Annotated in this window: 54 protein-coding genes and 1 pseudogene (2 of these 55 only partly in view); 29 read left to right on the top strand and 26 right to left on the bottom strand. The window is 58.7% G+C overall.

Annotation, left to right across the window (positions count from 1 at the left end):
* From C6382_RS05160 to C6382_RS05130, 7 genes are all read left to right on the top strand, one after another.
* Nucleotides 1-1,232, top strand: partial view of an AMP-binding protein gene (locus tag C6382_RS05160; RefSeq protein WP_107023453.1) — the 3' portion only. Its footprint begins 250 nt before the window's first position; 1,232 of the gene's 1,482 nt are visible here — the last part of the coding sequence; its start codon lies beyond the left edge, outside the window; its stop codon occupies nt 1,230-1,232.
* Entirely contained in the window at nt 1,229-1,903 is a 675-nt protein-coding gene (locus tag C6382_RS05155) for a TenA family transcriptional regulator (RefSeq protein ID WP_107023452.1), read from the top strand. The genes C6382_RS05160 and C6382_RS05155 overlap by 4 nt, the downstream gene beginning before the upstream one ends.
* Entirely contained in the window at nt 1,890-2,699 is an 810-nt protein-coding gene (locus tag C6382_RS05150) for an SDR family oxidoreductase (RefSeq protein ID WP_107023451.1), read from the top strand. The genes C6382_RS05155 and C6382_RS05150 overlap by 14 nt, the downstream gene beginning before the upstream one ends.
* Nucleotides 2,696-3,340, top strand: a complete 645-nt coding sequence (locus tag C6382_RS05145; protein WP_107023450.1) for a tetratricopeptide repeat protein — start codon at nt 2,696-2,698, stop codon at nt 3,338-3,340. The genes C6382_RS05150 and C6382_RS05145 overlap by 4 nt, the downstream gene beginning before the upstream one ends.
* Nucleotides 3,341-3,351: 11 nt before the next feature.
* Nucleotides 3,352-4,014 carry a response regulator gene (locus C6382_RS05140; protein WP_107023449.1) on the top strand — a complete coding sequence of 221 codons (663 nt, stop codon included), beginning with the start codon at nt 3,352-3,354 and terminating at the stop codon, nt 4,012-4,014.
* Entirely contained in the window at nt 4,011-5,378 is a 1,368-nt protein-coding gene (locus C6382_RS05135; RefSeq protein ID WP_107023448.1) for an ATP-binding protein, read from the top strand. Before C6382_RS05140 ends, C6382_RS05135 begins: the two co-directional genes overlap by 4 nt.
* A 97-nt stretch (nt 5,379-5,475) precedes the next feature.
* Entirely contained in the window at nt 5,476-6,048 is a 573-nt protein-coding gene (locus C6382_RS05130) for a GNAT family N-acetyltransferase (protein ID WP_107023447.1), read from the top strand.
* Here C6382_RS05130 and C6382_RS05125 read toward each other — a convergent pair.
* Genes C6382_RS05125 through C6382_RS05115 form a run of 3 tightly spaced genes read right to left on the bottom strand, consistent with a single transcriptional unit; the run spans nt 6,037 to nt 9,026 of the window.
* Nucleotides 6,037-6,690 (bottom strand): hypothetical protein, encoded by a 654-nt coding sequence (locus C6382_RS05125; RefSeq protein WP_107023446.1) that lies wholly within the window; start codon nt 6,688-6,690, stop codon nt 6,037-6,039. The two genes, C6382_RS05130 and C6382_RS05125, sit on opposite strands and share 12 nt — an antisense overlap.
* A gap of 10 nt (nt 6,691-6,700) precedes the next feature.
* On the bottom strand, nt 6,701-8,104 hold the full coding sequence (locus C6382_RS05120; RefSeq protein WP_107023519.1) for an MBL fold metallo-hydrolase RNA specificity domain-containing protein: 1,404 nt from the start codon (nt 8,102-8,104) through the stop codon (nt 6,701-6,703).
* Between the two features lie 10 nt (nt 8,105-8,114).
* The gene (locus C6382_RS05115) at nt 8,115-9,026 is read right to left on the bottom strand and encodes a universal stress protein (protein ID WP_107023445.1); all 912 of its coding nucleotides are present in this window, start codon (nt 9,024-9,026) and stop codon (nt 8,115-8,117) included.
* 209 nt (nt 9,027-9,235) lie between these two features.
* Between C6382_RS05115 and C6382_RS05110 the strand changes: the two genes are divergently transcribed.
* Complete coding sequence (locus C6382_RS05110) at nt 9,236-9,784, top strand: GNAT family N-acetyltransferase (RefSeq protein WP_107023444.1); 549 nt, start codon at nt 9,236-9,238, stop codon at nt 9,782-9,784.
* 53 nt (nt 9,785-9,837) lie between these two features.
* Here C6382_RS05110 and C6382_RS05105 read toward each other — a convergent pair whose 3' ends face one another.
* Nucleotides 9,838-10,764 carry a universal stress protein gene (locus C6382_RS05105; RefSeq protein WP_107023443.1) on the bottom strand — a complete coding sequence of 309 codons (927 nt, stop codon included), beginning with the start codon at nt 10,762-10,764 and terminating at the stop codon, nt 9,838-9,840.
* Between the two features lie 389 nt (nt 10,765-11,153).
* On the opposite strand from C6382_RS05105, the gene C6382_RS05100 reads away from it, so the two are divergent.
* From C6382_RS05100 to C6382_RS05070, 6 genes are all read left to right on the top strand, one after another.
* Nucleotides 11,154-11,648 carry a hypothetical protein gene (locus C6382_RS05100; protein WP_107023442.1) on the top strand — a complete coding sequence of 165 codons (495 nt, stop codon included), beginning with the start codon at nt 11,154-11,156 and terminating at the stop codon, nt 11,646-11,648.
* A gap of 246 nt (nt 11,649-11,894) precedes the next feature.
* The gene (locus tag C6382_RS05090) at nt 11,895-12,692 is read left to right on the top strand and encodes a helix-turn-helix domain-containing protein (RefSeq protein WP_107023440.1); all 798 of its coding nucleotides are present in this window, start codon (nt 11,895-11,897) and stop codon (nt 12,690-12,692) included.
* 51 nt (nt 12,693-12,743) lie between these two features.
* Nucleotides 12,744-13,985, top strand: coding sequence for a DUF4010 domain-containing protein (locus C6382_RS05085; RefSeq protein ID WP_107023439.1), 1,242 nt, complete (start codon nt 12,744-12,746; stop codon nt 13,983-13,985).
* A 37-nt stretch (nt 13,986-14,022) separates the two neighbouring features.
* A complete protein-coding gene (locus C6382_RS05080; RefSeq protein ID WP_107023438.1) occupies nt 14,023-14,220 on the top strand; it encodes a hypothetical protein in 198 nt (65 codons plus the stop codon).
* A 267-nt stretch (nt 14,221-14,487) separates the two neighbouring features.
* Complete coding sequence (locus C6382_RS05075; protein ID WP_256588987.1) at nt 14,488-15,906, top strand: DUF2252 domain-containing protein; 1,419 nt, start codon at nt 14,488-14,490, stop codon at nt 15,904-15,906.
* Between the two features lie 82 nt (nt 15,907-15,988).
* Nucleotides 15,989-17,101, top strand: coding sequence for a hypothetical protein (locus C6382_RS05070; protein ID WP_107023437.1), 1,113 nt, complete (start codon nt 15,989-15,991; stop codon nt 17,099-17,101).
* A gap of 69 nt (nt 17,102-17,170) precedes the next feature.
* On the opposite strand, the gene C6382_RS05065 is transcribed toward C6382_RS05070, so the two are convergent.
* The 3 genes from C6382_RS05065 to C6382_RS05055 all read right to left on the bottom strand — a co-directional run bounded on the left by C6382_RS05065 (nt 17,171) and on the right by C6382_RS05055 (nt 20,759).
* Complete coding sequence (locus tag C6382_RS05065) at nt 17,171-17,869, bottom strand: ion channel (RefSeq protein ID WP_107023436.1); 699 nt, start codon at nt 17,867-17,869, stop codon at nt 17,171-17,173.
* Nucleotides 17,870-18,132: 263 nt separating this feature from the next.
* Nucleotides 18,133-19,143, bottom strand: a complete 1,011-nt coding sequence (locus C6382_RS05060; protein ID WP_107023435.1) for a magnesium transporter CorA family protein — start codon at nt 19,141-19,143, stop codon at nt 18,133-18,135.
* A 29-nt stretch (nt 19,144-19,172) separates the two neighbouring features.
* On the bottom strand, nt 19,173-20,759 hold the full coding sequence (locus C6382_RS05055) for a RimK family protein (protein ID WP_256588983.1): 1,587 nt from the start codon (nt 20,757-20,759) through the stop codon (nt 19,173-19,175).
* A 92-nt stretch (nt 20,760-20,851) separates the two neighbouring features.
* On the opposite strand from C6382_RS05055, the gene rimI reads away from it, so the two are divergent.
* Both rimI and C6382_RS05045 read left to right on the top strand, forming a co-directional pair.
* On the top strand, nt 20,852-21,952 hold the full coding sequence (gene rimI / locus C6382_RS05050) for a ribosomal protein S18-alanine N-acetyltransferase (RefSeq protein WP_107023433.1): 1,101 nt from the start codon (nt 20,852-20,854) through the stop codon (nt 21,950-21,952).
* A gap of 128 nt (nt 21,953-22,080) precedes the next feature.
* Nucleotides 22,081-22,401: pseudogene (locus C6382_RS05045) on the top strand (mechanosensitive ion channel family protein); the annotation flags it as partial.
* A 96-nt stretch (nt 22,402-22,497) separates the two neighbouring features.
* Here the strand turns inward: C6382_RS05045 and C6382_RS05040 are convergent.
* From C6382_RS05040 to C6382_RS05030, 3 genes are all read right to left on the bottom strand, one after another.
* Nucleotides 22,498-23,160, bottom strand: a complete 663-nt coding sequence (locus C6382_RS05040; protein ID WP_107023432.1) for a hypothetical protein — start codon at nt 23,158-23,160, stop codon at nt 22,498-22,500.
* A 482-nt stretch (nt 23,161-23,642) separates the two neighbouring features.
* Entirely contained in the window at nt 23,643-23,945 is a 303-nt protein-coding gene (locus C6382_RS05035) for a hypothetical protein (RefSeq protein ID WP_178082742.1), read from the bottom strand.
* Nucleotides 23,946-24,087: 142 nt separating this feature from the next.
* Nucleotides 24,088-25,167, bottom strand: a complete 1,080-nt coding sequence (locus C6382_RS05030) for an SDR family oxidoreductase (protein ID WP_107023431.1) — start codon at nt 25,165-25,167, stop codon at nt 24,088-24,090.
* 74 nt (nt 25,168-25,241) lie between these two features.
* Here C6382_RS05030 and C6382_RS05025 point away from each other — a divergent pair, with 74 nt between their 5' ends.
* The gene (locus C6382_RS05025; protein ID WP_107023430.1) at nt 25,242-25,631 is read left to right on the top strand and encodes a MerR family transcriptional regulator; all 390 of its coding nucleotides are present in this window, start codon (nt 25,242-25,244) and stop codon (nt 25,629-25,631) included.
* A gap of 52 nt (nt 25,632-25,683) precedes the next feature.
* The gene (locus C6382_RS05020) at nt 25,684-26,247 is read left to right on the top strand and encodes a histidine phosphatase family protein (protein ID WP_107023429.1); all 564 of its coding nucleotides are present in this window, start codon (nt 25,684-25,686) and stop codon (nt 26,245-26,247) included.
* A 164-nt stretch (nt 26,248-26,411) separates the two neighbouring features.
* Here the strand turns inward: C6382_RS05020 and peaD are convergent, their stop codons facing one another.
* From peaD to peaA, 4 genes are all read right to left on the bottom strand, one after another.
* On the bottom strand, nt 26,412-27,536 hold the full coding sequence (gene peaD, locus C6382_RS05015) for a quinohemoprotein amine dehydrogenase subunit beta (protein WP_107023428.1): 1,125 nt from the start codon (nt 27,534-27,536) through the stop codon (nt 26,412-26,414).
* A 31-nt stretch (nt 27,537-27,567) separates the two neighbouring features.
* A complete protein-coding gene (gene qhpC / locus C6382_RS05010) occupies nt 27,568-27,891 on the bottom strand; it encodes a quinohemoprotein amine dehydrogenase subunit gamma (RefSeq protein ID WP_107023427.1) in 324 nt (107 codons plus the stop codon).
* Nucleotide 27,892: 1 nt separating this feature from the next.
* Nucleotides 27,893-29,323: a quinohemoprotein amine dehydrogenase maturation protein gene (gene peaB / locus C6382_RS05005; RefSeq protein ID WP_107023426.1), complete on the bottom strand. Its 1,431-nt coding sequence runs from the start codon at nt 29,321-29,323 to the stop codon at nt 27,893-27,895.
* A gap of 73 nt (nt 29,324-29,396) precedes the next feature.
* Complete coding sequence (peaA, locus tag C6382_RS05000) at nt 29,397-30,962, bottom strand: quinohemoprotein amine dehydrogenase subunit alpha (RefSeq protein ID WP_107023425.1); 1,566 nt, start codon at nt 30,960-30,962, stop codon at nt 29,397-29,399.
* Between the two features lie 410 nt (nt 30,963-31,372).
* On the opposite strand from peaA, the gene C6382_RS04995 reads away from it, so the two are divergent.
* Complete coding sequence (locus C6382_RS04995; RefSeq protein WP_107023424.1) at nt 31,373-32,866, top strand: aldehyde dehydrogenase; 1,494 nt, start codon at nt 31,373-31,375, stop codon at nt 32,864-32,866.
* 88 nt (nt 32,867-32,954) lie between these two features.
* Here the strand turns inward: C6382_RS04995 and C6382_RS04990 are convergent, their stop codons facing one another.
* From C6382_RS04990 to C6382_RS04975, 4 genes are read right to left on the bottom strand one after another with little or no spacing between them, the layout of a single operon-like run.
* Complete coding sequence (locus C6382_RS04990) at nt 32,955-34,247, bottom strand: NAD(P)/FAD-dependent oxidoreductase (protein ID WP_107023423.1); 1,293 nt, start codon at nt 34,245-34,247, stop codon at nt 32,955-32,957.
* Nucleotides 34,240-34,920, bottom strand: a complete 681-nt coding sequence (locus C6382_RS04985) for a peptidase S8 and S53 subtilisin kexin sedolisin (protein WP_107023422.1) — start codon at nt 34,918-34,920, stop codon at nt 34,240-34,242. The genes C6382_RS04990 and C6382_RS04985 overlap by 8 nt, the downstream gene beginning before the upstream one ends.
* Nucleotides 34,910-36,643 (bottom strand): ABC transporter ATP-binding protein, encoded by a 1,734-nt coding sequence (locus C6382_RS04980; RefSeq protein WP_107023421.1) that lies wholly within the window; start codon nt 36,641-36,643, stop codon nt 34,910-34,912. The genes C6382_RS04985 and C6382_RS04980 overlap by 11 nt, the downstream gene beginning before the upstream one ends.
* A 10-nt stretch (nt 36,644-36,653) precedes the next feature.
* The gene (locus C6382_RS04975) at nt 36,654-38,561 is read right to left on the bottom strand and encodes a sigma-54-dependent Fis family transcriptional regulator (RefSeq protein ID WP_107023420.1); all 1,908 of its coding nucleotides are present in this window, start codon (nt 38,559-38,561) and stop codon (nt 36,654-36,656) included.
* A 448-nt stretch (nt 38,562-39,009) separates the two neighbouring features.
* On the opposite strand from C6382_RS04975, the gene C6382_RS04970 reads away from it, so the two are divergent.
* A complete protein-coding gene (locus C6382_RS04970) occupies nt 39,010-39,318 on the top strand; it encodes a hypothetical protein (protein WP_107023419.1) in 309 nt (102 codons plus the stop codon).
* Nucleotides 39,319-39,411: 93 nt separating this feature from the next.
* On the opposite strand, the gene C6382_RS04965 is transcribed toward C6382_RS04970, so the two are convergent.
* On the bottom strand, nt 39,412-41,037 hold the full coding sequence (locus tag C6382_RS04965) for a mechanosensitive ion channel family protein (RefSeq protein WP_107023418.1): 1,626 nt from the start codon (nt 41,035-41,037) through the stop codon (nt 39,412-39,414).
* Between the two features lie 446 nt (nt 41,038-41,483).
* Here C6382_RS04965 and C6382_RS04960 point away from each other — a divergent pair, with 446 nt between their 5' ends.
* The 6 genes from C6382_RS04960 to C6382_RS04935 all read left to right on the top strand — a co-directional run bounded on the left by C6382_RS04960 (nt 41,484) and on the right by C6382_RS04935 (nt 46,919).
* The gene (locus C6382_RS04960; RefSeq protein WP_107023417.1) at nt 41,484-42,674 is read left to right on the top strand and encodes a glycosyltransferase family 4 protein; all 1,191 of its coding nucleotides are present in this window, start codon (nt 41,484-41,486) and stop codon (nt 42,672-42,674) included.
* A gap of 179 nt (nt 42,675-42,853) precedes the next feature.
* Nucleotides 42,854-43,021 (top strand): periplasmic nitrate reductase, NapE protein, encoded by a 168-nt coding sequence (gene napE / locus C6382_RS04955; RefSeq protein ID WP_038610650.1) that lies wholly within the window; start codon nt 42,854-42,856, stop codon nt 43,019-43,021.
* Between the two features lie 33 nt (nt 43,022-43,054).
* The gene (locus tag C6382_RS04950; protein WP_107023416.1) at nt 43,055-43,315 is read left to right on the top strand and encodes a chaperone NapD; all 261 of its coding nucleotides are present in this window, start codon (nt 43,055-43,057) and stop codon (nt 43,313-43,315) included.
* Nucleotides 43,312-45,816, top strand: coding sequence for a nitrate reductase catalytic subunit NapA (gene napA / locus C6382_RS04945; protein ID WP_107023415.1), 2,505 nt, complete (start codon nt 43,312-43,314; stop codon nt 45,814-45,816). The genes C6382_RS04950 and napA overlap by 4 nt, the downstream gene beginning before the upstream one ends.
* 11 nt (nt 45,817-45,827) lie before the next feature.
* Complete coding sequence (locus tag C6382_RS04940; protein ID WP_107023414.1) at nt 45,828-46,313, top strand: nitrate reductase cytochrome c-type subunit; 486 nt, start codon at nt 45,828-45,830, stop codon at nt 46,311-46,313.
* A gap of 9 nt (nt 46,314-46,322) precedes the next feature.
* Nucleotides 46,323-46,919, top strand: a complete 597-nt coding sequence (locus C6382_RS04935; protein WP_107023413.1) for a cytochrome c3 family protein — start codon at nt 46,323-46,325, stop codon at nt 46,917-46,919.
* 22 nt (nt 46,920-46,941) lie between these two features.
* On the opposite strand, the gene C6382_RS04930 is transcribed toward C6382_RS04935, so the two are convergent.
* Nucleotides 46,942-47,391, bottom strand: a complete 450-nt coding sequence (locus C6382_RS04930) for a YMGG-like glycine zipper-containing protein (RefSeq protein ID WP_107023412.1) — start codon at nt 47,389-47,391, stop codon at nt 46,942-46,944.
* Between the two features lie 88 nt (nt 47,392-47,479).
* Nucleotides 47,480-47,797 (bottom strand): DUF2388 domain-containing protein, encoded by a 318-nt coding sequence (locus tag C6382_RS04925; RefSeq protein WP_107023411.1) that lies wholly within the window; start codon nt 47,795-47,797, stop codon nt 47,480-47,482.
* A gap of 201 nt (nt 47,798-47,998) precedes the next feature.
* Here C6382_RS04925 and potE point away from each other — a divergent pair, with 201 nt between their 5' ends.
* Entirely contained in the window at nt 47,999-49,342 is a 1,344-nt protein-coding gene (gene potE / locus C6382_RS04920) for a putrescine-ornithine antiporter (RefSeq protein ID WP_107023410.1), read from the top strand.
* A complete protein-coding gene (locus C6382_RS04915; protein WP_107023409.1) occupies nt 49,332-50,225 on the top strand; it encodes an amino acid ABC transporter substrate-binding protein in 894 nt (297 codons plus the stop codon). Before potE ends, C6382_RS04915 begins: the two co-directional genes overlap by 11 nt.
* A 98-nt stretch (nt 50,226-50,323) precedes the next feature.
* Here the strand turns inward: C6382_RS04915 and xerC are convergent, their stop codons facing one another.
* Nucleotides 50,324-51,238, bottom strand: coding sequence for a tyrosine recombinase XerC (gene xerC / locus C6382_RS04910; protein WP_107023408.1), 915 nt, complete (start codon nt 51,236-51,238; stop codon nt 50,324-50,326).
* 151 nt (nt 51,239-51,389) lie between these two features.
* The gene (locus C6382_RS04905; protein ID WP_107023407.1) at nt 51,390-52,646 is read right to left on the bottom strand and encodes a pyridoxal phosphate-dependent aminotransferase; all 1,257 of its coding nucleotides are present in this window, start codon (nt 52,644-52,646) and stop codon (nt 51,390-51,392) included.
* 321 nt (nt 52,647-52,967) lie between these two features.
* On the opposite strand from C6382_RS04905, the gene C6382_RS04900 reads away from it, so the two are divergent.
* Nucleotides 52,968-53,228, top strand: coding sequence for a DUF1652 domain-containing protein (locus tag C6382_RS04900; protein ID WP_107023406.1), 261 nt, complete (start codon nt 52,968-52,970; stop codon nt 53,226-53,228).
* A gap of 2 nt (nt 53,229-53,230) precedes the next feature.
* Here C6382_RS04900 and C6382_RS04895 read toward each other — a convergent pair whose 3' ends face one another.
* From C6382_RS04895 to C6382_RS04885, 3 genes are all read right to left on the bottom strand, one after another.
* Entirely contained in the window at nt 53,231-55,315 is a 2,085-nt protein-coding gene (locus tag C6382_RS04895) for a bifunctional diguanylate cyclase/phosphodiesterase (protein WP_107023405.1), read from the bottom strand.
* 296 nt (nt 55,316-55,611) lie between these two features.
* Nucleotides 55,612-57,099 (bottom strand): efflux transporter outer membrane subunit, encoded by a 1,488-nt coding sequence (locus tag C6382_RS04890; RefSeq protein ID WP_107023404.1) that lies wholly within the window; start codon nt 57,097-57,099, stop codon nt 55,612-55,614.
* Nucleotides 57,096-57,117: the end of an efflux RND transporter permease subunit gene (locus C6382_RS04885; protein ID WP_107023403.1), read on the bottom strand. 3,086 nt of this gene lie beyond the right edge of the window; only the last 22 of its 3,108 coding nucleotides appear in the window; its start codon lies off the right edge, out of view; the stop codon is at nt 57,096-57,098. Before C6382_RS04885 ends, C6382_RS04890 begins: the two co-directional genes overlap by 4 nt.

Genomic DNA, 57,117 nt, shown 5'->3' with positions numbered 1-57,117 from the left:
CCCCTTTCTTCAGCCCGGCACAACGTGCTCACTGCCTGGAGCAAAGCCAGGCGCAAAGGGTCATTGCGCAACCGCAGCTCGATGCTGAGCTGCTTGCCATTGGCTATGAAAAAAGTGGCGAGTTCTGGTGTCGCACATTCACCGGACCCAGCCGGATGCCGGTCGGCACGGCGAAACTGACCTTCACTTCCGGGACGACCGGCACGCCCAAGGGCGTGTGCCTTGGCGCCGAGAGCCTTTTGCGCGTGGCACAGGAGCTGGATCAAGCCAGCAAGCCCGTCGCCCCTGTGCATCACCTGGCGCTGTTGCCGTTGGCGATCCTGCTGGAGAACCTCGGATGCTACGCGGCACTGTATGCTGGCGCCGCACTGAGCGTGCCAAGCCAGAAAACCCTCGGTATTGATGGGGCCAGCGGTGTCAATACGCAGCGTCTGCTCCAGTGCCTTGCCAGTCGCGCCCCACAGAGCCTGATCCTGGTACCACAGTTGCTGCAGGTATTGGTCGGCGCTGCCGAACAGCACGCCTTCGCCCCCCAATCGTTGCGTTTTGCTGCCGTAGGTGGCGCGCGTGTATCGGAGGACTTGCTGCATCGCGCCCAGCGCGTCGGTCTGCCAGTCTACGAAGGTTACGGTTTGTCCGAATGCGCCTCGGTGGTGTGCCTCAATCGGCCTGGCGCACAACGCCTGGGCAGCGTAGGCAAGCCCCTGCCCCACGTCCAGGTAAGGTTGGCCGAGGATGGCGAAGTGCTGATCAAGGGTTCGGCCCTGCTCGGCTATCTGGGTGAGGCCGCCTTTACCGACCCGTGGTGGCCCAGCGGCGACCTCGGAGAGCTCGACCCGGAAGGCTTCCTCTTCCTCAAAGGCCGCAAGAAACATCAGTTTGTCACCAGTTTCGGGCGCAACGTCAATCCTGAGTGGGTGGAGGCTGAGCTCACCCAACGGCGCCACATCGCCCAGGCCTTCGTGTACGGCGAATCGCTGCCACACAACCACGCGCTGCTGTGGCCCTATCGCTCGGACTGCTCCGACGCCGAACTGGCCGATGCCGTGGCACAAGCCAACGACGCATTGCCCGACTATGCCCGCGTACATCACTGGACACGCCTGCCCCACCCCTTTACCGCAGCCAATGGCCTGCTCACTGCCAATGGCCGCCCCCGCCGCGACGCCATTGTTGCGATGTATCACGCACAACTGACCGGATCCAGCGTATCCGAGGAGCCTGCAACATGAGTTTTTTCGATACCCTTCAAGACGCCACGCAGCAGCAACGCCAGGAACTGTTCAATGTGCCGATCATTGTCGATGCGCTGGCAGGCAAGGTCAGCCTTGAAAGCTACCGGGCATTTCTTGCACAAGCCTATTACCACGTTCGTCACACAGTGCCCCTGATGATGGCCTGCGGCGCGCGTTTGCCCAGCCGCCTCGAATGGCTGAGAAAAGCAGTGTGTGAGTACATCGACGAAGAGTATGGCCACGAACAATGGGTGCTAAACGATATAGCCGCTTGCGGCGGTAATCACGATGCGGTGCGCGACGGCCAGCCCTCATTGCCCATTGAGTTGATGGTGAGCTTTTTGTACGACCTGATTGCCCGAGGCAACCCGGTAGGGCTGTTCGGCATGGTCAACGTGCTCGAAGGCACCAGCATTGCCTTGGCCACGCACGCGGCCGGTAGTATCCGCCAGCGCCTGGCGCTGCCGGAAAGCGCCTTCAGCTATTTAAGTTCGCACGGTTCACTGGACATCGAGCATATGCAGACCTACCGCAAGCTGATGAACCAGCTGCAGGACCCAGCAGACCAGGCTGCGGTTATCCATGCCTCGAAAGTGGTGTACCGGCTCTACACCGATATGTTTCGAGGCTTGCCTCAAGACGCGGAGGTTCAGCATGCAGCTGCATGATGCCCGCGTGGTATTGACCGGTGCCAGTGGCGGCATCGGTCAGGCCATCGCCGGCAGCCTGTGCGCCGCCGGTGCCCGGGTGCTGGCGGTGTCGCGGCATCAAAACGCCCTGATGCCGTTGCTTGAGCGCTATCCACAGCACCTGTGCTGGGTGGCCGCCGACCTGACCGACCCCACTGATCGGCGCAAGGTACTGGCCGCCGCCCAAGCCATTGGCGGTATCAACCTGCTGATCAATGCTGCCGGGGTCAACCACTTCGCCATGCTTGACCAACTGGATGACCATGACATCGACGCAATGCTGAGTGTGAACGTCAGCGCCCCGATCTGCCTGACCAAACTGTTGCTGCCATTGCTTAAACAGGCCGATAGCGCCATGGTGGTCAACGTCGGATCAACCTATGGTTCGATCGGTTACCCTGGATACGCCAGCTACTGCGCCAGCAAGTTTGCGCTTCGCGGCTTTTCCGAGGCCCTGCGCCGCGAACTTGCCGACACCCGGGTCGGCGTCCTTTACGTTGCTCCCCGCGCCACCCGTACCTCAATGAACAGCCCGGCCGCCCAGGCGCTCAACGATGCACTCAAGGCCAGCGTCGATGATCCCCAGGCGGTGGCAGCGGCGGTGACCCACGCCATTGCCGGTGACCTTAGCACGCTCTATCTGGGCTGGCCGGAGCGCTTTTTCGTGCGTCTGAACAGCTTGCTCCCCAATCTGGTGGATCGCAGCCTGCGCAAGCAATTGCCGCTGATCCGTCGCCTGAGCACCAAAACCGACAACGAGCATCTCAAACCATGAAGAACTTTATCGCCTGTTTACTGCTCGGCGTGTTGAGCCAAAGCGTCTGGGCGCTCGACAACGCAGATCAGCAACGTCTCAATGACATCCAGCAAAGCTGGGCACACATCCAGTACGAATTACCGGAACCGCAGCGCGTGGCGGCTTTCGAACAGTTGGCGACAAAAGCATCTTCGTTCACCCATGATCGTCCGGCGCTGGCCGAGGCCTGGATCTGGTCGGGGATTGTCACCAGCAGCTGGGCCGGTGCCCAGGGTGGGCTTGGCGCCCTTGGCAAGGTCAAGGATGCCAAGGGCGATCTGGAAAAAGCCCTGACCCTCGACCCCACTGCCTTGCAAGGCTCAGCCTATACCAGCCTTGCTGCACTCTATGACAGAGTACCCGGCTGGCCGATCGGTTTCGGCGATGCCGACAAGGCCGAGCAACTGCTGCAGAAAGCATTGCAGCTCAATCCTGACGGCATCGATAGCCTATATTTCTGGGGTGACCACCTGTACCGTCAAAAGCGCTACGATCAAGCCAGAGCCGCGCTGCAAAAGGCACTGCAAGCGGCTCCACGCCAAGGCCGCGAAAGCGCTGATGCCGGGCGGCGCAAAGAGATTTCCGCACTGCTGGCGGACGTCAACAAAAAACTCGACTGACAGGAGCCTGCGTGCGTTTATTACTGATCGAGGATGACATCGCCCTCGGCGAGGGCATTCATCAGGCATTAGGCCGTGAGGGCTACACTGTCGACTGGCTCAAGGACGGCAGTAGTGCCCTGCACGCCATGCTCAGCGAGACGTTTGACCTTGCCGTGCTCGACCTTGGGTTGCCACGCATGGACGGGCTCGAAGTGCTGCGGCGTCTGCGCGCCAGTGGCTCCAAGCTGCCGGTGCTGATCCTCACGGCTCGCGATGCCACCGAAGACCGTATCGCCGGGCTGGATGCCGGTGCCGATGATTACTTGATCAAGCCGTTCGACCTGGCCGAACTTAAAGCGCGCCTGCGCGCCTTGCTACGACGTAGCGCCGGGCGCGCGCAGATGGTGATCGAACATGCCGGGATCAGCTTGAACCCCGGTACGCAACAAGTCAGCTATCAGGGCCTGCCAGTGGCATTGACGCCCAAGGAATACCAATTGCTGCATGAACTGTTGTCACCTCCCGGGCGCGTGATGACCCGCGATCATCTGACGCAATTGTTGTATGGCTGGAACGAGGAAGCTGAGAGCAACACGCTTGAGGTGCACATCCATCACCTGCGCAAAAAGTTCTCAACCGACCTGATCCGTACCGTTCGCGGCGTGGGGTATCTGGTGGAGGAGCGCCGATGACGTCAATCCGGCGCCGGACTCTCACTCTGATCATTGGCTTGATGTTCCTGGGATTCGCGGTGATCAGCGTGCTCAACCTTCACGACAGCAATCACGAAATCACTGAAGTCTACGACGCTCAGCTCGCGCAGAACGCCCGGTTGCTGCAGGGCGTCATGCGTATGCCACTGGCCAGCAAGGAATATGCAGAGCTCTATAAAGCGTTCAATGCAGCATTGGCCCAGGCGGTACCAAAGCTCGACGGACACCCTTATGAAAGCAAAATCGCGTTCCAGGTGTGGAACCGCGAAGGTGAGATCCTGGTGCATACTGCCAGCGCACCCTCACTTTCCGCAGCCCCTGACCAACCCGGCTTCAGCGATGTAGTGGATGTGAACAATCACCATTGGCGCGCTTTCGTACTGGAAGACAAACAAAACGGTATGCGCATCTGGGTGGGCGAACGCGACGATGTCCGGGCCGATCTGGTCGAACGTATCGTGCGCCACACCTTGTGGCCCAACGTGTTGGGCAGCTTGATCCTCGCAGCGATGATCTGGCTTGCCATTGGATGGGGGCTCAAGCCGTTGGCGAACATGGCCGCCACCCTTCGCGCCCGCCACAGCGGATCACTGGAACCGTTGCAACTGACACCGCTGCCGAGCGAACTGGAGCCGATGCAGGCTGCACTCAACCGCATGCTCGCACACATTCAGGAAGTGCTCGGCCGCGAGCGGCGCTTCATTGCTGATGCGGCACACGAAATGCGCACGCCCCTTGCGGTGCTGAAGGTCCATGCTCAAAACTTGATGGAAGCGCAAACCGAAGAAAGTCGACGCGAATCACTGGAGCATTTGATAGCGGGTGTCGATCGTACCGGCCGATTGGTCAATCAACTGCTGACCATGGCGCGTATCGAACCGCAATCCGCGATGCCTGCACCATCGACCACTGATCTTGCAGCCATCGTTCGTGACAGCCTGGCGCAATTGACACCCTGGGTACTGAGCAAAGGGCTGGATCTGCTGTTCGATGTCAACGATGGTGTTTATCCGGTCAGGGTCGATCCGACGGTTGTCAACATTGCATTGAACAATCTGGTGACCAACGCGGCCAATTTTTCTCCGCGCCAAGGGCAGATCACGGTACGTCTTGGCAAACATACAGATCACTACGCGCTGTCTGTGGAGGACGAAGGCCCGGGAATCGAAGAGTCTGAGCGGGAGCGACTGCTGGAGCGTTTCTACAGCCGCGGAAACGATCAGGGAGCAGGTTTGGGGCTGGCGATCGTAAAGCGCATTGCTGACCGTCTGGGGGGCCAGATAACGCTTGAAAATCGTCCCCAGGGCGGGATGCGTGCAACGTTGATCCTCCCCTGCCCGTAGATGCCTTGCGTTTGACCTGCATCAAACAGGGGCGGCTGGACAGGTGTAAATAAGTAAGGGTGCTTTATGAACCTCCCCCCCCTTCGGAGTAAATCCCATGGCACCTGTTCAATCCACTGCACAATCACCTTCCACCCCTGCCTTTGCTCCTCAAGTAGGCGAACATTGGATCGAGCCGCTTAAGGATGGCGGGCACGTTCTCATCAGGCCATTGCGTGCCGAGGATCGCGAGCGCGAAAAAGCCTTCATCATGCGCCTTTCGCCCGAGTCTCGGCACTTTCGCTTCCTGTGCCAGATCAAGGAGCCTGGAGAGGCCATGCTTGATCAACTGATGACCATCGATCAGCGTCAACATATGGCGTATGTCGCATTGGCCCACGTCAATGGTGAACTGCAGGAGGTGGGGATCAGCCGCTATGCCGCGTGCGCCCAACCCGGTGAATGTGAATGTGCGGTGACCGTTGATGATCAGTGGCAACATCGCGGCCTGGGCTCGCTGCTGCTTGGCCACCTGATCGACAAGGCGCGGTCCAACGGCTACACAACGATGTATTCAATCGACTCCGCCGCCAATACGGCGATGCACGAATTGGCTCGCGACCTGGGCTTTTCGACCTCCCGTGACCCCGACGACAGCTGCCAGGTCATCCATCGCCTTTCATTGACTTGACGAGGCTTGCGGGGTGGGCAACTGCCCCGCTGGAATCACACGGTTCAGACATTGCTGCTCGTCCTCTTCGGTAATGCCCTGAAAATCAGTGACATCAAGGACCGAGGTGTTGAACAGCGCGAGCCGCAATACGCCATTTCTGTCTAAAAAAAGTTGAGACAGGCACGCGCAGAGGGGCGAAGCGATAGGGATCGATCGTTCTCCCTCGCCCGGCAACCCAAGTTTGTCACTGAGGTTGACTTCACAGGCCGCAACGATGGTGCGCACTGAGCGGGCGGCAAAATACAATGTGGTCGGGTAACCCACCCCTACTGCTATCAACAAACACAACGCAATGTTCGACTCCTTCGCCCAGGTTGAAAGACGCTCCATCGTCTGCCGCCACCCTTTAGCACCAGGGCTGAAGATCGCTTTGCCCACCAGCAGGGTGTAACGGTGTTGCACAACGACGCCTATGGCCAGGCTGATCGCAACAAACCCCAGCAGGATCCACGGTTTGGCTGTAACCAGCGCTGCAACGCCCTCGAACCCGGTTGCGATAGACGCCAACAGCACAAAACTGACCACGGCGGCGACGATGCCGAAGCTGCCTCGTGGCCTTTTCAGCCAGGCAGTGAGTTTCTCTTTACTGGTCGCGTTCATGGCCTGGCCCTTAGCTTGCGAACCTGCCCGTTTTCTCTAACTGCTGTGGCGCGTCGGGATCGAGCGATACGCTTTCAAGGTGCTCGGGCACTGAAACCGACCAACCGAGCTCCAGGCTGATACGCCGGCGCAACGTATCGGCTGCATGGGGTTCACCATGTACGACAAAGGTATGCCGTGGAGGCTTCTTGAAGCCGCGCAGCCATTGCATGATCTCATCAGCATCGGCATGCGCCGACAGACTCTCCATGGCAAACACCTGTGCACGTATCGGAACATCTTCACCGTGCATACGGATTGTCCGTACCCCGGCAATGATGTCCGCGCCGCGTGTACCACCGGCCTGAAAGCCGGAAAAAAGCAAGGTATTGCGTGGATTGGGCGCCAGCGCCTTGAGGTGATACAACACCCTGCCCCCGGTTGCCATGCCACTGGCGGCGATGATCACTGCGGGGTCGCGCAGTTGGTCAAGGTGCCTGGATTCGTCGACGGTGCGAATGATATGGGTGCTATGGCACATCGCTGCACACGCCTCGGCAGACAGACGATGTTCATGGTGAAAACGTTGATACAACGCCGTTGTATCCGAGGCCATAGGGCTGTTGAGGTAAACCGGAATATCCGGAATCAGATGCGCCTTCTTCAGCGCATACAGGTAATACATCAACAGTTGAGCCCGACCGACGGCAAATGACGGCACCAGGGTGATGCCATGGCGTAACAACGTTTGATTGATGACATCGGCCAGGTACTGCTCTGGCGGCTCTTTGGGGTGCTGCCGATCGCCATACGTGGACTCGACCAGAAGAATGTCTGCGTGCTCAATCAGCTCTGGCGCTTTCATGACGGGGTCATTGGGGCGCCCCAGATCACCAGAAAACACCAGGGTTTGGCCTTGCACCTGCACTTCAACCGTTGCCGCGCCGAGGATGTGCCCGGCTGAACGCAGGTATACCTTCAGCCCCTCGACGATCTCGACTTGATGATGCAGCTCCAGCGGCCGCAGTTGTGCAAGGGCCCGTTTGGCCTCCTCTTCGGTGTAAAGTGCCTGGGCAGGATGATGCCTGGAATAACCCCGCCGGTTGGCATAGTCGGCTTCCTCTTCCTGCAGGCGACCACTGTCGAGCAACAGGATCCTGGCCAGCTCACAGGTGGCCGCTGTTGCATAGATCGGCCCACGAAAACCGTTGCGAACCAGTACCGGTAAATAGCCGCTGTGATCCAGGTGTGCGTGAGTCAGCACAACTGCATCGACTTGATCTGCCGGCAAGGGCAGCGCTGCCCAGTTGCGCAAGCGCAGCTGCTTGTAACCCTGGAACAGTCCACAATCGATGAGCACCCGCGTAGTGTCGTGCTGGAGCAGGTACTTACTACCGGTGACCGTACCTGTGCCTCCAAGAAAAGTGAGCTGCATGATGTGACCCTCAATCAGTGGCTGCATCGCCCTTGTCAATGCCGGGATTAACCGCCAGTACTGCGCATAGCCCCGAGGAGACTATCCGTTCGGTCGTGTCGCCGAGCAGTTTGCCCAGCCCTTTGGGTTGAACCACCCCCATGACCACGACATCAACCGCCAGATGACGCACCATGTCGCCAATGACAGCGACCGGCGCCCCTTGAACAAAGTGTCGACACTGCGCGGTAACACCGTAGGCATCGGCCAGTTCGTCATAGGGTTCGCGTAATGCCGCTATGAATTCTTCAACCCAGTCCAGCGCTGCACTGGCATCGGCAACGAAAACAGGCGAGATGTCATAGGCACACACCAGGTGCAACTGAGCATCGCACTGCAGCGCCATGGCGATGGCTGCGCGGATGATTGTGTGGTTGAAGTCGTTCTGTTGCGCCGAAAGGGACGTATCAACCGCAGCCAGGATTACCTTGGGCACAGGTGCACTACCCGCCGGGACGAGATGAACCGGTACCGGGCTCGCCCGTACCAGCTGTGTATCGAAGGACGCTGCAAACACTCGTCTGAGCGCTGAAACGTCTTCAGTGTCTTTGATGACCATGTCGGGCCGAAGCTCGAACAGGCAATCAAGCACGTCCTTTACCGGATCATCGGAAAGTATTGCCTGGCTGGTCGTATGGGTGTGATCTGCGCGTAATCTCTCCACCACATCGGACAACCGGTTGCGGTACCGTGAGAACTGCTCGGCGATTTGTTCTTCAACCTCTTTTTCTTCCCGCCAGTTGCTCAGCCCTTGGGGCTCGAAAACGCCCAGGACATGCAAGCCTGCCCCCGTCGTTTTAGCCAGGGCCCTGGCACGCTGCGCTGCAGGAGAAGTCAAATCGGCGTCCCGTGCCAGCAACAACAGTTGTTGGTACTGACTCATCGCCCACCTCCATTTCTGTTATCGATTGGTGCCCGGAAACACCGCTCAGGTATTGAATTCTGTACCTTGAGCATGCATCGGACTTGATTTTGATCAGAAAGGCGGTGACACGCTACGAAGTTGATGCAAATCAGAACAGGGTTGCTCGCGCGCAGTACAACAACAGCAGCAGGCAGTTCCATTAGAGAAGAACAGCCCAGGAGAACGCGATGAGTAACGATCTGGATAACCGCGACCTATGCAAGGAACACTGGATTGAATCGTTGAGCGACGGCACTGCAGTACTGATTCGCCCCTTGAGCGAGTCAGACCATGAACGGGATCATCAGTTCGTTGGGCAAGTGCCTTACGAGTCGCGGCGCTTTCGCTTCCTGGCTGGCTTTAGCGGGAAGACATCTTCGCTATTTGAACAGTTGGCGGATGTGGACTACCACCGACGCATGGCGTATGTCGCGTTGGTGCATGATGGTGGTCAACTGCGCCAGATCGGCGAGAGCCGCTATGCCGCAGTCCCCGGCAGCAAGAATTGCGAATGTGCGGTTGCCGTCAACGCGCATTGGCAGCGAAAGGGCCTAGGCAGATTATTGATGAATCACTTGATCACCGCCGCGCGCAGCAATGGCTATGCCTGCATGACTTCACGTGACTTGTCCAGCAACTACGGCATGCACCGGCTTGCTAAAGCACTCGGTTTTTCATCGCGCTACCTGGCCGGAGACGTCAGTGAAATCATCCATGAGCTGGACTTACAACGATAACCAAGTGCCTCAGCGTGGCTTGATCCGCAAGCCGCACTGAGGCAACTGGTGTGTCAGACGACGGGGGGCTGTGGGGTGATAACCAGTACACTGCTTGGCATTTTGTACAGTACCCGTTCAACCGTGCTGCCGACATACTTGGCCAAGCCGCGGTGATGAATCCGCCCCATGACGACGATGTCGATGCCTTGGGCCTCGCAGAAAATCGTCAAGACTTTTGCCGGATCGCCCATGATCATGTGACACGCCTCCGGTTCAATGCCATTGCGTTCGGCCAGCTCCCTGAAGGCCTCGCTCTGGGCTTCATGCAGGCTTTCGGCAATATTTGAGCCAAACCAGAACGATTTATGCCCAAGATTTTCGGCCTCCGTTTGCATGGAGGTCAAATCGTAGGCATAGAGGATCTCTACCTGAGCTTTGCACTGCATGGCTAATTTCAATGCTTCATTGATGATGCGGTCATTGAACCCTTGGAACTGGTCCTCGGGACGTGACAGGTCTACAGCAGCGAGCACCTTGCGAGGCATGGCGTGACTGGTCTTGTCGAGAAAATGCAAAGGCACCGAGCACTCCCGTAGCAGCCGCACATCGAGTGTCGTGAACATCGCCCGCATCAGGCGCGACTCATGCACTATATCCTTGACCACCATCGCAAACGGCTGCTCCTTCAGATGAGTCAGGATTTCGTCCAGGACATTGTTCACCCAGACAACTTCAGTGGTGACCGTAAGCCCGTTCCTACGCAGGGACACGGCTTGGGATTCCAGCCACTCACGGTGCTTTTCGACATAGGCCTGACGCATCACGGCCAGTGCCTGCTCATTGACCAGCCCAGCGGTGGCAAGCCCCTCCAGGTAATCAAACGCCACGATATGCAATGCAATGCCTTTGGCTTTTGCCAAGGCGGCAGCACGGTCAAAGGCGTCAGTACGCTGCATCAAAGGGGGGGCGATAAACAACAAGCGTTGGTAGTCGGACATGGCACACCTCGCACTAAGCGATGAGTAGGTACATTCCATCCTGCATCCGTCCAACAGGGTGTGTTTGACCTGTATCAAGAACACGCTGCAAGCCAGGTGAAACACGCGGACCGGTGATGGAGGCACAACAACCGGTACGGCCCGACGCACGGTAGCCCGAACACAAAAAAAACGGGCCTGATTCCTTGATCAGGATCAATTGATTCGCCGCTTATTGGCGCACCCTAAGCAAAGAGTGACGCTACTCCCCCAATGAGGAACCGTCGCCATGGTTACCATGCGGGCGCATTTATCTTGGGCCGCGGGTGACTCACCGGCTCAAACTCGACGACGAAGACCCACCTGGCAAGGACGCTGTTCCTGATTCAATCGAATGGGGAGCGCGCCAAATGCTTAAATTACTCTTGCTGTCGTTGTTACCGCGGCTGACACCTGACGCGGCGCTACTCCAAGCTAGACATCGCCTGTTCAGCTTTTTGGGTCACACGCGCAAACGCCGTGCCCCGGATCTTGAATTGATGTTGCGCCGCGAAGTCGGCTTGCCTGAGCAGCCCGCACTATTAGTCAGGCATAGCGGTCATCAGTTCACAGTGACAGCGGACTTGCAAACTGTCGGTATCGATAGTCTGCAGATAGGGATTACCCCCAAGCAATTCACGCTGAGCGGTTGGGTGCTACAGGAACCTTCACACGCTTCAACAACAGGTGTTTCGCCTGAGTGCGGCTGGTTCAGTTCATCACGCGCCATCCCGCCATCGATGGATCTTGACCATTTCACCCTCCACTACCGTCAGGGGCAACTGATCTTCAGCGTACCCAAACAACATTCACGCAAATGGCACCTGATGCACACCCCTGCGTCAACGACGGAGTACCATCAATGAACGTTTACATTGAGCGACATCCGCGACTGGACCGCTGGTGGGTTCATCTGGATGTTTGGGAGGTGAGTTTTCGCAGTCTTGACGAGGCGACAGACTTTGTTGATCGACTCAACACCCGTCTCAACGCTCCGCACTCCTTGTCGATGCTTGCGCGCATGCCCTCGACACGTCCTACGTTCACTTACAGTCATCCAAATGACCCACTCGCCCTGCCAGGTTCATCCAGGGACGTGGTGGAGGTGAGAGATGCATAGCTCATTGAATGTCGTCAGTGAAAAAGTCAGTCAGCCCATAGGGTTGGCTTGTCCAGTTGACTTGCTTTCATACAAGACGGCCTGCAACGACTGCCGGGTCAGGGCACTGTGCCTTCCGACAGGCCTGTCCAGACAAGGCAATGACCGTTTCAGTGAGTTGATCAGCCAGCGGATACGGATCAACAAAGGAGGCGGCCTGTATCAGGCCAGCGATCCGTTGGAGTTCCTCTATGCGGTTCGCTTTGGCAGTTTCAAGACCTGTTTTACCAATGTAGAAGGACAAGGGCTTGTCACCAACTTCTGGATGCCAGGCGACATCATGGGGTGTGATGCGATCAGTACCAACCGGCATGTTTGCTGTGCGTTTGCGCTGGAAGATAGTGAAGTCTGCCTGATTCCCTACAAACGCCTTGAAACACTGGCCCACGAATTCCCGTTCCTGCAGCAAAGCCTCAACAGACTACTGAGCAGTGAAATCGTCCGCGACCATAAGCGACTGTTGATGATGTGCAACTTCTCGGCCGAAGAGCGTTTGGCCAGCTTTCTACTAGGCTTGTCCAAACGCTACGCCGAGCGTGGTTTCTCGGCCCATGGCTTTGTCTTACGCATGTCCAGAGATGACATTGCGTCCTACCTCGGGCTGAGGCTTGAAACCATTTGCAGGTCCATCGCTCACCTGCGCCAGCTGGAGATAGTCACATTCGGTGGACGCACCGTGGAAATTTTGAACATGCCCGCCCTGAAGGCCCTGGAACATGGCTACGGACATCACTGTGCGGCATCAATGTGAGCCTTTGGCCACCTATGCGAATACGGCTATGCGTGCTTCGCTGCGACTACCATGCTTGAAGCCCTGAACATCACCCATCTGGCTGCCGCCCTGGGCGTAGGGATGCTTGTTGGTCTGGAGCGTGAGCGCAAGAAAGGTAGCGACGAACATCGCGCCTTTGCCGGTCTTAGAACCTTTGCCATTACCTCCGTACTGGGTTATGTCTGCATGGCCGTGGCGGGCGCGATGCTAGTGGGCATCATGACCATTGCCCTGGCGATCCTCGTTGCCGTTGCCTATTGGAAACACCAGGGCGAGGATCCGGGCATCACCAGCGAAATCGCCCTGCTGTTTGTCTTGATGCTCGGTGCCTTGAGCCATGAGCAGCCAGGACTGGCTGTTGCGGTCAGCGTCGTGCTCACCGTGATCCTGGCCTTTCGCCAGGAGCTGCATCGCTTTGCCCTGCACCAATTGACTGAAACTGAAGTACGCGACGGGTTGATCCTCTTGACCGCCGCCCTGGTCATTTTGCCCTTGACGCCCGACCGTTTCATCGGCCCCTTCGGGGCCATCAATCCCCGCACAATCTGTACCCTTACCGTGCTGCTGATGAGTGCAGAGGCTTTGGGGCATATTGCCTTGCGTATGATGGGGGCGCGCTACGGCTATACCCTGAGCGCCATTGCTTCAGGATTTGCCTCAGGTTCGGCGACCATCGCCCTGATCGGCCACTTGGCCCGTGGTGAACAGGGCTCGGTCAAAGCACTCAGTGCCGCCGCGATATTCTCGAATCTGGCGACCATTGCGATGCTGTCCCTGGTGCTGGGAACCGTTGATCTGGCGTTCCTGCAGGCATTGTGGGTGCCGGTGTTGCTGGCTGCACTGGCAACAGTGGCCTATGGCTCCTTACTGCTAGCGCCCTGGAAACCTTTTATCGTGCCTGCCACCACCAAAGTGGGTGATGGCGCCTTCAGCCTCAAGGTCGCCCTGGTGGTGACGGCAGCGGTAACAGGAATAACATTGCTGTCCTCAACCTTGCTCTACCTCTTTGGACACAGCGGCGTAATGATCGCTGCGCTGATCAGCGGGCTGGCCGATGCGCATGCGACGGCAGCTTCCATTGCGTCGGTGGTGAAGTCCGGGCAGCTATCGATCACTGACATAGCGGTACCCTCGCTGACGGCCATGAGCAGTAATACGCTGACCAAATGTGTTCTGGCCTGGGTCAGCGGCGGGGCAAAATTTGCAGCCTACGTCATCACCGGCCAGTTGCTGATCATTGCTTCGATGTGGGTGGGTTTGTTGATTCAGTGAATGCCCGGACCAACAGCACTGGAGAAGTGCACGCGTTATGGGGGCTCGCATCGATGGCCAATCGCTGATCCTCGGCAGCTTTTGCAGCCTGCATGGTGCCCAGAGCCTGCCCAAGTCACTGCTGGTCCGGCTCAATGCCGACTTAGCACAACTCACCGACCAACCCGACCTCAAGGCCCAGAGCGGTGACTGCTGCTATGGTCACGCTGGCCAGGCACTGCTCTTCGATTTCTGACAATGAGGGGCCTGGCTCGGAGCCTGGCCCCCCTCTTTGCGTAGCTTTATCGAAGATCAGCCAGGCGTTCGCCAGGCCGTTGACCTGGGTTGCGGGGTTGTTAATGCATTTGGGTCAACTTTGCTGACACCCCACGGCTGGGAATGGGACAGTGCAATCTTGGACTAGAATCGATTTAGTACCTGAGATTCTGTTGGCTTATGGATCCGACGCTCGATCCGGACTAGCGTCCAGGCGCGTTCGACTTCGTTGAGCAAAGGAGTGGAAATGCCTCCCAGCAAGAAGAGCACGACCAAAGGTTCGACGAAAATAGCTGTAGTCAGGATTCTCGAGCCAATTTTTCGCTCGCGCAAAGAACGCCTGAACGCAGGTGAACGCATGCGCGATAGCGTGCCACATGCGCTTCACGCTGTATGGAAGCCGCCACGCAAGCACCGTGACCCTATTGACCTCCTTGAGCAGTCGAATCGCTATCGGCTCCCCAATCTGGTGCCTGTGCGCTACGGGCGCATGTTGCGCACGCCATTTACTTTTCTGCGCGGCTCTGCGGGTTTGATGGCTCACGACTTGGCCACTACCCCGAACACCGGTATTCAGGTACAGGCCTGCGGGGATTGCCACCTCTTGAACTTCGGACTGTTTGCAACACCCGAACGCAATCTGATTTTTGACATCAACGATTTCGATGAAACGCTTCCCGCCCCATGGGAATGGGACATCAAACGTCTGGCAATCAGTTTTGTCGTCGCTGCACGCGATAACCGGCTCAGCGACAAGGAGGCACGGGCTATCGCCGTCGAATGTGTTCGTGCTTACCGCGAGCAGTTGCGTGAGTTCTCGAAACAGAGTCCGCTGGCGGTCTGGTACGACCGCTTGGATGCCCAAACGATCATTGATATGGCCCCCAATGCCAAAGTCAAAAAAAACCGCGAACAGGTGATTGCAAAAGCCAAGATACGCGTTGGCGATTACCTTTATCCCACAATCAGCAGCGAAGTCGCGGGACGCCGACGTCTGATTGATCAACCCCCGATACTTTTCCATGTTGATGAAAAGGGCTTTGAGCAGAATGTTCATATGACCCTGAATGCTTATCGCTTATCTCTGCCCGATGAGCGACGTACTCTCTTCGATCGTTACCGTCTCGAAGACATTGCCATCAAAGCAGTCGGGATCGGCAGCGTCGGTACATATTGCTTTGTCGGCCTGTTTTTTTCCGCAGAAAATCACCCTCTGCTCCTGCAAATCAAGGAAGCCTGCCCTTCCGTGCTGGCTCCTTATGCCGGCAAGAGTGTCTACAAAAATCAAGGCCAGCGCGTAGTCACAGGGCAACGATTGATGCAGTCCTCCAGCGACATTTTTTTGGGCTGGACGCAAGGCCAGAAAGGCCGGCACCTCTTCGTCCGTCAGTTGCGGGACATGAAAATGTCCGCGCCTGTTGAAGGCGCATCGGCAGAACAGATGAAAATGTACGCCGAGCTGTGCGGTCTCACGTTGGCCCGTGCCCATGCCAAATCTGGGGATGCTGCGCTGATCAGTGGTTATCTGGGTAAATCGGACTCCTTCGACCAGGCCATCGGCAAATTTGCCCTGACTTATGCGGATCAAAATGCAAAAGACCATGCGGCACTGGTAGCTGCCGAGAAATCAGGACGGATCAAAGCGCTGAGAGAGGACGATTATTAAAGACGATCAATGTCGATGCCTTTGACACGCACGCTGAGTGTCATTAATGGCTGCCTCAACACCTTGCCTCATGAGGCAAATCATGGATCACCCGTCTACAGTCTCGAAGTTCAGGTACCTGCCAGGCCGAATCCGACTGGTAGTACTGATCGTCATAACCTACTGCGTCGCGGGGTGCGGGACGCTAGGGCCGACCTCGATTCAGCGTGACCGCACAGATTATGGCGGAGTGATTGCCACGACCTGGAAAGAACAGACACTGCTCAATATCGTTAAGTTGCGCTACGGCGATGCACCGGTTTACCTGGAGGTGTCCTCGGTGATCAGCTCCAGCGCGATGCAGAGTCAGGTCAGCCTCGCAGCAAGCTGGTCTTCGGGATTTCCCAGTGATGGCAACAGCCAGCTCATTGGCGCCTCAGGGTTGTACACAGATCGCCCGACGATCAGCTACACACCGCTCTCTGGGGAGAGGTTCTCGCGTTATCTGCTGCGACCGTTATCTCCAACGGCCGTATTCTCCCTTGTTCAAGCTGGCTACCCGGTCGATCGCGTGCTGCAATTGACCACCCGAGCGGCTAATGGCGTCTACAACCGCTCGACATCACCGGCACGTGCTCGAAGTGCGGATCCGCGTTTCTACCAGTTGCTGGATGCGTTAAGACGGATACAGCGTTCGCAATCGCTGGAAATACGAGTTAATCCGCGCACAATTGATGAAAGTGCACTGGTCATGGTCACGCGTGACGTCCCCGATGATATCGAAAACGATCGTCGTGCCGTGCGAGCTATTCTTGGCTTGCGTCCCGGTACGAATGAACTGACGCTGACATTCGGTATGCTATCGAGGAGCGATACCGAGATCGCCTTGCTGACGCGCTCCATGTCGGAAATTTTCATGGAACTCGCCGCGACCATCGAGGTCCCTCCCGTGCACGTCCAGGAGGGGCGCGCAAACCCTATGCCTGCTGCGCCCGAGCATCCCAGCCCATGGGACGCTCCGCTGGTGCGCATCCATTCGAGCGTGGAACGCCCCCCTGATGCGTATACCGCTGTGCACTATCGTGATTATTGGTTCTGGATCGATGACCGCGATATGAAATCCAAATCGGAGTTCTTGTTCATTCTCGTATTGTTCTCGCTCGCCGAAACAGGCGTACCGGCGCAAGTGCCTGTAATCACCGTGCCCGCGAACTGAATTGACGAGGCAATGGGCAGCATTGCCCTCGTTTTGCAGAACAGCAAGAGCAAGCCTCTAAACCCAACGTCACTTGATCTGATGCGTTGGATAAAGACCGGCGAGCCGCGCTATCACCACACCAACGTAAAAGACGCCTGAAAACTCTTCAACCATAACAAGTGAGCGGGCGTGGTTGGTCAACGGAATAACATCACCGTATCCGGTGGTTGTGAGCGTCGTGAGGCTAAAATAGATCAGCTTGAAGAACGTGCCGGGCTGCATGAAGTCGAGGTGACCAGGGCCGAATGAGCCAGCGCTGGATATCTCGACCAAGGCATATACGAACGACCAAACGAAGGCCAGCATGATGTAACCCGCAAGCGCGCCATGCAGCTTGTCCGCTGTAATGGGCCCGCGCTGGAGAATATAGCGAAGCACTCCGCTAAACGAGACTGCAAGGGACACCGCATAAGATATTCCGGCCAGCTTAAGAATCGCGGCACTCTCAGCCCACAACGCCGCCCATTGAAGGCCAACCCCTAGCAACGCCAGACCCAGCTTGAGTATGAACCCCCGCCGAGTCTGTCTGGTGGCGAAAGCGCCCACGAGCAGCACGATTGAAAACAGAATGCCGAGCAACGTGCGACCAATTATACCCTCCTCAAGAAAGGGAAACAGGAGGATCAAACCTAACAAGAGCAGCAACAGATAGGTACAGGGCCCTAGCCCTATAACCATCTGACCTAAATCCGCATCGGCGTCGGCTTTATCTTGCGGATTTGTCATGCCGGTTCCCCAGAGGCCTGAATAATGCTCAAGACTTGACGTTGCATGGTCGGAATATGAGCTTGTTTTAGAATAGCTGGCAGTGGCACTCTAGTCGTGAATGCAGGTGAGAGGACTCAGCCTGACCATCAATTGGACTTGTCTTTATTCCTGATGAAGTCCAGATAGAAGCCCACAGCGCCAACCAGCAGAATCGCGGTTACCACCAGCAAACCAATAACGGTATTGTTCATCTACATCTCCTTGGCAGAACGCTGCACCCATCATGAGAAAACGCGTGTAAAAAATCGCTTTGCAGCACCTGGACGCGAGTCGGTATTCACCCCCCCCACTCGATGTTCACCGCGAAAATCCCGGGCCAGGCGTTTAAGAAACAACACCATTACCCCGCCCAACAGCAGCATCGCCAAGACCAGCGCCGGGTAGGCAAGCCACCACGGGACACCACTTGTCATCATGCTGAATTCGGACATGCCGCCGATGCTGGCGATCAGGTTCAGGGGCAGGAATACAACGTTGATCAACGTCAGTTTGCGCAGCATTTCATTCATGGTGTTGTTGGCCAGATTGCCGCGCGCATCCATCAGGCCGGCAAACACCGTGGAGTAGATCTCCGCCTGCTTGTAGCACTGGGTGTTCTCGATGATCAGGTCGTCGATCAACTCGATAAGCTGCGCGTCAAAGTGGTTTTTTTGCGCATGGTTACGCAGCCGCGAAAGCACTGTGCCATTGCTGTGAATGGCGTTGATGTAATAAATCAGGCTTTCGCTTAGGTTGAACATCTGCATCAGGTGGTGGTTGTGCATCGAGCTGTTGAAGCGCTGCTGCAGTTCGCGAGCCACCATCTTGATCACCTTCAGGTGGCCAAGGTAGTGATGGATGTTGCTGAACAGCATGTCCAGCAACACATCCAGCGGCGTTTGCAAGGCATGACGGGTCCCCAGACCTTGCACTTGCGAATCGTCCGGAGCGATGAGCACCAGGCGCTCGGCGTGCAACAACAGACCGAAGGAGGACACCTCAAAGGAGAAACTGTCTCCGCCCGAGTAATTCTCCGGACGCTTCCAGATCAGGAACAGGCTGTCCGGGTGGAACTCGATGCGTGAAACCTCATCAGGATCAAGCGCGGACGCCAGCGCATGCTCATCTATGCGGAACCGGCACTTGAGCAGATCGCGCTCAGCGGCGTCGGGATCGACGAACAGCAATACCTGGCTGTCGAGGCTTTCACTCGGGTGCAGCGCCCCTTGGGCGAGCAGGAAGCTTTTAATCATCGCGGCACTCCCGGTTCGATCCCGGCCATCTACCAGATATGGCCACGGCGCTTGTGTTCCAGCCGGCGCACGAACTCCTCCAGCACCAGGGTGTACAGATCGTCCTGCAAGTAAGCGTCTTCAATACCGGCGTCCAGGTTGGGATTATCGTTCACTTCGATAACCACCACTTTGTCACCCGCTTGCTTGAGGTCGACACCGTACAAACCATCGCCAATCAGACTGGCTGTTTTTACTGCCAGCTCTACCACTGCCCGAGGTACTTCGTGGACGGGTAAAGTGCGGCACTCACCAATCACGTCGGCGCCATTGGCCTTGTGGTTGAATATCTGCCAATGGCCTTTCGACATGAAGTACTGGCAAGCGAAGATCGGCTTGCGATTGAGGATACCGATGCGCCAGTCGTACTCGGTATAGAGGTACTCCTGAGCCAGGAGCAACACCGAGTGCTCGAAGAGCTCAGCAGTCGCCCGCAGCAACTGCTCCTGATTCTCCACTTTGATCACGCCTCGGGAGAAGCAACCGTCAGGGATTTTCACTACCAGCGGGAACCCCAGACGTTCACCCACTAGCTGCAGTTCTTGCAGGTTGTCTTTGTAGAGAATCTCGCTGGCCGGCATCGCAAGTTTGTTGCTGCGCAGCAGGTCGGTCAGGTAAACCTTGTTGGTACAGCGCAGTATGGAGGTTGGATCGTCCATCACCACCAACCCTTCGCTCTCGGCTTTTTTGGCGAAGCGGTAGGTGTGATTGTCGACGCTGGTGGTTTCGCGAATCAGCAGTGCGTCATATTCGGCCAGACGCGAGTAGTCTTTCCTCTCGATCAGCTCGACATCGATACCCATGCACCGGCCTACCCGCACGAAACTCTCCAGTGCCTTGGCATTAGAGGGGGGCAACGTTTCATCGGGGTCATGCAGGATGGCCAGATCATAGCGCGCCATGCGCCTGGATCGGGGCACACGCCAGATTTTTCGACTGAATCCGTCCAGTGCATTGGCGAAGTGATCTTCCTGATCTTCGCGTAACTTGTGCAGCGACCCGGCTTTTACCCCCGCGATCTGCCAGCCATCGGCTTTGCGAAACTCGACCAATAATACCGGACAGGGAAAAGCCTCAAACAACTGACGAGCAATGGATTGCAACGGTTCCAGGTGTGTCCAGCCAAAGTAAAGACTCAGGGTAAACCCTTCAGCACTGGCATAAAGATTATTACTTAAGTTTTTCTCCAGGGTTTTTTCCACGTCGTCCAGGGCCAAGCCATAGAGTGACTTGCGGGAAAGTTCACTGATTGTCTTGACCGACGGTATTACTTTATGCCCCCTCGCCTCCGCCAACAGCGAACAGTAATAGCCGTGCCCAAGATACTTGTAGCTGCGACAAAGATTAATGACCTGTACACGCTTGCCCGGTTCGCTGCTCCGCGGCGATTCCAGGTATTCCTGGGCGGTTACCAGGTCTTCACTGGGAAAGTATTTACTCCAGTCCTCCTTGCGCTCAACAATAATCACAAGTTGACTTGACCCTTTACTTTCAATTGCGCCACCGGGCTGTTTGACTATTGCTGTCTCACTATTTTTACCCAATACTTCGTGCAAGCCAAATTGTGCCACTGCCATCTCAAGTACCTAACGAAGACCAAGTGCTTATCTATTAAGCATGGAAATTTCAAAAAGTCTCGCTTCATTACGAAAGTTTTACGGTGACCTGTATGGAATTTATATTTCGCAAAGCCTGCGGCCAAGACCTGCCATCGTTACTGTCATTGGAGAACCAATGTTTCGAGCATGACCGGCTATCACCTCGAAGTTTTCAATGGATGATAAGCCGTGCACATGCCAGCTTGATCGTCGCTCAAGCGCAGGGGCAGTTAATGGGTTATGCCTTGTTGTTGTTTCATCGCGGGACCTCCCTGGCTCGCCTCTACTCCATCGCCATCTCGCCCGCCGCTCGCGGTCAAGGGCTAGGCAAGCGGTTGCTGGCTGAAGCGGAGGAAAACGCGCGCAACGTTGACTGCGCCTACCTGCGCCTTGAGGTTCGCCCCGACAACAAGACGGCCATCAGGCTTTATGAGGGCGCAGGCTATCGACGCTTCGCTGTGATCAACGACTACTACCAGGATCACGCCGACGCTCTGCGCTATGAGAAACGCATCATTGATCAGCCCTCCGGCAATGCGCGGCGGGTGCCTTACTATCAGCAGACCACAGACTTTACTTGTGGCCCGGCATGCCTGTTGATGGCCATGGCTGCGCTGCAAACCGGGCGGGCGTTGAGCAGACGTGAAGAGGTTCAGCTGTGGCGCGAAGCAACCACTGTGTTCATGACCTCCGGGCATGGTGGCTGCAGCCCGCAGGGGCTCGCGTTGGCGGCCTGGCGCAGGGGGTTTCGGGTGACCTTGCAGGTGAGTGTCGACGGCCCGCTGTTCCTCGATGGCGTACGCAGTGAGGACAAAAAAGCAGTGATCCGCCTGGTGCATGAAGAACTCTGCACTGAACTGCAAAGTAGCGATGTGGTGCAGGTACAGAGCAAGAAAATCGACATAGTGGATCTATTGGCGGCGGGCGGTCAGCCGCTGGTGCTGATCAGCTGTTTTCGCATGACCCGAAGCAAAGCACCACACTGGGTGCTAGTGACAGGATGCGACGAAGACTTTGTTTACCTGCATGATCCGGACATTGACCATAGCCGGCATCGCCACGCCCTGGATTGCCAGCACCTTCCCGTAACCCACCAAGAGTTTCAGCGTATGAGCCTTTTCGGCGGCAATAAGCTGCGAGCGGCAGTCGTGCTTTATTCTCCGTCTGAATGAAACCTGGCTAGTGAGCCTTTCACGCCGCAGCGGCCACTCCCGGAGGCTGTGTGCTTGCCGATTGGCTGGCGCGGCACACAGCTTGTGCTAGCGGTTTGAGGCCAATCCTTCATTTTCGGGCCCCAGCCATGGACGAAACCATCGTTAGCATGACCACCACGAAGTTCAATGCGCTAATTGCTCTTGTGCAACAGTACGGGGCCGCTTTCGCGGTCAAGATTATCTCCGCCATCGCCTTCTGGATCATCGGCCGCTGGTTGATCGGCTTTGCCGTCGGCATGGTGCAACGGGCCCTGACCCAGCAGAAGCTCGACCCGACCGTGCTGCGCTATGTCGGCTCAGTCATCACCGTGACACTGAACATCATTCTGGTGATCGGCATCCTCGGTTACCTCGGCATGCAGACCACCACCTTCGCCGCGCTGCTCGCCGCGGTCGGTCTGGCCATCGCGTTCCGCGGGCGTGTCGAGGCGTTGTCTGTGAGCTCATGAACAGAGGTGCGCCCCTTCCCCTTGCACCGCAAGCAAGCTGATCTTCTCGTCAGCTTAGCGCGTATGAATCCCCGCAAGCAGCCATGGACGCTCCTGAGCCGGCACTGCCATGCTCCGGTTCCGTGCCCACTGGGTCAATGCCACCATCAACGCAAACCCGAGCACGATCAGCACCGGATGCGCCATCAGCAACTCGCTGAGCGAGTACTTCCAGGCCAGTGGCCGACCGACGCCTAGCATGGCGGCATACAGCCAGGACACGCCTGACAGCGCTCCTGAGAACAGGGCAAACAACCGCACACCGACCTGCAGATCAAGCAGCGATCCGGCCTTCAGCAAAGCAGGCAATACATAGCGATGCAACAACATACCATTGAACGTCAGTAGCAAGACAATAATGACTTTGGCTTGAAGTTTCGGATTGGCAAAATAGTTCATGCCTTTTTCAAGGTAATCGATACCTATCAGTGCGGCTCCGGTAAGCCATAAAAATATCAACGCGTTGGCAACGGATTTCTGCAGGCTCGCCATGTGATCGTTATCGTGTGCTGTCGACATACGACCTTTCAATAAGCCCTTGATCATTGCCGCATCGCTGGCAAACACCAGACCGATGGCTACACAACAGGCTAATAAATGGACATAAACAACCGCCAACCGCAAAAGCTCGATGGATTCTTTCTGCCCGAACAGACTAATAACTGTATTGATCTCCACGACTACCTCTCCACTTATTGTATTAGTGTCAAATGACCTTGCAACAGGCGCACGAACACCATGACCGCAACTACAGGATCAAACTCACTTGAATAAAATAAATCAGTAAACCGGTACTTAAAGAACGCAGCGACTCGCCCAGCGAGTCATTGAAGAGGGCATATCGTTACTCCAGGCTTCAGGTAAAAAAAACCCCACGTGCATTCCATACGATGCCGATGAGGTTGAATGTCGATTTTTTTACTAGGGAGCGCATGGCGTGATCACTGAGGGCCGGCCTGCTGGAAAATAAGAGAGCTGTATTTTCCGATCGTTCATTTCTCGGGCAAAACCACCGACGGGCGGTCCCAGACTCTACACCTATGGATACTTGCGGCTTTTGCTGAAACCTGCGTAGCCACTGCGCGTGTTCAATCATGTGCGCTGCCCAAACCTGGGGCTGCCGTGCAGGGTGAAACGCGGTCGACGACGGCTGTGTATTATTATCCCCTCGCCTGTTCGGAGTTTGTGGCTAGACGAACATCCACCGCCTCACCGTCGGCAGGGATCAGTAGTCGGGCGATAAGCCTGCCTCGTACCGATTGGGTGAACTCGATCACCTCTTCAACCCCCATGATTATCTCGCTACCGATATCCAGGCACGCTCCACCGGCGGGAACGACCGAAACCTCAGGCTGATGAAGGGCGACGAACTGCCGAATCTGGTCGGTGAGCAGCGTATCACCGCAAAGATAGAGGGAGGGCTCGCCCTCTATCTCGATGAAGTAGCCGACGCCATGCGCCATGAAACGGCCGACAAGTCCCCGCCCATGGGTACACGTAACGGTCCTGATCCTGCCACCGGGAAAGGGTTGTGGGCAGTGATGATTGTCTGGCAAGGACACAACGTTCAACCCGCGCCGAATCATTATCTCAGGGCCCCTCGCGTCAGCGTGCCCTGCTCTGGCCAAGGTGAAACGAATTGACGAACGTTGCAGTGTGCTGCAACGCCTGGCCAATATCCGGCTTGCTGATGCCATGCCTGTTGGCAAACTGCTCAAGCGCCGCAGTATCAAAGCGAGTGGTCTGGATGAAGTCCAGCGATTCGGCGTTCGCATTCAACAGCCGCGCGACGGGAGGAATGCTCAGTAGCAACTTCAGCAGTCGAAGCGAAATGTGATACTTGGGCGCCTTCAAGCCAAGTGCTTGTGCCACCTGTGCCAGAAGTTCTCGCAAGTTGGGCGTTTGCTTATCAAGCGCCAGCAGTTCCTGGCCCGCCATGGCGGGATCAAAAGCACAAAGTGTGACCAGCTCAACCAGGTAGTCCACGGTGACCAGTGGCAACCAGTGCTCCGCGCTACCAGGCACTGCAGCCAACTTCCCCTGCATAAGGTTGCGTATCAGTTCCGCCAGTGGTTGACCGCCAAGAATATGGCCGGTGCGACTATGGCCGCAAACCGTCGCAGGGTGAACAACTGTCAGTTCCCCGCACTCGGCCGACACAACCTCCAGTGTCGCAAAATACGCCTCCAGCTTGCTGCCTTCGTAGCCGCCGACATGCCGGTAAACTGCTGGCCAATTCGTCGACAGCGGGCAACTGGGGTCGATGCCGATACGCCGCAAGTGCTCATGGTTGTTCAGCATGTAGCCACCGATCAGCACCAGACGGCTTTTTTGTCCGCACGCCAGCCGCGCCACTCGCCTTGCCCCTTCGACATTGACTGCGCGCGCCTGCTCCAGTGAAAGCCCCCAGGCAAACTGGACGCCCAGGTGGAATACCACTCGGGCTTGCCTTAGCACCTCCCGGTCTGCCTGACTGATACCGAGGTTGTCGCTTTCCAGGTCCCCCTCTACAGCAAAGATCCGGGCTGCATTCCCGCCTAAACTGCGGACCTGCTCACGCAATGCCGGGAGCCGCCCGGGGCTACGCATCAACACCCGGATTGTGTGACCTTGCGCACTCAGGTGCGCTAGCAGATGCTGGCCGATGAAGCCGGTTCCCCCGGTTACAAAGCACTCCACGCTCATTTCCCTGCTCCTTGGTAAGGTGAGAAATCAAGCGTAAACTATCGAGCCAACTCTACAGTCAAGCGGTAGTTTTCATGAGAATCGGCGAACTCGAGACACGCAGCGGTGCGAGTCGACATACGCTGCGTTACTACGAGCAAATCGGCCTGATCTCAGCACAGCGGCGTATCAACAACTATCGCGTCTACACCGAGCAAACCCTGCAGGATCTGGACTTTATCCAGCGCGCCCAAAGCATGGGGTTTTCCCTGGGGGAGATTGGCGAGATTCTAGATGCGCAGCGCAACAAGCGGATCGATTGTGCTGACGGTGCAAAGCTTATTGAAAAAAAGATGGCAGAGATCAAACAAAAAATCTCCAGCTTGCAGAGCATTTATCGGTATCTGGATGAGGAACGCATAAACCTTGAGCTCAGTGCTGCCAAGCAGATTGAGCTGCAGAAGCTCAACAACGTTTCCAGCTGAACGTTGGGCATCCTGAGTACTCACGCAACAGCAAAACAAGGATTTGATAGCAATGGATAAGGAAATCATCCTGATGCGCCATGGTCAGCCAGACCTGATCATGACCGGCAACGTTTCAGCGCTCGATATGAAGCGCTGGATCGAGCATTACGACCTCAGCGAAATCAAAAGCCATCCCGCTCCGAAGGTTAGCGTGGCGCTGGCTGCCAGTGCCAAGGTAATTGTGTCGAGCACCGCACCTCGGGCACTGACATCCGTTCGGGCGTTGGGCTTGCAGCCCGTTGTGGTAGACGAGGTCTTCTGCGAGGCGCAGTTGCCCCATGGGCGCTGGACGCTGCCACGCCTGTCGCCGTTTACCTGGGCGTTTATTCTTCGAATCTTATGGTTTTGCGGTTTCTCAGGGAAAGTCGAGTCTGCCTGTGAAGCCAGAATGCGGGCCAGTACCGCCGCTCAACGCCTTCAGTCCCTTGCTGATGAAGGGCCCGTTCTACTGCTCGGTCATGGCATCATGAATCGAATGATCGCCAACCAGCTGGAGGCTGCTGGCTGGATGCGCCAACAACGCAATGGCAATAGCTACTGGAGCGCCACAGCCTATCGAATCAAGCAAACGTAAGGGCGGTGTCGGCATAGCGCCCCTGCGGCAAGCACGCTAGCACCTTTCTGGCAGGCGCCACGTATTGAGCGCACGGTATTCCGATCATCTGTACCTCGGCGACTGCACAGCTCACCATGTACCGAGGATTAACGCCGCGCCGCCTGGCGGCGCGGCGGCCTTGCTTACCTGACGAACACCTGGGTGGTGGTGATCGACATGTCGCCACCTGGCAGCTTGATGTTCTTGACCTTCTCCAGGCTCTGCGGATCGAACACGGCGATATCGTTGAACGTCCCGGCAAGGTAGAGCTTGCTGCCTTGCTTGTTGAAGGCCACGCAGTAGTAAGTGTGGTCCAGGTTGGCGGCCTTGATCAGCTTGCGCTCCTTGATGTCGTAGCGGGCCAGGCGGTTCAGTACCCCATACATCTGGTTAGGGTCCTTAGGCGAGCGCAGGCCGGTGAAGTACAGCTCGGTCAGCGAGGCGAACTCCTGATATCTGCTTTTACCGCTCTTGAGATCGATGCTCAGGTAGCCATACATCGGCTCAGCCGTGGCCGGGTCCTGCTTGTCGTCCTTGAAGCGCGACACGGTGTAGAGCATGGTGAAGTCATGCTGTGCGGTCTGGTGTGGCCAGAAGTACAGTACGTCCGGGGCGCTGAAACCCGGACGCTGCCAGTTGCGCAGTGGCAGCGCGACCTCATACTTGCCGGTGTTCACATCCATCTTGTAAATATCGGGGCCTGCGACAAACAGGCTGCCGTCATCCGCTGCGCGCATCAGGAAGACCTGGCGTGGCATGGGAAAGCTGCGCACCGGTTTGGCCGCCAGCCCGTCTGCGGTGCGGAATACCTCCAGGCGCGGTGGTTTGACCACGTAGTGGTCATTCAGACGCTGGGTAGGATTGACCGTGGCGTAGACTTCCTTGCCATCCGGACTGATTGCGAACGAGAACATCGAGCGCGCCAGCTCGCCCGGGGTGTTCGACAAGTTGGCGTGAAACACTGTCTTGCAGGTGTCCAGGTCAACGCCGTAGAGGTCACCGAAGTGGTTGTTGAGCAAGTACGCGGTGCGGTTGTCCGGCGCCATCATCGCCGTGCCGGGCCCGAAGGCGTCCGGCAGCTTGCAGCTCTTGTAGAGCTCATCGCGGGCCAGGTCGACCACGTGCAGGTTGTTTGGATAGTTGGTCGCGATCATGTACTCGTGACCCGCCTTCAGCGCAGGCCCGCTGCTGTCGGCAGCCCAGGCTGCCAGGGTGCTGGCACAGGCGGCGACGGTGAACGCCAGCTTGGCGAAAACTCCAGGTTTCATGCGGTTTCCCCTTGTTGTTCTTGTTGGCTGGTCACTTGTCTTTTGGGAACACAGTGCCAAGGTTGCGCCAATCGTCTTGGGAGTTGCTGGCCTGGGCATTCCAGTCCTGGTAGGTGCTCATCATGTCGGGCACCTGGGCTGGCCACCAGCACGGGTCAGAGCAACCGTAAAGGTCGGCCTCCATTGGCTGACACAGCGAGCTGACGCCACCGAAGGCATCCACTTCCCAGCCCGGGTCGGTGGTGGCAGTGCAACCGGCGACCGCGCTCATGGCCACGACTTCCTCGACACGGTCCTGGGCGATCGCTTGCTCAAGAATTTGCGCTTTGTTGTTCAGCGGCTTGAGATGTTTCATATCAATGCGCCTTCCGCGGAGTGATGTAGCGGCTGATGAAGGCCGGATTGGCGGCCATGATGCGGCTGTAAACCTCGATGCCGAAGTCAATCCAGTCGCGCATCAACTCGCAGTAGTGATAGGTCGGATGAGTAGGGTCGCCGTAGCGGGCATAGCTCTCGTGATAGCAGCCGCCAGAGCAGAGGTTGCGGATGCGGCAGCTGTCGCAGCCGGTGCCGCTACGGTCCAGGCGCTGGGACAGGAAGTCGTTCAACTCCACCTGTTTCACCCCGCTGTGCACGTTGCCGAAGGTCGGCAGACTGGAACCGGTGAAGCGATGGCACAGATTCAACTCGCCTTCATGATCGACCGCCAGCATCTTCAACCCGGCGCCGCACGGCAGGGCTTTCTTGTGCCCCTCATGGATGTCGGTGATCAGCTGGTGCAGGTTGGAGAAGCCGATATTGCGGTGTTCCAGTGCCGCCTCCAGGTAACGCCGGCCCAACGCCTTCATGTTGGCGAAGACTTCAACCAGTTCCTCAGCGGTCAGGTTGAAGTCGGCCATGTCGCCTGAGGTCACCGGGGCAAAGCCGACCTCGGCAAAACCCATCTCGTTGAACAGGTGATCCCAGATGGTCTCGATATCGGTGATGCCCCGCGTCAGGGTCACTCGCGCACCCACAGGACGGCTGTCATAGCGCGACAGCAGCATCTGCGCCTTGCGCCGAACCACGTCGTAAGTACCCTGCCCGCCCACGGTGATGCGGTTGCGATCATGCACGGTCTTGGGTCCATCGATGCTCACCGACAAGCCAAAGCGGTGGGCATTGAGCCAATCAACGATCTCCTCGGTGAGCAGCGTGGCGTTGGTGGTCATGACAAACTCCACCTGTTTGCCAGCCTCGGCAAAGCGTCGCTCACAGTAGGCCACCATGTGCTCGATCAGTGGCCGGTTGGACAACGGCTCGCCACCAAAGAACACCACGGTGTAGCGCGTCTCGTCCGGCGACTCCTTGAGCAGCATTTCCACCGAGGATTCAGCGGTTGCGGTACTCATTTTCTTGCCCGCCGAGGGCTTGTCCAGGTCTTCCTTGTAGCAGTAGGTGCAGCTCAGGTTGCAGCCGGTGTTGACGTTCAGCACCACGGTGTTGAGCGCGGTACGCTCGACCCGTTTCAGGCCGATTTCCGGGGTCAGCGGCGAGCCGTCACTGACCACTTCCAGGGCAATCAGCTCACGCAAGGTATCGATGATGTCCTCACCGGTGAAGCGTGATTGCAGACGCTGCTGCAACTCCTCAGGTGAACAGCCTTGCTCTCGCAAGGTGTCGATGATTCCGCCGGTTACCGCGTCGGTGGCAAACAGCGAACTGCTGGGGATATGGAACAGCATGCGGTCGGCATCAACCTGCACTTCATGCAGATTACGCTCGACCAGATTCAATAGCGCGCCCATGGCGACCTCCCGATGTGCATTGTGATCAACGTTGGCATCCGGGCCTTGCAGTGCCCGTAAGGTCCACGGCCGATCACGGCAGCGGTGGATTGTTCCAGCGTTGCACGGTGACGATCAGGTGGCCTTCGCCCTTCTGTCCGCCGTCCTCCAGCTGGGCGATCACTTTCAGATTGCCCGCGTTGTTGGTCATCATCCGCCGCTCGGGGTTAGGGCCGGCGCCACCGGGCATGAAGATGCCGTTCTCGAGCATCTGCCCGGCGAACTTGACGTCTTCGTCTTCTTTGGCCTTTTCGTTGTAAGGCTCGACTGACCACTGCGCCGGCAGATAGCCAATACGCAGTGGCTTGCCCTTGGCATCTTTGCCCCAGGCCTCGGCCTCGAAGCGCCCCTGCACCTTCGGCGTACTGCCGCCGTTCTCACCAATGCGGGCAATGGAGAACGCCGGCACCACTTTCACTTCCTCGACTTTGTCGTAGACCGCCAGGCTCGGCCCTTTCAATCCGCCCTGGCTGACCTCACGCAAGCCAGGCGCCGCATCGGCCGCGGCACGGGCCTTGACCCGAACCTGGTTAGCGCTTGATACGAGCACTTCGGTCACCTCGATACCTGGGCCAAGGTCCGGCTTGCCGGACAAGCCGCTGCCAACCAGTGTCAGCTCAACCTCGCTGCCCGCCTTGATGAACGAAGGCTGTACCGCCAGCAAACGGGCCTTGCCCTCCTTCACCGCAGTGAAATCCAGGCCGCGTTCATCATGCTCGGCCTCGAACATGCGCCCTTTCATCTCGCCATCGACGGCGGCGAAGACCTGACGCATGGCGGTGTCACCGATCTGCACACTGGCGCGCCATTCGAAACCGTTGTAGAGAATGGCGGTGCCGCTACCCTGGAAGGGCGTACCATCGGCATACGTGCCGTTGACCTGCACCTTGAAACCATCGCCCTGGCCAGCGCCGACGGTCATTTCACCGCGCACATCGCCCTTGCTCAGCATATGACCGCTAAAAGCCCACTGCCCCAGCAGCGCCTCAGCCTTGGGCCGGGTTTTCTGCCAGTCGGCCCAGGCGGGGTTGTCCAGCGGGAAGCGCTTGGCCAGGTCCGGTACCATTTCCTTCAAGGCGATCTCAAGCCAGTCGCGGTCCCGCGACAGCGCCTGGTACTCGAGTGAAGGCCATTGGCCCAAGTGGAAGTTGACCAGATGTTCCCATTCCTTGGCCGGGCGCCGCTGCAGGGCGACCCGTGCGCCGGAGTGGCAGCGGCCGCAGGTCTGGCTGAGTTTTTCGTCGAACTGCTCAACCGTGTTCAGGCGGCGCTCCATGGCATAACGCGCACCCTCTGTTTCGCTGGGTGCCAGACCTTGCTTGTCGGCCAGGTACTTGACCAGGGTGCGGCGGTCATCATCGCTGATCTGCAGACCATGCATGACCTGCATGCGACCGATACTCATCAGCCAGCCTTCAGGGGTTTTGCGCTGATGGCTGATACGGCTGTAATTGTCGTTGCCTTCGGCAATGTGACAGCCCATGCACTTGCTCTGTAGCAGGTCGGCGCCGGGCTCTTTGGCCTGAACCTGGGTGCATAGCAAAGCGGCGGCGATCAGTGCCAGGCTGCTGGTATGTCGCCGGAGTCGAGTCGTTCTCAAGGTCAGACCTCCACGGTATTGTTCTTATCGTTATTGCACGCTGGGTGCCGTAGGTACTTCTGCGAATGACCAATACAGGATCTGTGCCAATCTACGCAAAGTCTTTATTTTCAACGAGTTGAGCAATACCACTGCGGCCTTGCAAGGGCCCTGGATCCGCGCCGGGCGTCTAAATTTGCGACAGCTCGTTGCAGCATGAGACAGCTGCATCGCCGCCAATGAGCTTAGGCCAGCGCAGAACTGTTCCAGCGGCGTCTCATGCCGTCTCAAAGTGCTACAGCGCGGGCTGGTTTGCGCTGTCTGGACACCAACATAAAGCGTTAAATATCAATGCATTGAAGTCATCTCTCGACCTTGGCATGGCGGTTGCGAACGCCCCTGCACATCCAATGACAAGAGGCGTTGCCCCCATGCTTTCGACCCTGCCCATCCTCCCCCGTACCCAGGCTTTCCTCGACCGCAAACTGAAGATGCGCATCGGCGCCGACTGGCAGGACGCGCAGAGTGGCACGACCATGAGCTTTCGCAACCCGGCCACCGGCGAAGTACTAGGCGAAGTACCCTGCGCCGACAGTGACGATGTCGACCGCGCCGTCAAGGCGGCACGTGCTGCCTTCGATGACTCGGCCTGGAGCCGCATGCGCCCCCGTGAGCGGCAGAACCTGCTGTGGCGTCTGGCCGAACTGATGGAACGTGACGCTCAGGAGCTGGCCGAACTGGAGTGTTTGAATAACGGCAAAAGCGCTGCGGTGGCCAAAGTCATGGACGTGCAACTGGCCATCGACTTCCTGCGCTACATGGCTGGCTGGGCCACCAAGATTGAAGGCACGACGGTGGAGCCTTCGCTGCCGTTGATGCCCGACGATCAGTTCCACGGTTTCATCCGCCGTGAAGCGATTGGCGTGGTCGGCGCCATCGTTGCCTGGAACTTCCCGCTGCTGCTGGCCTGCTGGAAGCTCGGGCCTGCACTTGCCACCGGATGCACCATGGTGCTCAAGCCTGCCGACGAAACCCCGCTGACGGCGTTGAAACTGGCCGAACTGGTACACGAAGCCGGCTATCCGGATGGCGTATTCAACGTTGTCACCGGCACCGGGCTGAACGCCGGTGCCGCCCTGACCCGCCACCCCGGCGTAGACAAACTGACCTTCACCGGCTCCACCGAAGTCGGTAAGCAGATCGGCAAAGCGGCCATGGAAAACATGACCCGCGTCACCCTGGAGCTGGGCGGCAAGTCGCCGACCATTGTCATGCCCGACGCCAACCTGCACGAGGCTGCTGCGGGCGCCGCCACGGCGATCTTTTTCAACCAGGGGCAGGTGTGTTGCGCCGGTTCGCGCCTCTATGTGCACCGCAAGCATTTCGACAATGTAGTGTCCGACATCGCCTCGATTGCCAACGGCATGAAACTCGGCAACGGCCTTGATCCGCAGGTGCAGATGGGCCCGCTGATCTCCGCCAAGCAGCAGGACCGGGTGGCCGGCTACATCAACCTTGGCCGCGAACTGGGCGCCACCATCGCCTGCGGTGGCGAAAGCTTCGGTCCGGGCTATTTCGTCAAACCGACGGTGATCGTCGACGTCGATCAGCGCCATCGCCTGGTTCAGGAAGAAATCTTCGGCCCGGTGCTGGTCGCCATGCCCTTCGACGACATCGATGAAGTGGTGCGCCTGGCGAACGACAACCCCTACGGTCTGGGCGCGAGTATCTGGTCCAACGATCTGGCGGCAGTGCACCGGATGATCCCGCGGATCAAGTCCGGCTCGGTCTGGGTCAACTGTCACAGTGCGCTGGACCCGGCACTGCCGTTCGGTGGCTACAAACTGTCTGGTGTGGGCCGGGAAATGGGCGCTGCGGCCATCGAGCACTACACCGAGCTGAAATCGGTGCTGATCAAGCTCTGAAAGCGCCTCCTCCCCGGTGGTGGGCTTGCCCGCGATTGCAGTGTGTCAGCCACATCGCAATCGCGGGCAAGCCCACCCCACCGGGTACTCAGCCATAGCCCTGCTCGGCCAACCAGCGCCGCACCATCATCTGTTGCTGCGCCGACCGATCGCTTAACACCTGCGCCAGTTCAAGCCCGTCTTGAACACCACGCACCACCGGCGCCAGCTCAATCCCCTGCAGATGCCACACCCCCAACGGCTGATCCGCTGTCACCACCACCTCGGCCTCATCCACCAGTCCATCGCGCAACACCGGTCGCGACTCGACGCGCACAGCCCTCCAGTCGGAAGCGCCATGCACCGGTTGCGCATCCGGCCACTGGCGCCTGCGCGCCCAGAATGGCCCGGCCGCGCGCGTCTGCTCCTGCGCATAAAAGTCCCGCCCGATCCGGGCGAAGCGCAAGAATAGCTGCTCGATCCGTTGCTGATGGAAGCGCTGCGCCAGAGCAGCCCGCGGCGGGCAGCGCAAAAGCGTGTTGATCACCGCTGGCGCCTGCAACGCTGAAGACAGCGACTGGAAAATCCCGTTCCCCGACAGTGGGTCAACCGCCATGGCCGCGTCGCCCACCCGCAACCAATCGTCGCCTGCACACTCGCCCGCCAGAATGGCCGTGCTGCTGCGGGCATGGACGGTTGCCGGCGCCAGGGACTGCGCATCGAACAACTCGGCCACCAGCCTCGAGCGGCGTCGGCGTTCGGCGCAGTACTCGGCCAGCGTGGCCTTGCCCGGCAGGCGTTCGGCATTCAGGGTAATCTGCCAGTAGCAGCGGCCATCGGCCAAACGGGCCATCCACGCCCAGCCATCGTCGATGCTCTCCACCGCCGAAGCCGGCACGCCAGGTTTGCCCTGCCAGAGGTTGAGCAGGCTGACCGTCTCCGGGCCGCGCAAGCGGTCGACCGTCAGCGGCGCCTGGCGACCACGGGCCTCCACCAGGAACTCGGCCTTGAGGATCTGCCCATCGTCCAGACGCACCTGATGACCATCCTGGCCCTGCACCTCACGTACCCGGCCCTCGACCAAGGTCACCCCGGCCCGCTGCAGATCATCGCGCAGGGCCCGGTCGAACGCTTGCCGATCGAGCAGATACTCCTGATTGAGGCGCAAGTGCTGGCCATTCCACCGCACTTGCCGCGTCGCGGGTGTAGCGACCTGGTGCAGAGCACCCCCCAGGCCGGCATGCCGCAAGCCCTCAAGTACCCGCTGCGAAACGCCTTCTACAGCCGCGAAGCGACGCCACTCGGACACCACCGTGACCGCGTAGCCCAGGCGCCGCAGACCGATGGCGGTGGCCGCGCCGGCAGGGCCGGCACCCAGGATCAAGATACGCGGTTCAGACATGCCCGCCTCTACGGCGCTCAGGGCCGATGAAGGTGGCCTGCTCGCGCAAATACACCAGCACCTGCTCGCGTGTCGCCTGCCGATGTTCGCGTAGATAGGCAGCAATCTGCCCGCTCAGGGCCGCGCAGGCCAGGCTGGCACCAGCTGGCCCGGCGCCCTCGCCGACTGCTGCACCAAAGTCAGCCTGCGCAGTGTCCAGCCAGGACCACTGCCCCGGCGCACAGCGGGCATCGCCGGTGATACGCAGCACGCCCGGGTAGCTGGCCGGATAAACCAGTGCTCCGCGCGCGGGGCTGGACGCACAGAGCAACACCCCGGCCTCCACGGCCACAGCGCAGGCCTGGCGAAGAACGGCTCGATCCTGCGTCAGACCCAGGCTCAGGTTGACCAGGCTCACGTCTTGCTCCACCAGCCACAGCAGCGCCGCACTGACTTGCAACACCGAAGTCACCCCCCGGTTGTCGAACACCTGGGCCACCTTCACCGACAGCCCATCGGCCTGCGCCAGAAGTCGCTCAAGCACCGCACCGCCATGGCCGAGGGCATCGGCCTGCAACTCACCTTGGCAAAGTGTGCCCTGCTCCAGCCAGAAACGCCGCCCGCCCGCCAGGCACTGGGCCTGCTGCGCCGAACAGCCACTGTCGATCACCCCCACGCACAGTTCATCGGCCATGGCGCAGTGGCTCCTGCCAGGCCGCTTGCAAGCGGCCGTCTTCAAGGTGCAGGTGCAGGTCGGCGTCGGCCAGGGTACTGGTGCGGTGGCTAATGAGAATGCGCGTGCGCCCGGCGAACAGCCGGTCAATGGCCGCGATCACTTCGCGCTCTGTGGCCTCGTCCACCGCCGATGTCGCTTCGTCGAGCACCAGCACCCGTGGATCCTGGAGCAAAGCGCGGGCGATGGCGATGCGCTGTTTCTGCCCGCCAGACAACTGCTGGCCGCGTTCGCCCAACTGACCGTCCAGGCCAAGGGGCAAGGCCTCAACCAGTGTCTCAAGGCGCGTCAGGCGCACCACCCGTTCAAGGTCCTCACGGCTGGCCTCAGGCACACTGTAGGCCAGGTTCTGCGCCAGCGTGCCGCGAAACAGCACGATGTCCTGACTGACCACGGCAATGGACCTGCGCAGCGCCAGCAGATCCAGGTCGCGCAGGTCGGCACCATCGAGCAGGATGCGCCCCTGCTCAGGGTCATAAAAACGCTGCAGCAGATCGATCAGGGTCGACTTGCCAACCCCGGAGGCGCCGCTGATCGCCACTTTCACGCCTGCTGGAATGCAGATATCAACGCCGCCAAGCACCTGGCCCAGGCGCTGCTCATGGGCGAAATGCACAGACTCCAGACGCAGTTCTCCAGGCCCTTGCGGCATGGGCACCGGCGCTGTCGCCTGGCGCACGCCAACCGGCTCCTGCTGCAATTCCATCACCCGCCCGAGACTGACGGCCATACGCTGCACCGCCACGTACAGGCCGAGCAGGCTCTGTACCGGCCCGACCGCCATGCCCAGGTAGGTGGAGAACGCGATCAGTGCGCCCAATTGCCAGGTTCCTTGAATCACCCAGTAGCCGCCGACCAGGAAGGCACAGGCACGACACAGCGAGGTCAGCGTACCCGGCACCGCCTGGGTGAAGAACTCAGTGACCTGCACCCGCAGCAACTGGCTCATGTAGCCCTGCCCCAGGCGCTCCAGGCGTTCGGACTCATGGCGCTGCTGCCCGGCCGCCTGGATGAACTTCATGGCTGGCAGGGTCTCGACCAGAAACGACGAGACATCGGCGGAGCGCTCGCGCAAGTTACGCACCTCACGTTCAACTTTGCGGCGCATCCAGCGCAACCAGAGCACTTCGATGGGGATCAGCAGCGCCAGCAACAACGACAGCTGCCAGGACAACATGAGCATCAGGGTCACCGCGCCGATCAGGCCAATCACACTGGAAACCGCGGCGAACAGCGAGTCCACTGCGAAGCGCTGGATCTCGGCAACATCGCCATCGAGCCGCGAAAGAATGTCACCGATGCGCTTACGCCCGTAGAATGCCGGTGACAGCTGCTGCAAGTGGCGATACAGGTCATCGCGCAGGGCGAATAGAATGCGCCCGGACAGGCGTGTGTGCAGGTAACGGTTGATGCCCGCTAGCAGCATACCGACGATCCCGACGGCAATCATGATCAGCGCCATCTGCCAGAGCACCTGCAAGTCCTTGGCCAGCAGGCCTTGGTCGATCAGGGTTTTGACCAGCCAGGGTTGCACCAGCACCAGCAGCGAAGCCGCCAGGGACAGCCCAAGCAACACGGCGATCGCTCGCCGGTGCGGGCGCACGAAGCCGTACAGCCAGGCCAGCGCGTGGCGCATCAGCTGCGGGTCGGAGCTGTTGATCAGCCTGAGAAAAATACCGCCCATCAGCAGCCCCTTATCCGCGCAGTTGCTTGAGTTTTCGGTACAGCGTGGCACGGCTGATACCCAGGGCCTCGGCTGCTGCCGAGACATTGCCCTGGTGGCGCGCCAACGCGCCGCGGATCAACTCCACCTCGTGCTCACGAATGCTGCCGGTTTGCTGCGCACTGGCACTGAGTTCATCGAGCAAGCAATCAGTCAGGTGTTCCAGGCTCAGTACCTGCTCACCCGGCTCGCGCATGGCCAGTGCCGAGCGCAAGACCATTTCCAGTTGCCGGATGTTACCCGGCCAGTCGAAGTTGCTTAGTAGCTCGCGCAGGCCCTTGTCCAGCTCGACATCCTCAGCGCCGAATTTGCCCAGCAGGGTGTCGATTACCTCGCTCAGGTCGTCGCGGTCGCGCAAGGCCGGCAGCTGCACGCTTACGCCGTTGATGCGGTAGTAGAGGTCTTCGCGAAAGTGCTGGTCGAGCACCAGCCTTTTCAGATCGCGGTGGGTGGCACAGATCACCGCCACGTCGATGTCCTGCTCGTCGCCGCCGCCAAGCGGCGCGACCCGGCGCTCCTGCAGCACCCTGAGCAAACGCGCCTGCAGGGCCAACGGCATATCGCCGATTTCGTCGAGAAACAAGGTTCCGCCGTGAGCCTGCATCAGCCGGCCGACCATGCCGCCACGGCGCGAGCCGGTGAACGCACCCTCGCGATAGCCGAACAGCTCGGACTCGATCAGACCTTCCGGGATGGCGGCGCAGTTGACCGCAACAAAGGGCTTGTCAGTACGCGGGCTGGACTGGTGCAAGGCCCGCGCCACGACCTCCTTGCCGGTGCCGGTCTCGCCAAGCAGCAGCACCGGCAGGTCATTGTTCAAGCCCCGGCACGCCATGCGCAGGGCTCTGGCCAGGCGTGCATCGCTGCCGGCCAGGGTTTGCAGTTGTGCAGGTTTAGGTGCGGGGAGCGCCTTGCCAAGCGCTCGCGGCGTACTCATGGTGGCACGCTGCGGCAGATGTAGCGCTCGGAAGAAAAATTCGCCCTTGGCGGTTTGCACGCTGTTCACCCTGTCGCTCCACAGGCGGGTGAGGAAGGCTGACGTGCGTTCGCCCATCAGCTCACTGCAACGCCGTCCAAGCAGCGCCGGACGCGCCAGCTGGAGCAACTCACAGGCGCGTTCGTTAGCCGCCAGCACCTCGCCATCAAGGCTCAGGGCCAGCAGGCCGTGCCAGGCACTGCCAAGGTATTGCGCACGGTTGTGAAACGACAGCACCAACTGATCGGGATAGCACAACCCGAACATCCGGCTCTCGATATTGCTTGCCGCCATAATTAGTGTGGAGAGGTTGTCCTGAGGCTGGGCCATGACGCCTTCGCGGGTCAGGTCGAGAACGCCGATCACATGCCCTTGGGGATCGCGCAGCGGCACTGAGGTACAGGAAAACGGGCTGAGTCGGTCCAGGTAGTGCTCGCCGCAGTTGATCAGGGTCGGGCGACCCTCGACCACAGCCGTGCCGATGGCATTGGTGCCGCGGCTCGACTCGCTCCAGCAACTGCCTGGGTGCAAGTCACGCAGGCCTGCCTGATTGAGCTCGGCCGTCTGCCCACCGATGGCCAGTATGTTGGCCTGCGCATCGCCGAGAATGATCATCCCGCTGTTGCCCTGACGGGCGACCAGGTATTCCATTTCCGGCGTAGCGGCGTCGATCAGCAGACGGTTACCCTCCAGCAGCTCCTGCAAACGCTGACGTACGCCCATCTCTACCTGTTCGGACGCCAGGCAGCTCAGACCATGGCCCAGGCTGCGCCGCCACGAGGCATCAATTTCCTCGCGAAGCATGCCCTGCGGCAAAGCGCCTTCACTCACAAGTTTCAGGCGGGCCATCCGGGATGTCTGCAATGGATCGGTAGCAATTGTTATTGGTATATGTCGCGCCATCTCTGACTCCAGCGTGATGCGATTGCTCCATCTGCGCTGACTGTACCCCAATATTCCACCGTTTCCACGCATTGTCGGCAAAGCCATACCCTTGGCCTGTTAACTGATTCGCAGGGCGTCGCGCTTCTCCACCGACATCTCGGCCACCTCAGTGGCTGAAGGGTCACCTGGTAACGGGCCGGACCCTCCTGGGCACCGGCCCCAACGATGCATTTTAATAAACCTGTTACTGGACGAGAAAAGTTCAATAAGTTATGTTTCCCTGCAACTATCGGAAGATATACATCTCGACAGTTACGAGCATTTAGAAGATTGTAAGAGCCTTCCTACAAACATCTTTTAATCTCAAACATAACTTATCAGTGCGCCCACAAGGATGTCAGACGCCTGAGGACACGCCGGCAGTAGCTGCTGGCGTTAAACTCATACGCCATAGGGACCATGCACCATGTCCAATCATGACTTTCAACTGACCTATTCCATCCCTGAAACCATCGATGGCAGTTCTGCCACTGCGCGGGAAAAAATGCGCGACCACCAGGACTGGGAAACGGTCAGCGATATCGACACAACCTTGACTGGCCAGCTTCAGCTTCAAGGTTTGATTAGCGAAAAGCGCAAACAGGCTGAAAAAGAAGTGAAAAAGGTTATTCAGGAACTGCTAAAGCAAAGTCGCAAGCATAGCGATCTGAAACTCCATGCCAGTTTGATGGTGTGTGGTCTGGGTGAGCACATGCGTTTCGATGTCATTGCGTAACTGAACCCTGCCCCGCGATGGCATCAGGCGCCCCCCATCTCGTCTGCTACCATCGCAGGGCAGGCCCTTCGCCCATGAACCTCATAGGTTGCATCACCGCCCCGCTCCTTGCTCACCGGGCTCCTGCGCCGGTGCTGTGAACCAACGTTCCCTGGGCACACGCTTCTCATCCTGGGGATCCCCCAGGTAGTGCGGCGACATGATCTGCACCCCGTACTCATTGAATACATCCTGAATATTAGCGTGCAACATGCTCAACAGCTCTGCCCGCGGTCGTGGCTCACTCGGTACCGCCTGGGCGACCAGACGATATTCCGGATAGAAATCCGACAGTGCCGTTTGAAACACCTGGGGGCTGGGCGTCTGCAAAATTCCGGAAGTACGCTGCGCAGCTTCCAGCAACATGGCTTCAACCTGGCGCCAAGGCGTGTCGTAGCCGATGGTAACCACGGTATCGACCACGTACCCGGCACCTTGCACCACCCGCGAGTAGTTCTTGGTCACCGCCCCGGTGATCATTGAATTTGGAATGGTCAGGACCTCGCCCAATCCGGTACGGATACTGGTGGTAAACATACCAAGCTCTGTCACCGTACCTTCATGCTCGCCAATGCGGACAAACTCGCCAGGGCGCAAGGTGCGGGTGTAAGTCAGGATCAACCCTGCAGCCGCCTGCCCGACCACACTGGAGGCGCCGAGGGAGATCATCAGGCCGATCAGCACCGACAAGCCCTTGAAAGCTTCGGTGCCAGCACCCGGCAGATAGGGATAGGCCATCGCCAGGGCAAACAGCCAGATCGCCAGCGAGGTCAAGCGCGTGGTCGGCTGCAGGGTTTCATGGTTGAGCCAGGTGATGGTCCCGGGCCTGGCCAGTCGTTCCAGCACTCGCTTGCTGAAGGCGCTGATCCCGCGCGCGATAAAAAATATCATCAGGGCGATGACCAGCCCCGGAATCGCGCTGATGATGGCGTCGAGCACATAACGCAGCAGGTTCAGCAAGTAATGATCGAGGCTTTCACCCCAGGGCCGGGTGTAAGGAAAGCGTTGTAAAACGAAGGTCAGCCACTCGTAGGTGAGCAGCAGCACGACGGTCCAGTACAACAATGCCAGCAGCCGCCGGATCAGCGGAAACAGGTTGCTGGTATCCAGTAGCGGGGTTTCTCCTACTTTGAGCACATCGTGATGACGACGTATGCGCTTGGGGAGCTGGGATTGCAGTTTGCGCCGAACAAAGCCGGCGAAGCGCAGCAGACCAATAAATAGAAAGGTTGCCACTGCACTCATGCCGCCGGCTGTCAACAGAAAGCGAACGCTGCGGGCCTGTTGCGACTCCTCCACTGCTTTTTCCAGGCGTTGCGCGGCTTGTGCTGCGGCGTCGGCTGCCGATGTTTCAGGGTCGGTATCCTTGGGCGTGACAATAAACGCACGGCGTTCACCTAGCAGTACCAGGTAGCTGTCTTGAATGGTATCAAGGCGCACGACAGGATCTTCGGTGCCGTTGAGCATTTCGTTGATCACCGCCTGAGCACGCTGTGCCCGCGCCTCAGGCGCTTCGCCTAGCAAGCTTGCGCGAAAGGTCATAATGCTGCGATTGGCAACTTTCAGCTCGGCCGACGGCGCCACGCTCTCTGCAGTGTCTTGCGCGGCATTGGCGGCAGGGTGAACAGCCGTCCATAGCAGGAACAAAACACACAAATAGCGCTTTACCCATTTCCCCATGTCCCTTGCTCCGGTCTGATTCCCTCAGTCAGCGTAGACGTGGTTGTACGCTTGTACCTGTTGTTCACAGAACCGCTGTAGGACGCTACTTTCAGCCTGCTTGCTCTCAGCGCGGCAGCGCTGTTTAAAAAAAAGCTGCCGATCCCTCCCGAATTTGTAGGGCGTGGCTATCCTTTCGTTTGTCACGATGACAATTGGACATCATTGTGCTGGCCCGCACACGACACTGGATTGCGTTCCCCGGGATAAACACATTTGGCCAAACAGGTGGCGTAGGCGTTCAGGTTTATGGGTAAACACACGATTGGCTCGTCAACGCGAAACGCAAGTGAATCAGTTTTTATGGCTCCCGCGCTGTCCTTGTTGACAGCCTGCTCATCACATGAGGTGGTTGATACCGTAGGGAAGATCACTTACAGCCGTCAACAGTTACGTGTGAGGGGAATATGATCAATGAGCCTTACCTCCTGTTCACCAGGATCGTGATAAAAAAAGACAACCAAGGGAAGCTATTCACCGATCCCTTGTGGGCTAAAGACCTGAAGCTGCACTTAAACTACATACAGAACTTCGGCATCTGCTGCCCCGTTGTCAAAAGCAGAAGCCTGGAGGGACTGCAAGACATTAGCGACCTGGATATAAAGTGGCTTTTTGAGCTGAAAAATGACCGCGGCATTCCATCGGTACTAAAAAATCTCCTGCCAAACTTCATCACTGTCATCAAGGCATGCAAGCAAGCAAAAATCGTTCACTCCGATGGTGCCGGCTGGGCGTTCCCCTTGTCTTTTTATTTGTTAATGCTTAAGCCGTTCATGCCCTTTCAATGGATTATCGTCATCGAATCGTCATTCTGGATGCTGGGTCAGGGCGAGGCTAAAACCACCAGAAAAACAATTGAACATTACGCTCATCGAACGCTACTGAGATGTTGTTTGAAGGCGGCAAACTCTAGAATCTTCACCCAGTCATTTTACCGGGATTACTTCCTAGGCAATGACAAGCGCCGAACACTTATAAACCCTGCAACCTGGGTGGATAAAAGCAATTTCTCAAACCCGGAAGCGGTCAAGCGCAGATTCAGTGACAAAACCGATGGCAAACTAAACATACTCTTTCCCTCACGTCTCGTCGCAGACAAAGGCGTTCTTGTTGTGCTCGCCGCCATCGAGCAATTGAAACCGCACGACGTGAATATAAACATCACCATCATGGGTTCGGGGGATTTAGAAGAAACCTGCCGTCGCTTTGCAAGGGAACGCCATGGCGGCGTCACCGTGAGATATCAAGAAAATGTCGATTACGGAGAAGCATTCTTCAAGGTCATTTCACACCACGACTGGGTGCTGGTTCCCACGCTAAAGCAGGAACAACCCAGGATCATTTTCGACGCGTTCAGCCAAGGCACCCCGGTCATCGCCTCAGACACTTACGGCATCCTGGATATTACTGACAAGGACACCGCGCTAACCTTCGAGACGGGGAACCCATCCCGTTTGGCAGAGGCTATTCTTCATGCCGCGCGGCATCCCGACCTTGCGCTCAACATGGGCCTCGCCGGTTTGGAGTATGCGGCTGGAAAGACCCATTTGCAGATGCATCAAGACCGAGAAGAATTCCTGAAGAGCAGCCTGAAGTAATGCAGCCTAGGCCAGCGAGCAAACAATAATTATTCTCAGCCAGGTTGCCGGTGCACTTGCCTAACTGGCGAAATCATTGACCTGCAACAGAAATGCCGCCGGTCTAATTCAGCTGCAATGATGTAACTACCTCACTGAAGTGATCTACGCTCAACCCAACTCCGTTTGGAGCGCGTCCAATGCCATCGGCTGAAGAACAAAAACCTGTACGGCGCAAGGAAGCCCTGCTGTTCATCTTCCTTGTCGCCTGCCTGTTCCCCCTGCTATCGGTGGCGATCGTCGGTGGCTACGGTTTCATCATCTGGTTTTTGCAAATGCTCTACGGCCCGCCCGGGCCGCCCAACTGATAGACCGCCAACGCTATCTATTGGAGCCAATGCATGGACGAAGCCCGACATATTGCCAGCCTTGTAGTACTTGCCCGCCCGGAATTGTTTGATGCTGTCAAAGCCAACTTGCGACTGTTCGATGGCCTGGAATTGCATCAGGAAAGTAGCACCGGAAAGTTGGTGGTGGTGCTTGAGGCGGTAGATGAAAACCAGATTTTGCAGCGCATCGACCAGATCAACAATTTGCCGGGCGTACTCAATGCGGCGTTGATCTATCACGAACTCCTCGACCCTGCAGGAGAAATCGAATGAGCATGACCCGCCGTGAATTCGCCAAAGCCCAGGCCGCCGCCATTGCCGCGGCAGCGGCCGGCCTGCCGATCTATACCACCGCCAGTAACCTGATTACAGAAGCGGACATGGTCACCCTGGACTGGAACAAGGCGCCCTGCCGCTTCTGCGGCACCGGTTGCAGTGTGATGGTCGCCACCCGCGACAACCGCGTGGTGGCGACCCATGGCGACGTCAAAGCCGAGGTCAATCGAGGCTTGAACTGCGTCAAGGGCTACTTCCTGTCGAAGATCATGTATGGCAACGACCGCCTGACCCAGCCACTGCTGCGCATGAAGAACGGCCAGTACGACAAGCAGGGCGAGTTCCAACCGGTCAGCTGGGAGAAAGCCTTCGACATCATGGAAGCGAAGTTCAAGCAAGCCTTGAAGAACAAAGGCTCAGGCTCGATCGGCATGTTTGGCTCAGGGCAATGGACCGTGTGGGAAGGTTACGCCGCCAACAAACTGATGAAGGCCGGCTTTCGCAGCAATAACATTGACCCTAATGCCCGTCATTGCATGGCCTCGGCGGTGATGGGCTTCATGCGCACCTTCGGCATGGATGAGCCAATGGGCTGCTATGACGACATCGAGGCCACCGATGCGTTCGTGCTTTGGGGCTCGAACATGGCCGAGATGCATCCGATTCTCTGGAGCCGGGTCACCGACCGGCGCCTGAGCCAGCCGCAGGTCAAGGTCGCGGTGCTGTCTACCTTCGAGCACCGCAGCTTTGAACTGGCCGACATACCCATGGTGTTCAAGCCACAGACCGATCTGTTGATCCTCAACTACATCGCCAATCACATCATTGAAAGCGGCGCGGTCAACAAGGACTTCATCAGCAAGCACACCCGCTTCGCCCAGGGCGCCGACGACATCGGTTACGGCCTGCGCCCGGACAACCCGCTGGAGACCCAGGCAAAGAATGCCGACAAGGCCAACACCTGGAGCGACATCAACTTCGAACAGTTCGCCGCCTTCGTCCGCCCCTATACCTTGGAACGCGCCGCCAAGGAATCGGGCGTGCCAGCGGAACGCCTCAAGGCCCTGGCCGAACTCTATGCCGACCCAAAACGCAAGGTCGTGTCGTTCTGGACCATGGGCTTCAACCAGCACACCCGTGGGGTCTGGGCCAACAACCTGATCTACAACATTCACTTGCTTACCGGCAAGATCAGCGAGCCGGGCAACAGCCCGTTCTCCCTCACCGGCCAGCCCTCCGCCTGCGGTACCGCCCGTGAAGTCGGAACCTTCTCCCACCGCTTGCCCGCTGACCTGGTGGTGACCAATCCGAAGCACCGTGCCACTGCGGAAAAAATCTGGAAACTGCCGGCCGGGACCATCGAGGAAAAGGTCGGTTTTCATGCAGTGCAACAAAGCCGCATGCTCAAGGACGGTGTGCTCAATGTGTACTGGACCCAGGCCAGCAACAACATGCATGCCGGCCCCAACATCATGCAGGAGGTGCTGCCCGGCTGGCGTAAACCCGAAAACTTCGTAATCGTTTCTGATGTATATCCGACCGTCTCGGCCCAGGCCGCCGACCTGATCCTGCCCAGCGCCATGTGGGTGGAAAAGGAAGGCGCCTTTGGCAACGCCGAACGTCGCACCCAGTTCTGGCACCAGTTGGTCACTGCTCCCGGTGATGCCAAGTCGGACTTGTGGCAGCTGGTGGAGTTTTCCAAGCGCTTCACCACCGATGAAACCTGGCCTGCAGAGCTGTTGGCCAAGTCGCCTGAGTACAAGGGCAAAACCTTGTTCGAAGTGCTGTTCAAAAACGGCCAGGTCGATCAGTTTCCGGTCGAGCAACTGGAAGCCGGGTACAAGAACGATGAGGCCAAGGCGTTTGGCTTCTACCTGCAAAAAGGTCTGTTCGAGGAATACGCCCAGTTTGGTCGCGGCCATGGTCATGACCTGGCTGCGTTTGATCGTTACCACAGCGAGCGCGGATTACGCTGGCCAGTGGTCGACGGCAAGGAAACCCGCTGGCGCTATCGCGAAGGCCTGGACCCGTATGTCGAAGCAGGCAGTGGCGTGCAGTTCTATGGTTATGCGGACAAGAAGGCGATCATCTTTGCCCTGCCCTATGAACCGCCGGCCGAAGCCCCCGATGCCGACTACCCGTTCTGGCTGAGCACCGGCCGGGTGCTTGAGCACTGGCATACCGGGACCATGACCCAACGGGTCGAAGAGCTGTACAAGGCGGTGCCCGATGCTCTGGTGTACATGCACCCCGACGACGCCAAAGCCCTGAATGCGCGACGCGGCAGTGAAGTGAAACTGATCAGCCGTCGTGGCGAAATCCGCGCGCGCATTGAAACCCGCGGGCGCAACAAGCCGCCGCAAGGTTTGGTGTTCGTACCGTTCTTCGATGCCAACAAGCTGATCAACAAGGTCACGCTCGATGCCACCGACCCGATCTCCAAGCAGACCGACTACAAAAAATGCGCCATACGCATCGAGTTGATCAGCGTCGCCTGAGGAGCACCGTCATGACCTTTCGAATCCTGCCGTTGTGCCTGCTCGCGGCGATTGGCGTGGTGATCGCTGCCGAAATCGACTATCCGCTCGATGCCCCCGGCCCGGATGGCCGTCGACCCGGCGGTTCCCTGGTCCAAAGCCTGCCGGCACCACCGATTGCCAACGATGAAAACAAGGACCTCAAGCGCGAGCGCAACTACCCTGACCAGCCGCCGACCATTCCCCACAGCATTCGCGGCTATCAGATCGACAAGAACGGCAACAAGTGCCTGTCGTGCCACAGCCGCGCCAACAGCGCCCGCAGCCAGGCGACGATGATCAGCATCACCCATTACATGGACCGCGACGGCCAGGCCTTGGCGGCGGTATCGCCGCGCCGCTATTTCTGCAACCAATGCCATGTGCCGCAGAAAGAGGTGCAACCGCTGGTGGGCAACAGCTTCGAAACCATCGACAAAATCCTGCAAGACGACGCCAACGCCGCGAAGCAACCTTGAGGAGGCGCCATGAAAGCACTGTTCGCCCTGCTTAAGGAGTACTGGGGCATCCTCTGTCGGCCAAGCGTTTATTTCAGCCTGGGATTTTTGACCCTTGGCGGATTTATTGCCGGAATCATCTTCTGGGGCGGGTTCAACACCGCGCTGGAGTTAACCAATACCGAAAAGTTCTGCGTGTCATGCCATGAAATGCGCGACAACGTGTTTGTCGAGCTTAAAGAAACCATTCACTACACCAACCGTTCCGGCGTGCGCGCCAGTTGCCCGGACTGCCACGTGCCGCACGAATGGACGCACAAGATTGCGCGCAAGATGCAAGCGTCCAAGGAAGTCTGGGGCAAGATCTTCGGCACCATCGATACTCGTGACAAGTTCGTTGCCCTGCGCCGCGAGCTTGCCGAGCATGAGTGGGCCAGGCTCAAGGCCAACGATTCACGCGAGTGCCGCAACTGCCACAACTTCGAGTTCATGGACTTCACCCGCCAGAGCAAGCGCGCGGCAACCATGCACTCCACCTCGTTGGCCAAGGGTGAGGCTACCTGTATCGATTGTCACAAAGGCATCGCTCACAGGCTACCGGATATGCATGGCGTGAAGGGCTGGTAGGAGGGAGCAGCTCAGAGCGCAATCAGGGCGAGACCTGATAGCCCTTGCCTTGCAAGCAACTGGTGTAGGCCGAGGCATTGCTAGACTCGCTGGTCCGGCGCTGCTCGCGCCGCTCCTGGCGTTGACGGGAGCCGCCGACCACTGCACCAGCCGCCGCGGTTTGCTGGGCGCGATTTTGCCGATAGTCCTGTTTCACATCGTCGTCGACACGGTCATAGACTTCGTCATGTTGATTGCCACGCACCTGAGCCCCTGCCGCACCAGCAGCGGCGCCAACTGCCGCGCCTTTGACCCGGCCGCCCGCCGCAGGCGGCGCGGTCGAGGCGCTATTGGCGACATTGTGACAGTCATTGATATCCAACTGGATCTGCTGCGAGCTCTGGCCCTTGAGCGGTACCACGGTTTCGGCCAATACCGGGCCGCTGAGCAATGACACGGCCAAGCAAATACCGAGTGACGAAAATCTACACATGATGAACTCCGCAACCTGAACCTGCCTCTGGAGATGAAGCAGTCGGCTTCAGTTTAAATCCCGGGAGTCGGCCTGCTCCTGATCAGGATCAGTGCGCAGTGCCCGGTTGGTCTTGGGTCAGGATCGCCCGGGCGATGTCTTCGTCGCTGGCCTGCAAACCGGGGTTGTCCTGGCGAATACGCTGCATCATCGACTCCAGGTAAACGCCACGAATGGCACCGCCACTGGCAATGAACGAGGAGGCATCGTCACGCGCCGGGATGATGCGTTTGTCGTCCTTGAAGGTGGAATACAGCGAAGCGGAAATCCCCGCCGAAGTGGCCACATCCTTGGCGTCCACATCAGCCAACGCAGCGCCCATGGGCAAGCAGAGAACAAGCGAAGAAGCGATCAGTAAACGACGCATGGTGGTGCCTCCGGAAATCGAGTACCTACGTCAATTAGGATACCCCCAGTAGCGGCCAAGTTCCCTACTGATGCACAAAGGTCATGCCATCCAGGTGAAACACACAAAAAAAGCAGTTGCACGACCCTGCCAGCCCTCCGCTCAGCGAATAAATGACCTATACCCAATAAGCAATGGTTTACAACATCGGGGGGGGCGAGTATGGCGGGCTCAGGCAAAAAAATGACGCTCATCGGGCTCACCACCCTGGTGACGGTCAACATGATGGGGTCCGGCATCATCATGCTGCCGACCAGCATGGCGCAACTGGGGGCGGTGTCGTTGTTGTCCTGGGTGGTGACGGCCATAGGTTCAATGGCAATCGCCTACAGTTTCACCCAATGCGGAGTGTTCTGTTCGCGTTCCGGAGGCCTGTCGGCCTATACCGAAGAAGCCCATGCCAAGTCGGGCTTTTTTCTCTGTTCCTACCTGTACTTTCTTTCGCTGGCGATCGCCAATGTCGCTGTGGCCATCTCCGCGGTAGGTTACATGACCGCCTTCATACCCTGGCTAGGCGGCAGTGCAATGGCGCTGAGCTTTGGCACGATCGGGCTGATCTGGTTGACCATCGTCGCCAACTTCGGCGGGCCGGCCATTACCGGCAGGATCGGTGCAATCACAGTCTGGGGGGTGATCATTCCGGTGGCCGGATTAAGCGTAATCGGCTGGTTCTGGTTCGACCGCGACGTGTTCGCCCAGGCGTGGAACCCCAATGAGCTGCCAATCTGGGAAGCCATCGGCAAAACCATCCCGCTGACCCTCTGGGCCTTTTTGGGCATGGAATCGGCGGCGCAGGCCTTCGATGCCGTGGAGAACCCCAAGCGCAATGTGCCCCTGGCCTGCCTGTTCGGCACCCTCGGCGCCGCGGTGGTGTATGTACTGTCGACCACGGTAATTCAGGGCATCGTACCCAACCCGGAGCTGGCCAATGCGTCGGCGCCGTTTGCCCTGGTCTACGCGAAGATGTTCAGCCCGCTGATCGGCAACATCATCATGGTGCTGGCGGTGATGGCGTGTATCGGCTCGCTCTTGGGTTGGCAGTTCACCCTGGCGCAAACAGCGAAAATGACTGCTGACCAAGGTCTGTTTCCTCAGCTGTTTTCCAGAGTCAGTGCGCTGAACGCTCCAATTCTCGGCATGCTGGTGTGTGGCGTGCTGCAAACGGCAATGGCACTGTCGACCATCTCGCCCAATGCCAGCGCCCAGTTCAGCAAGCTGGTGAGCCTCGCCGCGGTAACCAACCTGATCCCCTACGTGACCGCCCTGACCGGCCTGCTGGCGATCATGCACAAAGCCAGGGTCAGTCCGGCCGTGTATAGCCGCAATACCCTGGTGCTGCTGGTCGCGGTGGGCTATTCGCTTTATGCCCTGTATGCCTGCGGCATGGAGGCGGTGCTCGGTGGCGCCCTGGTTTTGGCTTTCGGTTATCTGCTATATGGTTTTCTCGCCAAGCGTTTCATCACCGAACAGGCCAGGGTTGAACGGGAGTCCGGATATGAAGGCTAGCCTATCGCGGATTGCCTGCTTGTTGATCCTACTGCCAGCCCTTGCTAAGGCTGCAACACTGGAGCAAGTGCGCGCCAGCAAGACCTTGACCCTCGGCTACCTGCCGGACTTTGCGCCCTTCAGTGCGCAGGACGGTGACAAAGCCAGTGGCTACGCCATCGACCTGTGTTTGAAGGTGGCCGAGCAGGTGAAGGTGACTTTGGCGCTCCCCGATCTGCAGGTCCGTTTTCAGCCGGTGGCGCTGGCCGATGGGATTGCGGCGGTCAGTTCAGGCCAGGTAAATCTGCTCTGCACGCCCACTGTGGCCAGTCTGGAACGGCGTAAGCAGGTGAGCTTTTCCGTGCCGGTGTATACCGCTGGAGTGACGGCAGTGGTGCGTCAGGATGCTCCGGGGGACTTGCTCAACGTGCTCAATGGCAAGCAGGCGCACAGTGGGCCGACCTGGCGGGCCACGGTCAATCGTGGGTTGGCTAACCAGACCTTTGCGGTGGTCGCGGGTGGGGTGACTGAGCAATGGGTTCGGCAGCAATTACAGATGCTTGGGGTTATCGCCACCGTAGTGGCGGTTAAGAACAATGATGCGGGGCTTGAGGCAGTTGTCCAAGGTAAGGCCGATGCATTCTTTTCTGAGCGCATGCTGTTGAAGAATCTGTTGGCGCGGCATGCTGAGGCAGGGGATTTGATGCTGGTCGAGCGGATTTATGAGTATTCGCCAGTGTCGATGGTGGTACCCCGAGGGGATGAGGATTTTCGTCTGCTGGTTGATTCGGTGATCAGTGGGATGTATCGGTCTGGAGAGATCGAGCAGGCTTATGGAGTTTATCTTGGGGGGACGAGTGAGGCCGCCAGACAGTTGTTCAAGTTGTATGCGGCGCCGTTGTAGTTTGGGTTTTTTGGGGGTTCTTCACGAAATCCCGGGGACTATGATCCTTGGGTTGGGTGTTGAGGAGGTGGCGCCTCTCCCTGGCGGGGGAGCAGTTGCTAATAGTCGTACCGATCCACCGCCCTGCGCCGCTCGTTGTCGTCACGCATGTCGTAGTTGGCGGTGGTCTGGATGTTGCTGTGGTGTGCCAGTTTCTGCGCAATCGACAGATCGTGCTCTTCGATCACCCGGGTGATGAAGGAGCGACGAAAATCGTGGGGCATGATCTTTACCCCGACCTGGGTGCCGCGCTGGCGGGCAATGTAGTAGATCGCATGCTTGGTGATGCGTTCGCGGGTGATGTGGCTGCCGCGGCGAATTCGATTGAACAGGAAGTCATCATCGGCCTGCCCCTCAGGCAGTTGCTCACGACGAAAGGCCAGCCAGGCGTTGAGTTTGTCGAAGGCCCAGGTCGGCGCGTACTTGATCAGTTGCTTGTTGCCCTTGCCCAGCACCTGCAGGCTGCGCTCGTGGAAATCGACTTGGCTCAGGTCCAGGTTGACCGATTCGGATTTGCGCATGCCCGTGCCATAAAGCAAGGCGATCACTGCCGCATCGCGAAGCCCCTGGGGGCGCGGGTCGGCCGCGCAGGCGTCCATTAGTTCACGGATCAGACTGCGCTTGAGGTTGCGCCCGCTCGACAGGCGTGTGCCTTGGGTCGGTTTGACGCTGCGGATGCGCAGCAGCTGATCCTGGCTGATCAACCCCAGACGCCAGGCCTCGTTCATCACTCCACGCACCGCATTGACATACAGCGACGAGGTGTTGGGCGCGTAACCATCGGCGCGCAAGGCCGCCACCAAGGCCGTGACATGCCCAGGCTCAAGCTGGTACCAAGGCACATCGTTAATGTCACAATCCTCGAAGCCCAAGCGGTCGGCGGCATCCTGGAGGATGTACTTCATGGTCAGCTGACTGGAAAGCGCCAGACGGGCGAGGTATTGCAGCAGGGGATTTTGCAGTGAATCGGACAAACCGGGAATCCTGTCGAACGAAGCTGGGGGCAAATGCCCGATGTCATGACCAGGTCATTGATTGGCAAGCCATTTACACCCGGTGCGGGGCCGATAGTACCTCATCCGGGCCGTTGGGATCGATTGAAGGCAATATCATGGCGTGGCCCATTCACTGGTAGGTTTTGTCTTCAACACCGCAATTCTGGGATTTACCGTCAACATAGCCGCTACGCTGATCAACTGAAAGCCGCCCCTCCAGCACTTGCACTGCGCACCGGGCAATGCGTTGACAGGCCTGCTCCAGGCGCTCACTGTCGAGCACCAGGCCAACCCGCAAGTGCCCTGCCGCACTGGGGCCGAAGGCATCACCGGCGAGTACCGCCACCCCGTGTTCCTCCAGCAGGCGCTCGGCAAAAGCCTGGGCCCCCAGGCCGGTAGCGCGAATATCAACCATCACGAACATCCCGCCGTCCGGCTTGTGCACGCTGATACCCGGGCAATCGGCGAGGCTGGCACACACCCGGTCTCGCCGCTCGCGGTAGGTATCACGCATCTGCGCCACTTGCGGTAGGTCCTGCTCCAAGGCCACTTGCGCGGCATCGAGAATGAAGTCCGGCAGGCCGTAGAGCATGCACAACGCCAGGTTGCTCAAGTGATCGCACAACGCCTGCGGAGCAATGACCCAACCGACCCGCCAGCCCGACATGGCGTGGGATTTGGACAAACTGTTGATGGTTGCACAGCGCGCAGCCATGCCCGGCAAGCTGGCCGGGCTGAAGTGCGTACCTTCATACAGCAGTTCGCTATAGACCTCATCGCAGATCAGCCACAGGTCATGCTCAATGCAGATCTGCGCCAGACGCTCCCAGGTGTGCCTGGGCAAGCTGGCCCCGGAAGGGTTGTGCGGGCTGTTGAGCAGCAATGCCCGGGTGCGCGGGGTCACTCGGGCGGCGACGTCGTCCGGGTCGACGCGAAAGCCTTGTTCGGGTCGCACCGGTACCGCCACTACCTTCGCCGCACAGGCGCCGAACACGGCCTCATAGGTGACATACATCGGCTCGGCGACAATCACCTCGTCACCGGCATCCAGCAGGCACTGGGCAACGCCATACAGCGCGCATTGCGCGCCGGCCAGCACGACCACTTCCTGCGGACCGACCCGCTGGCCAGTTTGACGCGTTTGCTGCCGGGCTATCGCCTGGCGCAAACCAAGGCTGCCGCGCACATCGGAGTAATGTGTCTTACCGGCACGCAGGCTGTCCACGGCGGCGTCGACAACAGGCTGCGGAGTATCGAAATCCGGGTCGCCGATCGACAGCAGGAAGATCTCGCGCCCCTGCCCCTGCAGTTCCAGCGCACGGTAATGGATGTTCCAGGCAGCAGCACCGTCACCGGCGATACGTTGGGTGAGCGTTGAATAACGCATGACGGTCTCCTTGACTGATCCCGGGGGTGCCATTGGTCCGAAAATCCCAGGCAAGCATCCCAGCCGACTGCCGGTAAAAATAGCAGAGTCCCAATGCCCGTAACGGGGAAATGTTGTCGGCAAACGTTTGCCGTTCCAGTCTTTGTTTTCAGGGGGTATTGCAGCCGCTAAAGGCCTGATCGCAAGAATCGTAAAACTGTCATGACTGCGGGCGGACATTCACGGTAGCGGTGCTATGTTTAGGTTTCTTGAACGTTCGCCAAGTCGTTAAGTACCACTTGCTCCGCTCGCCCTGTTGTTCACCCCTACATGGAGGCCGGAATGAACAAACTGACGTTTCCCAACGCCTGCCAGGTGATGCGCTGGTATTTTCATCCGCTGGGCTTCGAAGCCAGCATGGATGCACCGCGCAGTATGGTAGCTCGCCTGTTTGACCGGGCCACCGGTGAAACCTTGCTGGCCATCGCCGGGATTCCCTGTGCCACGTTGATGCCCGCTGCCGATGTCGAACGGATCATCGAAGCCGTCGAAGCCGAGCTCGACGCCTTCAAGCCCTCCGGTAACCTACGCGCCGCAGGCTGAGCTCAGCTGAACGCCAGTGACTGGCGTGCGCGCTCGATATCGACGATAAACTGCTCGGCCGGCAAAGGCTGGCCGAGCAGATAGCCTTGTAACGAGTCACAGCCCAGGCGGGTCAGAAAGTTCTGCTGGCGGTCGGTTTCCACCCCTTCAGCGACGATGCGCAAGCCCAGGGCCTGACCCAGCGCGACAATGGCCGAGACAATCGCGGCATCATCGCTGTCCTGCTCCAGGTCGCGGACGAAACCCCGGTCGATCTTCAACTCGTTGGCCGGCAAGCGCTTGAGGTACATCAGGCTCGAATAGCCGGTGCCGAAATCGTCGATGGACAGATCCACGCCCATGTCCGAAAGGCGCTGCAGCACGGCCATGCTCGCGTCGGCATCATGCATGGCGGTGGTTTCGGTGATTTCCAGGGTCAGGCTGTTGGCCGGCAACTGATGACGTTCCAGCACCTTGGCAACGCTCTCCACCAGCCCGCTGTGGCAGAACTGGATTGCCGAGAGGTTGACCGCTATTCGCCAGCCGCTGTAACCCTGATCAATCCAGGCGCGCATTTGCCGACAGGCTTCATCCAGCACCCACTCACCGATCGGAATGATCAGCCCGGTTTTCTCTGCCAAGCTAATGAAGCGATCCGGCAGCAGCAGGCCATGCTGCGGATGCTCCCAGCGCAACAGCGCTTCAGCACCGATGGGCTGGCAGTCCTGGGCATCGAACTTGGGTTGGTAGAACAGGCGAAACTGCTTTTGCTCCACGGCCAAACGCAAGTCCTGGAGCAGTTGCAGCTGCAGGCGCGCATTGCTGTTCATCGACACGTCGAAGAAACTGTAGCCGTTTTTGCCTGCGCTCTTGGCGTGATACATCGCCGCATCGGCGTTACGCAGCAGTTCATGCTGGTCGATGCCATTGCCCGGAAAGAGAACGATGCCGATGCTGGCCGAAATCTGCAGGTTCTGCTCCGCCACGCGGAAGGCACGGGAAATCAGGTTGACCTGCTTGGCAGCAACGCCCATAGCGTCGTCGGGTTCCTGCAGCTCCACCAGCAGGACGAATTCGTCACCACCGATACGGGCCAGGGTGTCCTGGCTGTGCAGATGACCGCGCAGGCGCAGCGCCACTTCCTTGAGCAGCAGATCGCCCATATGGTGGCCAAAGGCATCGTTGACCGGTTTGAAGCCATCCAGGTCGATAAACATCAGGGCGAAACAACCACCCTGCTCTGCCACCTTGTTGATAGCCTGGTCGATGCGATCGGCCAACAGCGTGCGGTTGGGCAAAGCGGTCAGGGTGTCGTGCAGGGCCAGTTGGGTCAGTTCCTGGTTGGCCCGGGTCAACGAGCGCGCCAGTTCCGCCGTGCGGGCTTCAAGGCGGGCGTCGAGCACCGAGGTCAGCAGCGCCACCGCCAACACCGCCAGGGTGGTGATCAGCACCAGGTAATCCAGGCCGTTGCCGCTCAAGCCAGTGCCCAACGCGCCACAGAAACTGCCTTCAGGGAAGTTGGCCGCCGCCATCGCGGTGTAGTGCATGCCGACAATCGCCACGCCCATCACCACCGCTGCGGCGCCACGGATCTGCCGGACATACAGGGTTTGCTGACGCAGGCGGAAGGCAATCCACAACGCTGCCGCCGAAGCACCCACGGCAATCAGCAACGACAGGCTGAACAGTAACGGGTCGTAGTCGATGCCCGGCTGCATCAGCAGCGCGGCCATGCCGGTGTAATGCATGCTGCTGATACCCGCGCCCATGATCAGCGCCCCCAGGCCCAACTGGGTCCAGGGCAGGCTCGGCTGGCTGACCAGCCACAAGGCAAATCCTGAAGACAGACCGGCGATCAACAGCGACAGCAAGGTCAGGGTCAGGTCGTAGCCCAATGGAATCGGCAAGCTGAAGGCGAGCATGCCGATGAAGTGCATCGACCAGATGCCGAAACCCATCGCCAGCGCGCCTCCGGTGATCCACAGGTACATCGCCCGGCTCTTGGCGGTGGCGATGCGTCCGGTCAGGTCAAGTGCAGTATAAGAGGCAAGAATGGCCACACAGAGCGAAATCAACACCAACGAAGAAGAGTAACTACCGATCAGCATTTGGCCTTCCACTACCCTTGGAACCGGGCACTGATGCGGCCCGGGAAAAGCCGATGATTGTACTCAACCTTTGGCGAAACGCACGGAGTTTTCAGTGGCATTTAGCAATGACGATGGCCTTAGAAGAATCCAGCGCTCAAGTTGAATATATTCTTATAAATCAACTAGATGCACAATTCTATTAATGTCGAACGTCATCTATCCATGCAATTTGCAACAATACGCTTCTAAAGCAACAGATGACATTGACAATGTAATTTAATCATTTGATTTTATTCATTTTTTCATAAAAATAATCAAGGCGACTCAGCAAACGCCGCTTGCGCATCCCATCCGCCACCCAGTGCCGCGATCAACTGTACGCTGGCCACCAGCCGCCCCTGCTGCAAGGTCAGTACGCTGCGTTCGTTGCTCAGCGCGGTAGTCTGTACGTTGACCACATCCAGGTAGGCGATCAGCCCCGCCTTATACTGGTTATTAGTCAGGCGCAGAGATTCGCGCGCCGCGTCCAGGGCTTCGCTGCGCACCTTGGCTTCATCCTCGTAGACGTCGAGCTGCACCAGGTAGTTTTCCACTTCCTTGAAGCCATCGAGCACCGCCTGACGGTATTGCGCCACGGTCTGGTCATAGACCGCTACGGTACGGTCGACTTCTGCCGAGCGCTGACCGCCGTCGAACAGGGTCATGGCCAGTTGCGGGCCTACCGACCAGAAGCGGTTGGGCAGACTGATCCAGTCGTTGAAGCTGCTACTGCTGTAGCCGCCGCTCATGCTCAGGGTCAGGTCGGGGAAGTACGCAGCACGGGCCACGCCAATGCTGGCGTTGGCCGACATCACCTTGCGCTCGGCCGAGGCAATGTCCGGGCGGCGCTCCAGCAGTTGCGAAGGCAAGGCCACAGGCACCTGGGGCAATGCCGGGATGTCTTTGCTGTCGGCCAGGGCAAAATCGGCCGGTGCTTTGCCAAGCAGCACAGCAATGGCGTTTTCCAGCTGAGCGCGCTGCCAGACCAGGTCGATCAGGTCGGCCTGGGTGCTTTTCAGCTGGGTTTGCGCCTGGGCCACCGCGTCCTTGCCAGACACCCCGGCGCGGTATTGGTTTTCGGTCATGGTCAGCGAGCGCTGATAGGCCTCGACCGTAGCTTCGAGCAGGCGTTTCTGCTCGTCCATCACCCGCAGTTGCAGGTAGTTCTGCACCAGCTCCGATTGCAGGCTCAGACGGATCGCCGCCATGTCGGCCAGGCTCGCCTCGGCGCTGGCTTGATTGGCGGCCAGGCCGTCACGCAGCTTGCCCCAAAGATCGGCCTCCCAGCTGACACCCAGGCTGGTGCTGTAAGTGTCGCGAATACCGCTGCTGGCGTTGCTCAGGCTCGAACTGGAACTGCCGGTGCCCTGGCTCGAGCGGGTCTTGCCGGCCTTCAGGTCCATACTGGGGAACAGCCCACCACGAGCGCTACGGACCAAGGCCTGGGCCTGGCGGTACTGGGCTTCGTACTGGGCTACAGTCTGGTTGCTGGCATTGAGCTGCTCGACCAGGTCATTGAGCTGAGCGTCGCCGTACAACTGCCACCAGGCGCCACGGGCCAAGGCGTCGGAAGGATTGGCCTGGGTCCAGCCGGCGGCGTGCTTGAACGCCACCGGTTCAGGCGCTTGCGGGCGCTGGTAGTCCGGGCTCAGGGTGCAGGCGCTGAGCATCGCCAGGCACAGGCTGGATGCCAGCAGGCGCGAGCCACGGGCACCCAGCAGTTGTTGCAGGGAGCGGTCGGAGAGAAACGGACGTCGGGTCATAGCGGAGTTTCCAAAGCA

It is taken from the genome of Pseudomonas sp. BBP2017, assembly GCF_003024385.1.
Classification (GTDB): Bacteria; Pseudomonadota; Gammaproteobacteria; order Pseudomonadales; family Pseudomonadaceae; genus Aquipseudomonas.
Note: the sequence above shows the minus strand (reverse complement) of the source record. Positions and strands in the feature narration are given on the sequence as shown.

Bases quoted from the DNA above. Each gene is read 5' to 3' on its own strand.
- C6382_RS04990 (WP_107023423.1), bottom strand. From the start codon at position 34,247: ATGTCTGAACCGCGTATCTTGATCCTGGGTGCCGGCCCTGCCGGCGCG.
- C6382_RS05075 (WP_256588987.1), top strand. From the start codon at position 14,488: ATGCCTCCCAGCAAGAAGAGCACGACCAAAGGTTCGACGAAAATAGCT.
- C6382_RS05085 (WP_107023439.1), top strand. From the start codon at position 12,744: ATGCTTGAAGCCCTGAACATCACCCATCTGGCTGCCGCCCTGGGCGTA.
- C6382_RS04950 (WP_107023416.1), top strand. From the start codon at position 43,055: ATGGACGAAGCCCGACATATTGCCAGCCTTGTAGTACTTGCCCGCCCG.
- C6382_RS04975 (WP_107023420.1), bottom strand. From the start codon at position 38,561: ATGGCGCGACATATACCAATAACAATTGCTACCGATCCATTGCAGACA.
- C6382_RS05065 (WP_107023436.1), bottom strand. From the start codon at position 17,869: ATGACAAATCCGCAAGATAAAGCCGACGCCGATGCGGATTTAGGTCAG.
- C6382_RS04980 (WP_107023421.1), bottom strand. From the start codon at position 36,643: ATGGGCGGTATTTTTCTCAGGCTGATCAACAGCTCCGACCCGCAGCTG.
- C6382_RS04985 (WP_107023422.1), bottom strand. From the start codon at position 34,920: ATGGCCGATGAACTGTGCGTGGGGGTGATCGACAGTGGCTGTTCGGCG.
- rimI (WP_107023433.1), top strand. From the start codon at position 20,852: ATGGAATTTATATTTCGCAAAGCCTGCGGCCAAGACCTGCCATCGTTA.
- C6382_RS05135 (WP_107023448.1), top strand. From the start codon at position 4,011: ATGACGTCAATCCGGCGCCGGACTCTCACTCTGATCATTGGCTTGATG.
- C6382_RS05060 (WP_107023435.1), bottom strand. From the start codon at position 19,143: ATGATTAAAAGCTTCCTGCTCGCCCAAGGGGCGCTGCACCCGAGTGAA.
- C6382_RS05110 (WP_107023444.1), top strand. From the start codon at position 9,236: ATGAGTAACGATCTGGATAACCGCGACCTATGCAAGGAACACTGGATT.
- C6382_RS04915 (WP_107023409.1), top strand. From the start codon at position 49,332: ATGAAGGCTAGCCTATCGCGGATTGCCTGCTTGTTGATCCTACTGCCA.
- C6382_RS04890 (WP_107023404.1), bottom strand. From the start codon at position 57,099: ATGACCCGACGTCCGTTTCTCTCCGACCGCTCCCTGCAACAACTGCTG.
- C6382_RS05100 (WP_107023442.1), top strand. From the start codon at position 11,154: ATGCTTAAATTACTCTTGCTGTCGTTGTTACCGCGGCTGACACCTGAC.
- C6382_RS05115 (WP_107023445.1), bottom strand. From the start codon at position 9,026: ATGAGTCAGTACCAACAACTGTTGTTGCTGGCACGGGACGCCGATTTG.
- C6382_RS05025 (WP_107023430.1), top strand. From the start codon at position 25,242: ATGAGAATCGGCGAACTCGAGACACGCAGCGGTGCGAGTCGACATACG.
- C6382_RS04970 (WP_107023419.1), top strand. From the start codon at position 39,010: ATGTCCAATCATGACTTTCAACTGACCTATTCCATCCCTGAAACCATC.
- C6382_RS04930 (WP_107023412.1), bottom strand. From the start codon at position 47,391: ATGTGTAGATTTTCGTCACTCGGTATTTGCTTGGCCGTGTCATTGCTC.
- C6382_RS04895 (WP_107023405.1), bottom strand. From the start codon at position 55,315: ATGCTGATCGGTAGTTACTCTTCTTCGTTGGTGTTGATTTCGCTCTGT.
- C6382_RS05125 (WP_107023446.1), bottom strand. From the start codon at position 6,690: ATGAACGCGACCAGTAAAGAGAAACTCACTGCCTGGCTGAAAAGGCCA.
- C6382_RS05155 (WP_107023452.1), top strand. From the start codon at position 1,229: ATGAGTTTTTTCGATACCCTTCAAGACGCCACGCAGCAGCAACGCCAG.
- C6382_RS05055 (WP_256588983.1), bottom strand. From the start codon at position 20,759: ATGGCAGTGGCACAATTTGGCTTGCACGAAGTATTGGGTAAAAATAGT.
- peaB (WP_107023426.1), bottom strand. From the start codon at position 29,323: ATGGGCGCGCTATTGAATCTGGTCGAGCGTAATCTGCATGAAGTGCAG.
- C6382_RS05070 (WP_107023437.1), top strand. From the start codon at position 15,989: ATGGATCACCCGTCTACAGTCTCGAAGTTCAGGTACCTGCCAGGCCGA.
- C6382_RS05120 (WP_107023519.1), bottom strand. From the start codon at position 8,104: ATGCAGCTCACTTTTCTTGGAGGCACAGGTACGGTCACCGGTAGTAAG.
- peaD (WP_107023428.1), bottom strand. From the start codon at position 27,536: ATGAAACCTGGAGTTTTCGCCAAGCTGGCGTTCACCGTCGCCGCCTGT.
- C6382_RS05105 (WP_107023443.1), bottom strand. From the start codon at position 10,764: ATGTCCGACTACCAACGCTTGTTGTTTATCGCCCCCCCTTTGATGCAG.
- C6382_RS05090 (WP_107023440.1), top strand. From the start codon at position 11,895: ATGCATAGCTCATTGAATGTCGTCAGTGAAAAAGTCAGTCAGCCCATA.
- napA (WP_107023415.1), top strand. From the start codon at position 43,312: ATGAGCATGACCCGCCGTGAATTCGCCAAAGCCCAGGCCGCCGCCATT.
- C6382_RS04995 (WP_107023424.1), top strand. From the start codon at position 31,373: ATGCTTTCGACCCTGCCCATCCTCCCCCGTACCCAGGCTTTCCTCGAC.
- C6382_RS05030 (WP_107023431.1), bottom strand. From the start codon at position 25,167: ATGAGCGTGGAGTGCTTTGTAACCGGGGGAACCGGCTTCATCGGCCAG.
- C6382_RS05035 (WP_178082742.1), bottom strand. From the start codon at position 23,945: ATGGCGCATGGCGTCGGCTACTTCATCGAGATAGAGGGCGAGCCCTCC.
- C6382_RS04965 (WP_107023418.1), bottom strand. From the start codon at position 41,037: ATGGGGAAATGGGTAAAGCGCTATTTGTGTGTTTTGTTCCTGCTATGG.
- C6382_RS04900 (WP_107023406.1), top strand. From the start codon at position 52,968: ATGAACAAACTGACGTTTCCCAACGCCTGCCAGGTGATGCGCTGGTAT.
- C6382_RS05150 (WP_107023451.1), top strand. From the start codon at position 1,890: ATGCAGCTGCATGATGCCCGCGTGGTATTGACCGGTGCCAGTGGCGGC.
- C6382_RS04905 (WP_107023407.1), bottom strand. From the start codon at position 52,646: ATGCGTTATTCAACGCTCACCCAACGTATCGCCGGTGACGGTGCTGCT.
- C6382_RS04925 (WP_107023411.1), bottom strand. From the start codon at position 47,797: ATGCGTCGTTTACTGATCGCTTCTTCGCTTGTTCTCTGCTTGCCCATG.
- C6382_RS04935 (WP_107023413.1), top strand. From the start codon at position 46,323: ATGAAAGCACTGTTCGCCCTGCTTAAGGAGTACTGGGGCATCCTCTGT.
- qhpC (WP_107023427.1), bottom strand. From the start codon at position 27,891: ATGAAACATCTCAAGCCGCTGAACAACAAAGCGCAAATTCTTGAGCAA.
- C6382_RS04940 (WP_107023414.1), top strand. From the start codon at position 45,828: ATGACCTTTCGAATCCTGCCGTTGTGCCTGCTCGCGGCGATTGGCGTG.
- potE (WP_107023410.1), top strand. From the start codon at position 47,999: ATGGCGGGCTCAGGCAAAAAAATGACGCTCATCGGGCTCACCACCCTG.
- napE (WP_038610650.1), top strand. From the start codon at position 42,854: ATGCCATCGGCTGAAGAACAAAAACCTGTACGGCGCAAGGAAGCCCTG.
- C6382_RS05020 (WP_107023429.1), top strand. From the start codon at position 25,684: ATGGATAAGGAAATCATCCTGATGCGCCATGGTCAGCCAGACCTGATC.
- C6382_RS05145 (WP_107023450.1), top strand. From the start codon at position 2,696: ATGAAGAACTTTATCGCCTGTTTACTGCTCGGCGTGTTGAGCCAAAGC.
- C6382_RS04960 (WP_107023417.1), top strand. From the start codon at position 41,484: ATGATCAATGAGCCTTACCTCCTGTTCACCAGGATCGTGATAAAAAAA.
- C6382_RS05080 (WP_107023438.1), top strand. From the start codon at position 14,023: ATGGGGGCTCGCATCGATGGCCAATCGCTGATCCTCGGCAGCTTTTGC.
- C6382_RS05130 (WP_107023447.1), top strand. From the start codon at position 5,476: ATGGCACCTGTTCAATCCACTGCACAATCACCTTCCACCCCTGCCTTT.